Annotated in this window: 52 protein-coding genes and 7 pseudogenes; 33 read left to right on the top strand and 26 right to left on the bottom strand. The window is 69.4% G+C overall.

Going from position 1 to position 55,109, the window contains the following annotated elements; all coding sequences use genetic code 11:
* The first annotated feature begins 126 nt into the window (after positions 1 to 126).
* Entirely contained in the window at positions 127 to 1,251 is a 1,125-nt protein-coding gene (locus tag IE277_RS40375) for a hypothetical protein (RefSeq protein WP_229882347.1), read from the top strand.
* Positions 1,248 to 3,920 (top strand): annotated as a pseudogene (locus IE277_RS40370) (helicase associated domain-containing protein); the annotation flags it as partial. The gene IE277_RS40375 and the pseudogene IE277_RS40370, both read left to right, overlap by 4 nt.
* A 535-nt stretch (positions 3,921 to 4,455) precedes the next feature.
* On the opposite strand, the gene IE277_RS40365 reads toward IE277_RS40370, so the two are convergent.
* Positions 4,456 to 5,787 (bottom strand): AlbA family DNA-binding domain-containing protein, encoded by a 1,332-nt coding sequence (locus IE277_RS40365; protein WP_189958710.1) that lies wholly within the window; start codon positions 5,785 to 5,787, stop codon positions 4,456 to 4,458.
* Positions 5,788 to 5,929: 142 nt separating this feature from the next.
* Between IE277_RS40365 and IE277_RS40360 the strand changes: the two genes are divergently transcribed.
* Positions 5,930 to 6,820 carry a hypothetical protein gene (locus IE277_RS40360; protein ID WP_189958709.1) on the top strand — a complete coding sequence of 297 codons (891 nt, stop codon included), beginning with the start codon at positions 5,930 to 5,932 and terminating at the stop codon, positions 6,818 to 6,820.
* A 72-nt stretch (positions 6,821 to 6,892) separates the two neighbouring features.
* Positions 6,893 to 8,314, top strand: coding sequence for an AbiJ-related protein (locus tag IE277_RS40355; protein WP_189958708.1), 1,422 nt, complete (start codon positions 6,893 to 6,895; stop codon positions 8,312 to 8,314).
* Positions 8,315 to 8,476: 162 nt separating this feature from the next.
* Here IE277_RS40355 and IE277_RS40350 read toward each other — a convergent pair whose 3' ends face one another.
* Both IE277_RS40350 and IE277_RS40345 read right to left on the bottom strand, forming a co-directional pair.
* Positions 8,477 to 9,436 (bottom strand): hypothetical protein, encoded by a 960-nt coding sequence (locus IE277_RS40350; RefSeq protein WP_229882346.1) that lies wholly within the window; start codon positions 9,434 to 9,436, stop codon positions 8,477 to 8,479.
* Positions 9,437 to 9,728: 292 nt separating this feature from the next.
* Positions 9,729 to 10,244 carry a hypothetical protein gene (locus tag IE277_RS40345; RefSeq protein WP_189958706.1) on the bottom strand — a complete coding sequence of 172 codons (516 nt, stop codon included), beginning with the start codon at positions 10,242 to 10,244 and terminating at the stop codon, positions 9,729 to 9,731.
* Positions 10,245 to 10,378: 134 nt separating this feature from the next.
* Between IE277_RS40345 and IE277_RS40340 the strand changes: the two genes are divergently transcribed.
* On the top strand, positions 10,379 to 11,359 hold the full coding sequence (locus tag IE277_RS40340) for an ATP-dependent DNA ligase (RefSeq protein ID WP_189958705.1): 981 nt from the start codon (positions 10,379 to 10,381) through the stop codon (positions 11,357 to 11,359).
* A 361-nt stretch (positions 11,360 to 11,720) separates the two neighbouring features.
* On the opposite strand, the gene IE277_RS40335 is transcribed toward IE277_RS40340, so the two are convergent.
* Together IE277_RS40335 and IE277_RS40330 are read right to left on the bottom strand one after the other, a co-directional pair.
* Positions 11,721 to 12,473, bottom strand: coding sequence for a hypothetical protein (locus tag IE277_RS40335; RefSeq protein ID WP_189958704.1), 753 nt, complete (start codon positions 12,471 to 12,473; stop codon positions 11,721 to 11,723).
* Between the two features lie 293 nt (positions 12,474 to 12,766).
* Complete coding sequence (locus tag IE277_RS40330) at positions 12,767 to 13,246, bottom strand: hypothetical protein (RefSeq protein WP_189958703.1); 480 nt, start codon at positions 13,244 to 13,246, stop codon at positions 12,767 to 12,769.
* A gap of 261 nt (positions 13,247 to 13,507) precedes the next feature.
* On the opposite strand from IE277_RS40330, the gene IE277_RS40325 reads away from it, so the two are divergent.
* Together IE277_RS40325 and IE277_RS40320 are read left to right on the top strand one after the other, a co-directional pair.
* Positions 13,508 to 14,842 (top strand): 3'-5' exonuclease, encoded by a 1,335-nt coding sequence (locus IE277_RS40325; protein ID WP_189958702.1) that lies wholly within the window; start codon positions 13,508 to 13,510, stop codon positions 14,840 to 14,842.
* Positions 14,843 to 14,966: 124 nt separating this feature from the next.
* On the top strand, positions 14,967 to 15,545 hold the full coding sequence (locus IE277_RS40320) for a zinc finger domain-containing protein (RefSeq protein WP_189958701.1): 579 nt from the start codon (positions 14,967 to 14,969) through the stop codon (positions 15,543 to 15,545).
* Positions 15,546 to 15,560: 15 nt separating this feature from the next.
* Here the strand turns inward: IE277_RS40320 and IE277_RS40315 are convergent, their stop codons facing one another.
* Complete coding sequence (locus tag IE277_RS40315) at positions 15,561 to 16,421, bottom strand: hypothetical protein (RefSeq protein WP_189958700.1); 861 nt, start codon at positions 16,419 to 16,421, stop codon at positions 15,561 to 15,563.
* A gap of 108 nt (positions 16,422 to 16,529) precedes the next feature.
* Here IE277_RS40315 and IE277_RS40310 point away from each other — a divergent pair, with 108 nt between their 5' ends.
* Entirely contained in the window at positions 16,530 to 16,775 is a 246-nt protein-coding gene (locus IE277_RS40310; protein WP_189958699.1) for a hypothetical protein, read from the top strand.
* 85 nt (positions 16,776 to 16,860) lie between these two features.
* Here IE277_RS40310 and IE277_RS40305 read toward each other — a convergent pair whose 3' ends face one another.
* The 3 genes from IE277_RS40305 to IE277_RS40295 are packed head-to-tail and all read right to left on the bottom strand — an operon-like array spanning position 16,861 to position 18,900.
* Positions 16,861 to 17,655: a hypothetical protein gene (locus tag IE277_RS40305; RefSeq protein ID WP_229882345.1), complete on the bottom strand. Its 795-nt coding sequence runs from the start codon at positions 17,653 to 17,655 to the stop codon at positions 16,861 to 16,863.
* A 19-nt stretch (positions 17,656 to 17,674) separates the two neighbouring features.
* Positions 17,675 to 18,583, bottom strand: coding sequence for an aldo/keto reductase (locus IE277_RS40300; protein WP_189958697.1), 909 nt, complete (start codon positions 18,581 to 18,583; stop codon positions 17,675 to 17,677).
* Positions 18,580 to 18,900, bottom strand: coding sequence for a winged helix domain-containing protein (locus tag IE277_RS40295; protein WP_189958696.1), 321 nt, complete (start codon positions 18,898 to 18,900; stop codon positions 18,580 to 18,582). Before IE277_RS40295 ends, IE277_RS40300 begins: the two co-directional genes overlap by 4 nt.
* 97 nt (positions 18,901 to 18,997) lie before the next feature.
* Between IE277_RS40295 and IE277_RS40290 the strand changes: the two genes are divergently transcribed.
* From IE277_RS40290 to IE277_RS40275, 4 genes are all read left to right on the top strand, one after another.
* Positions 18,998 to 19,975 carry an ATP-binding protein gene (locus tag IE277_RS40290; RefSeq protein ID WP_444544856.1) on the top strand — a complete coding sequence of 326 codons (978 nt, stop codon included), beginning with the start codon at positions 18,998 to 19,000 and terminating at the stop codon, positions 19,973 to 19,975.
* 108 nt (positions 19,976 to 20,083) lie between these two features.
* Positions 20,084 to 20,425 carry an enolase C-terminal domain-like protein gene (locus IE277_RS40285; protein ID WP_229882344.1) on the top strand — a complete coding sequence of 114 codons (342 nt, stop codon included), beginning with the start codon at positions 20,084 to 20,086 and terminating at the stop codon, positions 20,423 to 20,425.
* 1 nt (position 20,426) lies between these two features.
* Positions 20,427 to 21,386 (top strand): D-2-hydroxyacid dehydrogenase family protein, encoded by a 960-nt coding sequence (locus tag IE277_RS40280; RefSeq protein ID WP_189958695.1) that lies wholly within the window; start codon positions 20,427 to 20,429, stop codon positions 21,384 to 21,386.
* 198 nt (positions 21,387 to 21,584) lie between these two features.
* Positions 21,585 to 22,466: a GNAT family N-acetyltransferase gene (locus IE277_RS40275; protein ID WP_229882343.1), complete on the top strand. Its 882-nt coding sequence runs from the start codon at positions 21,585 to 21,587 to the stop codon at positions 22,464 to 22,466.
* A 53-nt stretch (positions 22,467 to 22,519) separates the two neighbouring features.
* Here the strand turns inward: IE277_RS40275 and IE277_RS40270 are convergent, their stop codons facing one another.
* Together IE277_RS40270 and IE277_RS40265 are read right to left on the bottom strand one after the other, a co-directional pair.
* Positions 22,520 to 23,839 (bottom strand): asparagine synthase-related protein, encoded by a 1,320-nt coding sequence (locus tag IE277_RS40270; RefSeq protein ID WP_229882342.1) that lies wholly within the window; start codon positions 23,837 to 23,839, stop codon positions 22,520 to 22,522.
* A complete protein-coding gene (locus IE277_RS40265; protein WP_189958694.1) occupies positions 23,836 to 23,973 on the bottom strand; it encodes a hypothetical protein in 138 nt (45 codons plus the stop codon). The genes IE277_RS40270 and IE277_RS40265 overlap by 4 nt, the downstream gene beginning before the upstream one ends.
* Before the next feature lie 42 nt (positions 23,974 to 24,015).
* Here IE277_RS40265 and IE277_RS40260 point away from each other — a divergent pair, with 42 nt between their 5' ends.
* Together IE277_RS40260 and IE277_RS40255 are read left to right on the top strand one after the other, a co-directional pair.
* Positions 24,016 to 24,300, top strand: a complete 285-nt coding sequence (locus tag IE277_RS40260) for a hypothetical protein (protein ID WP_189958693.1) — start codon at positions 24,016 to 24,018, stop codon at positions 24,298 to 24,300.
* An 11-nt stretch (positions 24,301 to 24,311) separates the two neighbouring features.
* Positions 24,312 to 24,548, top strand: coding sequence for a hypothetical protein (locus IE277_RS40255; RefSeq protein WP_189958692.1), 237 nt, complete (start codon positions 24,312 to 24,314; stop codon positions 24,546 to 24,548).
* Between the two features lie 621 nt (positions 24,549 to 25,169).
* On the opposite strand, the gene IE277_RS40250 is transcribed toward IE277_RS40255, so the two are convergent.
* The 3 genes and pseudogenes from IE277_RS40250 to ku form a co-directional block, all read right to left on the bottom strand.
* Positions 25,170 to 25,907, bottom strand: a complete 738-nt coding sequence (locus IE277_RS40250) for an alpha/beta fold hydrolase (protein ID WP_189958691.1) — start codon at positions 25,905 to 25,907, stop codon at positions 25,170 to 25,172.
* 138 nt (positions 25,908 to 26,045) lie between these two features.
* A pseudogene (locus tag IE277_RS49875) lies at positions 26,046 to 26,687 on the bottom strand (transposase); the annotation flags it as partial.
* Positions 26,659 to 27,372: a non-homologous end joining protein Ku gene (ku, locus tag IE277_RS40240; protein WP_373310987.1), complete on the bottom strand. Its 714-nt coding sequence runs from the start codon at positions 27,370 to 27,372 to the stop codon at positions 26,659 to 26,661. The gene ku and the pseudogene IE277_RS49875, both read right to left, overlap by 29 nt.
* 95 nt (positions 27,373 to 27,467) lie before the next feature.
* Between ku and IE277_RS40235 the strand changes: the two genes are divergently transcribed.
* The gene (locus IE277_RS40235; RefSeq protein ID WP_189958690.1) at positions 27,468 to 27,689 is read left to right on the top strand and encodes a hypothetical protein; all 222 of its coding nucleotides are present in this window, start codon (positions 27,468 to 27,470) and stop codon (positions 27,687 to 27,689) included.
* Positions 27,690 to 27,836: 147 nt separating this feature from the next.
* Positions 27,837 to 28,061 (top strand): hypothetical protein, encoded by a 225-nt coding sequence (locus IE277_RS40230; RefSeq protein ID WP_189958689.1) that lies wholly within the window; start codon positions 27,837 to 27,839, stop codon positions 28,059 to 28,061.
* Between the two features lie 89 nt (positions 28,062 to 28,150).
* On the opposite strand, the gene IE277_RS40225 is transcribed toward IE277_RS40230, so the two are convergent.
* From IE277_RS40225 to IE277_RS40210, 4 genes are all read right to left on the bottom strand, one after another.
* Positions 28,151 to 28,447: a hypothetical protein gene (locus tag IE277_RS40225; RefSeq protein WP_189958688.1), complete on the bottom strand. Its 297-nt coding sequence runs from the start codon at positions 28,445 to 28,447 to the stop codon at positions 28,151 to 28,153.
* Between the two features lie 94 nt (positions 28,448 to 28,541).
* Positions 28,542 to 28,805 (bottom strand): hypothetical protein, encoded by a 264-nt coding sequence (locus IE277_RS40220; protein WP_189958687.1) that lies wholly within the window; start codon positions 28,803 to 28,805, stop codon positions 28,542 to 28,544.
* A gap of 539 nt (positions 28,806 to 29,344) precedes the next feature.
* Positions 29,345 to 29,743 carry a glycosyltransferase gene (locus IE277_RS40215; RefSeq protein ID WP_189958686.1) on the bottom strand — a complete coding sequence of 133 codons (399 nt, stop codon included), beginning with the start codon at positions 29,741 to 29,743 and terminating at the stop codon, positions 29,345 to 29,347.
* 5 nt (positions 29,744 to 29,748) lie between these two features.
* Positions 29,749 to 31,080 (bottom strand): NAD(P)/FAD-dependent oxidoreductase, encoded by a 1,332-nt coding sequence (locus IE277_RS40210; RefSeq protein ID WP_189958685.1) that lies wholly within the window; start codon positions 31,078 to 31,080, stop codon positions 29,749 to 29,751.
* An 80-nt stretch (positions 31,081 to 31,160) separates the two neighbouring features.
* On the opposite strand from IE277_RS40210, the gene IE277_RS50280 reads away from it, so the two are divergent.
* Both IE277_RS50280 and IE277_RS49870 read left to right on the top strand, forming a co-directional pair.
* Positions 31,161 to 31,790, top strand: coding sequence for a hypothetical protein (locus IE277_RS50280; protein ID WP_506005352.1), 630 nt, complete (start codon positions 31,161 to 31,163; stop codon positions 31,788 to 31,790).
* Positions 31,791 to 31,903: 113 nt separating this feature from the next.
* Positions 31,904 to 32,350, top strand: a pseudogene (locus IE277_RS49870) (alpha/beta fold hydrolase); the annotation flags it as partial.
* Here the strand turns inward: IE277_RS49870 and IE277_RS48155 are convergent.
* From IE277_RS48155 to IE277_RS40195, 4 genes and pseudogenes are all read right to left on the bottom strand, one after another.
* A complete protein-coding gene (locus tag IE277_RS48155) occupies positions 32,267 to 32,899 on the bottom strand; it encodes an HNH endonuclease family protein (protein ID WP_229882341.1) in 633 nt (210 codons plus the stop codon). The pseudogene IE277_RS49870 and the gene IE277_RS48155 sit on opposite strands and share 84 nt — an antisense overlap.
* 274 nt (positions 32,900 to 33,173) lie before the next feature.
* Complete coding sequence (locus IE277_RS49025; RefSeq protein WP_268252713.1) at positions 33,174 to 33,530, bottom strand: transposase family protein; 357 nt, start codon at positions 33,528 to 33,530, stop codon at positions 33,174 to 33,176.
* Positions 33,470 to 33,799, bottom strand: a pseudogene (locus IE277_RS49020) (transposase family protein); the annotation flags it as partial. The gene IE277_RS49025 and the pseudogene IE277_RS49020, both read right to left, overlap by 61 nt.
* Positions 33,800 to 34,001: 202 nt before the next feature.
* A complete protein-coding gene (locus IE277_RS40195; RefSeq protein WP_229882339.1) occupies positions 34,002 to 34,529 on the bottom strand; it encodes a hypothetical protein in 528 nt (175 codons plus the stop codon).
* 196 nt (positions 34,530 to 34,725) lie between these two features.
* On the opposite strand from IE277_RS40195, the gene IE277_RS40190 reads away from it, so the two are divergent.
* Together IE277_RS40190 and IE277_RS40185 are read left to right on the top strand one after the other, a co-directional pair.
* The gene (locus IE277_RS40190; RefSeq protein WP_229882338.1) at positions 34,726 to 36,177 is read left to right on the top strand and encodes a chymotrypsin family serine protease; all 1,452 of its coding nucleotides are present in this window, start codon (positions 34,726 to 34,728) and stop codon (positions 36,175 to 36,177) included.
* Between the two features lie 106 nt (positions 36,178 to 36,283).
* Positions 36,284 to 37,051, top strand: coding sequence for a hypothetical protein (locus IE277_RS40185; protein ID WP_229882337.1), 768 nt, complete (start codon positions 36,284 to 36,286; stop codon positions 37,049 to 37,051).
* Between the two features lie 109 nt (positions 37,052 to 37,160).
* Here IE277_RS40185 and IE277_RS40180 read toward each other — a convergent pair whose 3' ends face one another.
* Complete coding sequence (locus tag IE277_RS40180) at positions 37,161 to 37,673, bottom strand: PadR family transcriptional regulator (RefSeq protein WP_188316492.1); 513 nt, start codon at positions 37,671 to 37,673, stop codon at positions 37,161 to 37,163.
* An 87-nt stretch (positions 37,674 to 37,760) separates the two neighbouring features.
* On the opposite strand from IE277_RS40180, the gene IE277_RS40175 reads away from it, so the two are divergent.
* The 10 genes from IE277_RS40175 (at position 37,761) to IE277_RS40130 (ending at position 50,335) form a co-directional block, all read left to right on the top strand.
* On the top strand, positions 37,761 to 38,138 hold the full coding sequence (locus IE277_RS40175) for a hypothetical protein (RefSeq protein ID WP_189958683.1): 378 nt from the start codon (positions 37,761 to 37,763) through the stop codon (positions 38,136 to 38,138).
* A gap of 188 nt (positions 38,139 to 38,326) precedes the next feature.
* Positions 38,327 to 39,496, top strand: coding sequence for an IS630 family transposase (locus tag IE277_RS40170; protein WP_229882336.1), 1,170 nt, complete (start codon positions 38,327 to 38,329; stop codon positions 39,494 to 39,496).
* 967 nt (positions 39,497 to 40,463) lie between these two features.
* On the top strand, positions 40,464 to 41,297 hold the full coding sequence (locus IE277_RS40165; RefSeq protein ID WP_189958682.1) for an RNA polymerase sigma factor: 834 nt from the start codon (positions 40,464 to 40,466) through the stop codon (positions 41,295 to 41,297).
* Positions 41,298 to 41,425: 128 nt separating this feature from the next.
* Positions 41,426 to 41,770 (top strand): hypothetical protein, encoded by a 345-nt coding sequence (locus tag IE277_RS40160; protein WP_189958681.1) that lies wholly within the window; start codon positions 41,426 to 41,428, stop codon positions 41,768 to 41,770.
* Positions 41,767 to 42,834 (top strand): conjugal transfer protein, encoded by a 1,068-nt coding sequence (locus tag IE277_RS40155; protein WP_189958680.1) that lies wholly within the window; start codon positions 41,767 to 41,769, stop codon positions 42,832 to 42,834. The genes IE277_RS40160 and IE277_RS40155 overlap by 4 nt, the downstream gene beginning before the upstream one ends.
* A complete protein-coding gene (locus IE277_RS40150; protein WP_189958679.1) occupies positions 42,831 to 43,136 on the top strand; it encodes a hypothetical protein in 306 nt (101 codons plus the stop codon). The genes IE277_RS40155 and IE277_RS40150 overlap by 4 nt, the downstream gene beginning before the upstream one ends.
* Positions 43,133 to 43,771, top strand: coding sequence for a hypothetical protein (locus IE277_RS40145; protein ID WP_189958678.1), 639 nt, complete (start codon positions 43,133 to 43,135; stop codon positions 43,769 to 43,771). The genes IE277_RS40150 and IE277_RS40145 overlap by 4 nt, the downstream gene beginning before the upstream one ends.
* Positions 43,772 to 43,779: 8 nt before the next feature.
* Complete coding sequence (locus IE277_RS40140; protein WP_189958677.1) at positions 43,780 to 46,359, top strand: ATP-binding protein; 2,580 nt, start codon at positions 43,780 to 43,782, stop codon at positions 46,357 to 46,359.
* Positions 46,356 to 49,223 carry a hypothetical protein gene (locus IE277_RS40135; protein WP_189958676.1) on the top strand — a complete coding sequence of 956 codons (2,868 nt, stop codon included), beginning with the start codon at positions 46,356 to 46,358 and terminating at the stop codon, positions 49,221 to 49,223. The genes IE277_RS40140 and IE277_RS40135 overlap by 4 nt, the downstream gene beginning before the upstream one ends.
* Entirely contained in the window at positions 49,220 to 50,335 is a 1,116-nt protein-coding gene (locus tag IE277_RS40130; protein ID WP_189958675.1) for a C40 family peptidase, read from the top strand. The genes IE277_RS40135 and IE277_RS40130 overlap by 4 nt, the downstream gene beginning before the upstream one ends.
* A gap of 341 nt (positions 50,336 to 50,676) precedes the next feature.
* Here the strand turns inward: IE277_RS40130 and IE277_RS40125 are convergent, their stop codons facing one another.
* On the bottom strand, positions 50,677 to 51,318 hold the full coding sequence (locus IE277_RS40125) for a hypothetical protein (protein ID WP_189958674.1): 642 nt from the start codon (positions 51,316 to 51,318) through the stop codon (positions 50,677 to 50,679).
* 320 nt (positions 51,319 to 51,638) lie between these two features.
* On the opposite strand from IE277_RS40125, the pseudogene IE277_RS40120 reads away from it, so the two are divergent.
* The 3 genes and pseudogenes from IE277_RS40120 to IE277_RS40110 form a co-directional block, all read left to right on the top strand.
* Positions 51,639 to 51,932, top strand: a pseudogene (locus IE277_RS40120) (alpha/beta fold hydrolase); the annotation flags it as partial.
* Positions 51,933 to 52,356: 424 nt separating this feature from the next.
* A complete protein-coding gene (locus tag IE277_RS40115; protein ID WP_189958673.1) occupies positions 52,357 to 52,887 on the top strand; it encodes a hypothetical protein in 531 nt (176 codons plus the stop codon).
* A 179-nt stretch (positions 52,888 to 53,066) separates the two neighbouring features.
* Positions 53,067 to 53,487, top strand: a pseudogene (locus tag IE277_RS40110) (alpha/beta fold hydrolase); the annotation flags it as partial.
* Here the strand turns inward: IE277_RS40110 and IE277_RS40105 are convergent.
* A pseudogene (locus IE277_RS40105) lies at positions 53,471 to 54,345 on the bottom strand (IS5 family transposase). The pseudogenes IE277_RS40110 and IE277_RS40105 overlap by 17 nt on opposite strands.
* Positions 54,346 to 54,503: 158 nt before the next feature.
* Positions 54,504 to 55,109: IS701 family transposase (locus IE277_RS40100; RefSeq protein WP_189958672.1), on the bottom strand; the 606-nt coding region annotated here is incomplete at its 5' end.

The raw sequence follows: 55,109 nt of genomic DNA, 5'->3' as shown, positions 1-55,109 counted from the left end.
ACAGCACCCTGGTCACCCCATGACAGCCAAGAACAGAACCCCCCACGAGGTGAGAACAGGCACAACCACGCAGACCCCGCTGACACCCAACCAATGCCACCACCACACCCATTCACATGGACCCTTATGACCGAGGACGGTTGGGAGGCCTACTCCCCTGAGAGCGACCCGGACGTGCACCGGTGGCAGCAGGCGCAGCGCGAGCGTCAGGAACGCGAGAGCGCTGCGGCCGCGGGGCCGGACCCGGAGCTGATCCGCTACCGGGTCGTGGCGCAGCGGACCGATCCGGAGCACACGGGGGCCGTCACGCTGACGCACTACGCGTATGCGGAGTCGGTGGAGGAGGCCGTGGGGAAGGTGCGTCAGGCGCACGAGAAGCCGGGCGGTGTGTACGGGGACCAGGGTTTGTACCGCGTGGTGGAGGTGGTGGAGGAGAGCTGGGACAGCAAGGTGCGGCAACAGGAGGAAGCCCGCTGGCGGTACCTGACCACCATCCTGGAGAACGCCACCGCCACCGTGCGCGGCCGTGAGCCGGAGGATCCGGATGCGGATCTGGTCAGCCGCCTGGACGACTTCTTCACCCGTGCCGTGGTCTTCCCTGACCCGCACACCCCCGGCGTCCATCCCCGACCCCACCAGGCCACGTTCGGCTGGACCAGCGAACAGCCCCACATCGAGCACGCCAGCGACCCCGGCCGCGCCCTGGCCCTGTTCCTCCTGGCCTACCTGGACCACTACGGCTTGGCCCTGGAGACGGCCGCCCGCACCGACGGCCAGTCCGTTGCGGAGCCGGTCGACGGGGGCTGGCCTTCTCGCGAAGCAGAGGGGGGCGAGGCGCCGACGGAACTGGTCGACCTTGTCCTGTCCGTGTGCGAGCAGCACTATGCAGCCGTGACCGGCACCAGCTCCGAGCAGTGGGACATGGAGCAGTTCCGAGAGAGCGTGGGCATGGCGCTGCGGACCGTACGCCTGGCGGACCGGGAGGCGTACCCGCAGGCGCTGGAGGAGTATCTGGTCGGCAACCGGGCGCGGCTGGAAAAGCTGTGGCGCGTGTACGGGCCCGCTGGCGTCTTCCCGCAGGGCGTCTACCACCTGGTTGAGATGCCCGAGTCGTTCGTGCTGTGCGAGCGCATCGACCACGCTCCGATGTGGCTCAGCGGGGTGTGGAGCAGGGAATGTGAATCGGACACCCCACTCGAAAGGCTTCAGGAAGCCTGGCTGCACGGCACGAGCGAGAGTGATGGACGATGAGCAGGATTCCGCTCAAGAAACATCAGATCGACCAGAAGTCGAGTTTCCGTAAGTGGGTCGGATTCCCTGCAAGGTCATCTGTGCCCCCTCAGGGTGCCCGTGGCACGATCGTGTCAGCGACCGGCTCCGGTAAAACGATCATGGCTGCCGCGAGCGCGCTGGAGTGCTTCCCCGAGGGCCGGATCCTCGTCATGGTGCCGACCCTGGACCTGCTCGTGCAGACCGCCCAGGCGTGGCGGGCGGTGGGCCACCGCTCCCCGATGGTCGCGGTGTGCTCGCTGGAGAACGACCCGGTGCTGAACGAGCTGGGAGTGCGCACCACCACCAACCCGATCCAGCTCGCCCTGTGGGCCGGGCACGGGCCGGTCATCGTGTTCGCCACGTACGCCTCTCTCGTGGACCGCGAGGACATCGAGGACGTGTCGGGCCAGGGCACCGTTCGCGGGCCGCTGGAGGCCGCTCTGGCGGGCGGAGACCGGCTGTACGGCCAGCGGATGGACGGTTTTTCGCTCGCCATCGTCGATGAGGCACATGGAACCGCAGGTGATCTTGGGAGGCCGTGGGCGGCGATCCACGACAACGCCCGCATCCCCGCCGACTTCCGGCTGTACCTGACCGCGACCCCGCGCATCCTGGCCTCGCCCCGGCCGCAGCGCGGGAAGGACGGCCAGGAGCTGGAGATCGCGTCGATGGGACAGGACTCGCAGACCTACGGGCCGTGGCTGGCCGAACTCGGGCTCAGCGAGGCGATCGAGCGGGAAATCCTCGCCGCGTTCGAGATCGACGTCCTGGAGATCCGCGACCCCTCCCCCGTGATCGGGGAATCGGAGGAGGCGCAGCGCGGCCGGCGCCTGGCCCTGCTGCAGACCGCCCTCCTGGAGCACGCCGCGGCGTACAACCTGCGTACGGTCATGACGTTCCACCAGAAGGTGGAAGAGGCCGCGGCGTTCGCGGACGCGCTACCGAAGACCGCTGCCGAGCTGTACGTCACCGAGACCGATGACGAGACCATGGTCAAGGCGGAGAAGGCGCTCCCCGCGTCGTCGATCGACGCGGAGTTCTACGGCCTGGAGGCCGGCCGCCACGTACCCCCGGACCGGGTGTGGGCGGCATGGCTGTGCGGCGACCACACCGTCGCCGAACGGCGCGAGAAGATCCGCCAGTTCGCCAACGGCATCGACGCCAACAACCGGCGCGTGCACAGGGCGTTCCTCGCGAGCGTTCGCGTTCTCGGGGAGGGCGTGGACATCACGGGCGAGCGGGGTGTGGAGGCGATCTGCTTCGCGGACACCCGTGGTTCGCAGGTGGAGATCGTGCAGAACATCGGCCGCGCGCTGAGGTTGAACCGCGACGGCTCCACCAAGGTGGCCAGGATCATCGTGCCGATCTTCCTGGAGCCGAACGAGGACCCGACCGACATGGTCGCCAGCGCCAGTTTTCGCCCCCTTGTAGCCGTTTTGCAAGGGCTCCGCAGTCATGATGAACGACTCGTTGAGCAGCTCGCCTCCCGCGCCCTCACTAGCGGCAAGCGCAAGGTCCACGTCCAGCGCGACGAGAACGGCCAGATCATCGGCGCCGCCGGCGAGGGCGACGGCGAGGACCAGGAGCACGACGACACCCAGGCCGCCGCCGAATCCGCTCTGCTCCACTTCAGCACTCCCCGGGACGCCGCCACGATCGCCGCGTTCCTGCGCACCCGCGTCTACCGGCCGGACAGCCTCGTCTGGCTGGAGGGATACCAGGCCCTGCTCCGCTGGCGGGCGGAGAACGAGATCACCGGCCTCTACGCCGTTCCCTACGACACAGAAACCCAGGTCGGGGTAACGAAAGATTTTCCCCTTGGGCGATGGGTCCACCAGCAGCGGAAGGCCCTGCGGGCCGGGGAACTGGAGGAACGGCGCAAGGAACTGCTGGACGCCGAAGAGGCCGGGATGGTGTGGGAGCCGGGCGAAGAGGCGTGGGAGGCCAAGCTCGCCGCGCTCCGCTCCTACCACCGGGCCACCGGGCACCTCGCCCCCCGCCAGGACGCGGTCTGGGGCGAGGGCGAGACGATGGTGCCGGTCGGCCAGCACATGGCCAATCTCCGGCGCAAAGGCCAGAAGAACGGCCTGGGCAAGGACCCTGACCGGGCGGCGGAGCGCGCGGCGCAGCTGACGGCGATCGACCCGGACTGGGACTGCCCGTGGCCGCTCGACTGGCAACGCCACTACCGGGTGCTCGCCGACCTGGTCGACGCCGACGGTGTCCTGCCCGAGATCCAGCCCGGCGTGCTGATGGACGGTGACGATCTCGGCAAATGGCTCGAACAGCAGAAGAATCCGGGCACCTGGGCGCAGCTGTCCACCGAGCAGCAGGAGCGGCTGTCCCGGCTGGGCGTACGGCCGCTTGAGGCGCCGTCTCCCGCCCCGTCGGCCACGCGGTCGACGAAGGGCTCGGGGAAGGCGCATCAGGCGTTCCAGCGGGGCCTTGCGGCCCTCGCGCAATGGGTGGAGCGGGAAGGCGCAGACCGTCCGGTGCCGCGCGGGGCGAGCGAACAGATCGCGGTCGACGGCGAGGCGGAGCCGGTGGTCGTGAAGCTGGGCGTATGGGTCTCGAACACCCGTGCTAGGCGGGACAAGCTCAGCGCCGAACAGCTCGCCGCCCTGGCGGCGTTGGGCGTCGACTGGGCAGGCCCGGCACCGACGGGCGGAGGTTCTGAGCAGCCTGCGCCGGCGGAAGCGCCCGTGCCGGAGCAGCGCGACGCGGGCGGCGCAGGGGCGGACGATGAGAGCGAAGCCGAGGCGGCCCGCGGCCTGGCGCGCATGAAGCGCCTCACCGAGCTGACACGGAAGCACACCAAGGCCGAACTGCTGCGCATGGCCTACGCGGGCGGCCTGGTACGCCACAACTCCCCCGAGCAGTGGCGCAAGGACGAGATCGCCTCCGCCGTCGTGGACCAGGAGCTCAGGGCCGCCGCCCGGGCCGGAGCCGACCGGCCTCCCGCCCCGCCCACGGCTGTCGTCCCGGCGAAGCGGCCGCCGGTACGACACCACCATGACGAGTGCGACAAGACCGTGTACGAGGGCGGCGCCTGCACCTGCGACCTCATCGAGCAGTACGGACCGCCCTCCGAACGGGACGACTACTGAGACGTCCTCCGGCCGCTCCCCCACCGGACCCCGGGCCTGTCGAGGCCCGGGGTCTCGTGCTGCGGCCCGGCCGGCGCTATCGCCCTGCGTCCCAACCGGTGAGCTCCTGGCGGTAGTCGGCGTTGAGCCGGTCGGTCTGGATGTCCCCGTCAGGGGTCAGGACGTAAGGCTGGTGCGCTCCCATGTCGGCCAACAGATCGGCGACGAGGGCGTAGGCCGCGACCACAGCCTCCCGCTTGTCGGTGACGATGGCACCAAGATCCACCGTGGTCTGTGCCGGGCTTTCCGGGAACGGCGCAACGTGGCCGTCTCTCGGGTAGGCCTCCTCTGACGCGACCAGGCGCACCGGCCCGTCGCCGCCGTCGAAGCGGTGGAATGCGGCGGACAGCACCAGGTCACCGACCGCTCCGGTCTCCGCCGCCCAGGCTGCCGCAGCCTGAACCAGAGACACGAGATGGAGTTCGAGCTGGCGGTGATACAGCCGCTTGGGGCCGTCGTCGTTGTAGTGGTCGCTCTGAAGGTTGATGGGCAGTGCCGCGTAGAAGCTGCCGTCTTGGTGGAGCTGACCGGTTGGTGTGCCCTCGAAGCGGGCCTGGCGGCGTCCGACCAGGGCGGTGCCTTCCGGCATCGCGCTGGTGGTCACTCCTTCACAGGCGAGCGTGCGGAAGCGGGCGAAGGCTGCGTCTCGGTCCGCCCGTGTGCTCAGGGGGTAGGTGCCCCGGGCGGCCGGGACCGCGGCCAGGCCGACCCAGGCGGGAGAGAAGGTCGCCCTGGGGCTGCCGCCGTGCTCGGTGCTGGTCAGATAGGCCGACAAGTAGCCAAAGCCTGCGTCGGCGACCTGCTTCAGGCGGTCGACGTCGTCGGAGGCGGCCTGGAAACGGTCACGGTAGCGCTGGGCGATCTCGGATTCGGAGAGGGTGCGGGTCGTGGTGCCGTGCCGGACGTGGACCCGGAAGTGGTAGTCGTTGCCCGGGGCCGCGACGGCGTGCGGGGCCTGGGTGCTCCGGGGCACGGTGAGCAGCCAGTAGATCTTGCCGCCGTGGGCTTCTGACCTCACGGCCCGTACGCCGACGTTGGGTACGACGGGCTGGATCCAGTTCGCGAGCACCGAGCGGATCCACTCTTCACCGCGGCCCGGGACCGGGTCGAAGGGGGCCAGGGCGTGGGCGTGGTCCTGCTTGCCGTCGTCGACGCCGATGACGACCATGCCGCCGGCGGTGTTGGCCATGGCGGACACGTCCTTGGCGAGCTCCTTCTTGTCCGCGTCGGCGCCCTTGTAGAAGTCCTTCTTCCAGTCGAGGTCGACACTCTCGGGGATGTGGTTCTCGACCGCGCGCTGCAGATCGGCCTCGGTGAGGCCGTCGGGGTGTCGTCCCAGGGCGGCAGTGAGTCGTGCGGGTAGAACCATCGGAACTCCAGTGTGTTCACCACATGCTGCTGACGATCGCCAGCCAGATCACGCTAAACGGGATCACCGGGCCGTCACCACGCATTTCCGGTGACTCCGTAAGGCGCCGCGCATGGAGCGTCGGGCGCATTACGGTTCTCCGATGAACCAGGATGAGATCCGTGACGAGTTGGTGAGTTCTGCACAGCGATGGGCTCGGACAGCCGTCGACGCCTACCTCGAAGAGCCTGCGGACCAGGACTTCGCTGTCCATCACATGGCTGTGGCTGTCGAGCACCTGGCCAAGGCGTGTCTGGCATCCGTCGCTCTCACGTTGCTGGCTACCCCCAAGCCTTCCGTACAGGATCTGCTGGTGCTGGGCGGCCAGGAGGACAAGGTGGAGACCGGTCGCGCCGGGCTCAGGACCATCGGTGGTGCGGAGGCCGTGACGAGACTCGCGCAAGTGGGGAAGGGGGAAGTGCCGGCGCTGCTCGCGGCGTTGAGGGACGCCCGCAACGGCATCACGCACATGGGGTGGGGGCGGCCGTCTGACGAGTGCAGGGGCCTGCTGGCAGCTGGTGTGGCGTACATCGATTCCCTTCTGCCCCAGCTGGCGAAGGAGCCGGAGTGGTTCTGGGAGAACCATTACGACGTGTGCAAGGGCCTCGTGGAGAAGACGACGGACGAACTGAAGTTGCGCTACGCGGCGAAGATCCGGCGGGCGCAGGCGACCTTCGCGAAGAAGACAGGGAGTTTGTCCGCCAGCGAGAAGACGGCCGTGGTCGCCAGTCTGTCGGCAGCGCCTCTGCCCAGCCGATGGCTTCTGCACATCCCCGCGCAGTGTCCGGCGTGCGAAAGTTCTGCCTTCATCAGCGGCCGGGACAAGAGCGGCGACTACGGAGACATCTGGTTCTTCCCGCGCTACTTCGGGTGCCGGGTCTGCGAGCTCACTCTGACCGGACCTGAACTGGACCTCGCGGAAATGAGGGCCCATTCACTGCGCACAGAAGAAGAGGTGGATGACGACTGGGAGCCCGACTTCGACTTCATGTGACGCCGAAGCCTGGCACCTTGCGCGCTTTGAGGGCTACTGCCGGAATACCTGATTCTCTGCGACCATCTGTTCATGGTCGGCAGCAGTGATCGTTCAATGCTTCGCGCCCTGCTCGACACCGCCGTCGCACCTCTGAGCGACCTGACGCACACCGTGCTGAGTCAGGCCTTCGAGCGACTGGGCATGCCGGTGATTCCCCAGAGCGCCGGCAGCAAGTCGACCCGGGTTGAACTGAGCCTCCAGCAGGTACCCAACACGGAACTGCCAGGACTGGCCCAACGCCTCCTAGAGCAGCAGGACTTCCCCTTCCCTGTGCGCCCGCCGCTCCGCCATCAGCTGGAAGACCTGCTGTGGGAGGAGGGAGCACCACCCGGTATACCCAAGAAGGCCCGCCGGGAACTGGCGCGTGCCCTGTCTCTCTCGGAGCTCACCCAAAACCATGGCCGTTTCCTGCATCTACTCGATCGCCTCTGGGTGATTGAGGGACCGGATCTTTCCTTCAGCGAGCTCAGCGCGCTGCTGCTGAATGGGACGCGGCCGGTGACGCTGAGGGACCTCATCGAGAAGCACGTCTTCCGCAATCGCGATGAGGGGGACTGGTCGGCTGAGCAGCTCTTCGAGAGCCTCGGTGCGTTCGAGGCGGGGGACGCCAGGTTCGCCCGCTTCCTGGAAGGACTGGTCTCGGCGGACGTTCTCCTTGACGAGCACCTGCAGGCGAAGACAGCCAGCACAATCAACGATCACCTTCGCGCCCATGGGATCGAGTTGCGGCAAACCGGCAGCGACGGCGGCTATCCGCTGTTCACCCTGGTTTCGACCCGGGTGCACAGCAACCGGAAGCCGAAGAACATCATTTTCGCTTCCCTAGGCAAACCGGACATTCGCTTTCGGTCCTCGGTGGACAACGACATCGAGATCGTCGGTGGGCGACCAGGCGCCACCCTTGTCTATGACCGGGAGATCCCTGCCGGGGGTCTGCGCTGGCGTGACCTGCACAGCTGGTGGCAGGACACTCACGGGTTCAACAGTGAGAGTGACGCCGGTGAGGATCTTTACCAGCGGCTCCTCAGGAGCCTGCCCGGCAACTCACCTGGTCAGAAGAACCTCTTCACGGCCTACCGTACGGCTCGCCCGTTCTGCGCGGATGACCTTGCTCTCCTGCCCGAGGTATGGCTGCACTGGGATCCCAAGACCGTTCAGGAACGCGGCCCCGAAGCATTGCTGCGTTCCCGGATGGACTTCCTTCTGCTGCTGCCCTTCGGACAGCGTGTCGTTCTGGAGGTCGACGGAGTACAGCACTACACGCGCGACGACGGCCGTACTCCCGACACCGCCAAATACGCCGACATGGTCGCCGCCGACCGGGACCTCAAGCTCAGGGGCTACGAGGTTTTCCGCTTCGGCCACGACGAACTGAAACGGCCCGAGGACGCCAAGAAGCTTCTCCTCCAGTTCATCCCAGACATGTTCAGCCGCTTCAGAGTCAGACTCTGACGCCTCGGTGGTCTCCAGCGCGCGACCGACGAGCGAACCACCCAGGAGTCGGACGATCACAGCGGTACTCCCATCCGGCGCCACGGCCGGTAAGCCAGCCAAGCGGACCAAGAGCCTCGAAGGGCTGGCCCACGAGTTGCAGCGTAGGCCAGCCCTGTCGAGTCAGTTCCTGCGGGCGGGACGGGAGTCCAGCGCCGTGCGCAGGTGCTTGGCGATGGGCTGGTACCGCTGGACGAAGCTGAGGTCCTTCAGCCGGTCGGGCTCGGGCAGCTCCCGGTGCGGGGAAGGCCAGCGCTCGGAGATTGCCCATCCAAGGGGGCGCAGCCCGGCGCGGTTCATGTCCCGGTCGACGCCCGCCAGGTAGTCCTCATCGACGGGCAGCTCCCCGTTCGACTGCCAGATCACGCCGTCCAGATGGATGGGCAGATGCGGAGATCCGAAGAGGAAGCCCAGACAGCGCTCGCGCAGAACCGCCGCGCTCTGCTCAGGGCTCAGCGGGACACCCATCTCTTCGCCTCTGGGACCCGGGAGCGCGGTCCTGCAGTCGGTGTGCGGGAAGATGTCGATCTCTCCGATAACGACGTGCGCTGTCGCGTTCTCCCGGTCGGGGTAGGACCAGTACCGCGGCAGAAGGACGATCACCTCGTAGGCGTCGAGCGCGTCGGCCACCGCCGCCGTGAGCGGACTGCGGTCGGTGCGGGGCAAGCCGCGGTCACTCTCCCCTGAGGGGTGGCGGACCTCCCACATGCAGGTGTGGTGCACCAGGAGGCCGGGGCCGTCCGGCGAGGCCCACAGCGTGCTGGTCGTCGGCTCCGGCGGAGTGGCCGGCTCGATCGCCTTCTTGCGGCGGCTCCGGCTGCGACCCACGCCGCTCATGCTCCAGCGCCAGTAGTCCTCGGCTTCCTCGAGGAGCAGGACCCGCTGTCCGCTGTGTGCCCAGGACGCCGCGATCCCGCCGACCAGGTAGTGGAGGTTCCCCGAGCGCTCCGCCAGGAACCGCAGGACATGAGGTGCGTGCGGAGCATCGCCGGCCTTCGCGCGGCGCAGGACTTCGGTGTACTTCTCCCCGCTCCGGCTCGCCCTGCGGGCGCTCTGCGCGGCTGTGGACTGGTTCTTCGGCATGACGTACTCCTTGGCCGGGCCGGGCCACGCCCCCGACACCGGTCCGTACGACTGCCGTGGACACGACGGAACGCAGAACGGGAAGGAGCGGGCCCCGCAGGACCTTGACCCCCACGTCCGGCGGCGTGGCTCCGGAAGCAGGCGGTGATCGGCAGTACGCACTAGCCGGGCAGGATGCTAACCGGCGTGAGCGCACCGGCCGAAGACACCAGCCGCCGAATTCCCTCGAACGGGCGAGGTCTCCGGCCCGCCGGGCGTGCAGAGGCATCGGGCCCTAGCAACTGGGTGATCTCTACCCGCTGCTGGAGTCTGAGGCATCACCCGTCAGAGAGCGGCCGCTGCGGCACTCGTATAACGCAAGCGACAGTTCCTTCACGGCAGCGCGAGCACGTTCGGCGTCCGCTCCGTCGTCAAGAGCCTCCAACGCGGCGGCCGCCGACACGCGTACTGAACGGGGCAGGCCGTCGTAGGCGGAGAGCCGGTACGCGACGGTGCGGCGGGCATCCTGTTCCTCATCGCTCGCCCCGTCAGAGGTCAGCGGGAAGACCGCGGCCTCGTACATCGCGATGCTCAACAGGACCGTGTCGGCGATCCCTTCCGCATAGCCGTCGCCGCTCACGGCCTGGACGACGGTCACCGCGGGCCAGGGGCGGACAAGCATGCCGAATCCCGCGCCCACGCCGGTGGTAGTCGCGCCCACCACGGCGCCCACCCAGCCGTCCACGACGAAACCGAAGCAGGCTCCGCTGCCCACCACGGACACCAGCACCGCGACGGTCATCACGTATACGCGGGTCGGGGTCGTCATGGCCAGCAGTATGCCCACGCCCCTGGGGAGTGCGGCCGGGGCCCTCGTGTCGTCGGCGCGCGGAGTTGTACGTCGCTCGCCGGGCTATGCGCAGTCACTCGGGTGGCGGACAGTTCGGGTGGAAGGGATGGGAGGTGACATGGACCCTGCCGGAGCCGATGCTGACCACCCCCGTGTCCGTGCCCGATCTGCGGCCTGGCTGTGCGGCGGAGCCGAAGTGGGACGGATTTCGGGCTCTCGTCTCCGTCGACTCGGGCCAGGTGGTGCTGCGTTCCAGGCGCGGCACCGAGATGGGACCGTCGTTTCCAGAGGTCGTGGCCGGGGCCGTGCAGCTGCCGGACGCGACCTCGTTGGACGGTGAGCTGGTCGTATGGGATGCCGCGGGCCGCCTTGCGTTCGAGCGGTTGCAGAACCGACTTCAGCGGCGCGGCGCCGGGGCGGCCCGGGCGGCTGACGAGTGGCCGGCCCACTTCGTCGCGTTCGATCTGCTGCGGCTGTCCGGGACGGACACCACCTCCTGGCCGTATCGGCGGCGCAGGGCCGCGCTGGAGTCCGTGTTCGCCGCCCGCCAGCTGTCGGCGCCTTGGGCGCTGTGTCCGTCGACCACCGAGGCCGACGTCGTGCGCGAGTGGCTGACGTGGGCCTCGGTCGGGATAGAGGGAGTGGTCTTCAAGAGGCTCAACGACGCCTACCACCCGTCGGCGAGGGGCTGGCAGAAATACAAGGTCCGCGAGACGAGCGAGGCGATCGTCGGCGCGATCACCGGCTCTCTGGCCGTTCCCCGCACGCTGCTGCTCGGCAGGTACGACGACCAGGGCCACCTTCAGTACGTCGGCCGCACCACCACCCTCGCCCGGGCGGCAGGTGCTGCGATCGCCGGCCTGCTCGCTCGAGGACGGCGCGGGCATCCGTGGACAGGCTGGTCGTTCTCCGCCGGGTGGGGCAGCCAGGAGCATCTGGTCGTCACGCTGGTGGAACCCGAGCTGGTGGTGGAAGTCGGCGTCGACGTCGCCCGCGACGCCTCCGGCCGGTGGCGTCATCCCGCGCGCTGGCACCGCGCTCGCCCCGACCTCTCCCCTGCCGACGTCCCCCGACTGTCATCACCGCCGCACTGACGGCGGCACGGCGCGGCGGCCCCGGCGATGCGCAACACCGGTGAGCGCCCCCGATCCCCGGCCGTGTCCGCGCCGCCCATCCCGCCCTCCCTCTCCCTCAACTCAAGCCAGGGCATGGGCGAAGGGGGTCGCAACGGGGATGTCAGCAACCCGACCACGCCAAAACCGCGTGCTGACGTGCACAGATGCGAGAGGGGGTCGGCAGGTACCGCAACACCTGGCGCAACGCTCAGCGCAACATCCGGCGCAACACTTGCCGCAACACCCAGCGCAACATCACGAGCTCGCCGGGTCGGGTGTCGGGTGACTGGCGAGGCGGTCGTCCTGTTGGACCGGTCGGATCGGCCGCCCCGCCGTCCTGTCACCGCTGGGGGATCTCACCGTCCATGAAGTCCCGAAGGTGGTCCTGGCAGTTCGGGCGCCCCTCCAGCGGCGGCAACCCGGCGGCCTCGGCCGCATGCCACATCACTTCGACCATGACCCCTGCCGCCTCGTACCACTCTTCGTCGCCGTGGAACGGGATGGCGGCCGCGCGGGCCATTGCACGGGCGGCTTTCCTGGCGGCCACGGCGGTCGGTGTGCCGGGGCCGGTGAGGCCGGCGGCGGTGTCGTACGTGAAGGGGGCCCGCCCCTTGGAGCGGATGACGTCCGAGCACCACGTCGCGTCGTCGGCGAAGACGTCGAGGGCCGCGCGGGCGAGCGTACGGCCGTCGGGCAGCGTGCCGGCCTTCGACAGGGCGAGGAAGGCCGCGTGGTACACCTCGGCGTCGGAGTCCCACGAGTGCCTGTCGAACCCGACCCGGTTCAGGACTGCATCAGCAGCGTCTGAGCACGCGTCATACGTCCGCTGAACCCTCGGATTGTCGGTGTAGTAGTAGAGCCCCTCGATCTCCCCTCCTGCGGAGAACCAGGTGCTTGCCTCTGTGGTCACGGCGTCGACGGCCAGGAGGTGGTCGGCGGCCTCGGTCAAGCCCGCCGTTCGCAGTTCGCGGGCAAGGCGGACCCAGCTGCCCTCGGAGGGCTCGCACATCTTGAGGCATCGGGTGTAGGGCAGGCCGGTCACGGCCTGGATCTGGCGGGCGAGCTGCGCGGCGCGGGGCTGCTTCTTCGGCATCGTCGTCTCGGATTCCGGCGGACCTTGCCCACGCCGTGCCCGCCCCGGTTGCTCGATGCGCTTGATGATCTACGGGGACGCGGGCCTGTTGAGACCTTCACCCGGGATCGTCTGCTGCGTGGGAGCCGACGGCGGGGGGCTGTACGCGCCTAGCCGTCCGGCAGCATAGCGGGTCGCTCCTGTGGGGCAAACCCGGTCCTGACCAGCCGTGGTCGGGGCCGGACGCGTACGGCCGGGCCCGTGGTCGGGGGGCGACCACGGGCCCGGCAACGTCCGGTCGGTGAGCACCGTGGTCAGTGAACGGTGGTGGACTTGCCCGTCTCCAGGTCCATCGTGGGCACCGGGCGGCGCGTGTCGTGCTGGCACGCGGCCCTGCGTCCGTGGTCGCGCGCCCACCTCCAGTTCCACCGTGCCTCCCCCTCCGGGGGTTCGGGGAGCATGCCGGTGAGCTGGTTCTTCCAGGCGTACAGGGCGTTCTGGGCTGCCTCGGGTGTCACGCAGGCGTCGCCGCGGTAGGTCGTCGTGTCGACGTCGGTGACGACGCCCGAGAGCAGGCGCACCGCTTCATGGGCGTCGGTGAGCACGGCGACGGCGTCGCCGATGAGGGCCTCGTAGTGGGCTTCCTGCTGGTGGTTGGAGGCCTGCATGGCGGCGATGTCGTCGTGCTGGTCGCCGCGGGTTGTGCCGGTCTGCCCGCAGCCCTCCCGTTCGCAGGTCCAGCGGGACCAGGCGCCCCGTGCCTCCACCTTGTAGCCCCTGCTGTACCCGGCCAACGTCTGCCCCTCTCCTCGGCTTTGGGGCGCCAGTACATCAGCAGCCGCGGTGGCGGTGCGGTGGTTCGCCGGCCTTCGCCCCGAGGGGTGGCGGCGGGGGGCTGCTGGAGCCCGGGCGGGTGAATTTCTCCCTCGCGTATGCGGGCGGGTATCTAAGCGAATACGCACAACTTGCCTGTTTTTCATGGTACTTGACACTGATTCAGTGGTTATGTCACGTTCCATTGCGATTAGTCGCCGTTAGGCCGAAGGAGGTAAGCCGTGAACGAGGTGTTGACCGCGTCAGCGGGCCAGGAGGACGACGTCGACCCGGACCGGGCAGCCCGGGGCAAGCCGGTGAGGTTCAAGGACGGTGTGCCGGTGTATGTCAGCGGCCAGGCACCGGCGTTCCTGCGGACGAAAGCCCAGCTGAGCCGGGTGCGGCGCAAGCCCTCCGCGAACCAGCGGCCGGTCGCGTACGTCTACGCCCACTGGTACGGGACCCGGATCGCTCTGTGGGACCCGGAGCAGTCGGTGAAGATGCGGCATCTGTCGGCTCTGCAGCGCCGACAGATGCAGCAGCGGCGTACCTGCACCGACTGCGGCGAGGTGTTCCCGGTACCGGTGTGGGGGCTGTGCGGCGTGTGCGAGGACCGGGCGGCACGGCGCCGGGCCGATCTGCGGAGCCGGACGTGCCAGGACTGCGGCACCGTCTTCCGGACCCCGGCACCGGCCAGGAGCTACGGCGACGGGATGTGCCTGGCGTGCGACGAACGCCTCGAGCGAGGGCGGCAGGTGGCGCGGTCGCTGATGGAGCGTGCCTGCCGGCGGTGCCTGGTGCAGCTGTACCCGCTCACGGTGTGGGCGGCGATGAGCGAGCGCGAGCAGGCGATGGCCGACTGGCACTGCACCCCGTGCGACCAGGAGATCGAGCAGGAGCGCGCGGAGGCGCAGCGTCGGGCGGACCGTGCCCGGTGGGACGACCTCGGGCCGACCATCGCGTGGGCGCAGAAGATCCTCGCCGACCCGGACGCGTACGCGGTCCTGGACACCGAGACGACCGGCCTGACCGCGACGTCACGGATCGTGGAGATCGCCGTCACCACGGTGTCCGGGACGGTGCTGCTCGACACGCTGCTCAACCCCGGCGGCGAGCCGATCCCGGCGGAGGCCACGGCGATTCACGGCATCACCGACGCCATGGTCGAAGACGCGCCCACCTTCTCCGAGATCCTCCCCCGCCTCACCGAGGCCCTCGCCGGGCGCCGGATCGTGATCTACAACCGGGACTACGACACTGGCCGGCTGCTGTGGGAGCTCCACCTGCACCACCTCGCCCTGGGCACGGTCGACTTCACCAAGCACCCCCGCTATGGCAGCCACCGGCACGCGGCCGCGCAGGCCTGGCTGGACGCGCAGGAGTGGGAGGAGTGCGCGATGGAGCAGTACGCCGCCTTCTACGGCGACTGGCACGACTACTTCGGCAGCTACATCTGGCAGAAGCTGCGCGGCGGCCACCGGGCCCTGGGCGATACCCGCGCCGTGATCCGGCGGCTGGAGGAGATGGCCGCCTACCCCAACCCCTTTGTCCACATGGAGGAGGCTGCCGCAGCGTGACAACGACAGACCACGCTCGGTTCCCAGGCCCTAGGGTGATCTCCTGCCCCGTCCCTCTGCCGCTGGAGGAGCGCATGAAACCCCTCGAACTGGCCCTGACAGCCGCGCAGTTACCGGAGGCGTCGTGACTCAGGCTGACCAGTGGGAGCAGCAGCGCCCGCAGACGGGTTCCGGCGAACTGGGGCTGCGGGTCCGAGCCTGGTACCGGAACGTGGCCTGCCCGAACTGCGGTGCGGCCGTCGGCCGTGCCTGCCGCACCGCCGCCGGCAACTCCACCGACCACCACCGTGCGCGTCGTGATGCCGCAGGACCGCTCCCCTATCAGCAGTGGAGGGAGGAAGGAGTGATCCCGCCGGAGCTTCCGGCGATCCTCAAGGACAGCTACGCGGCGCGTCTGCAGTTCAACATCGACCAGCCTCTCGGTGACACCGTGGCGATCGTCCGCCACGTCCTGGCGAACCAGCTCGGTCTGGTCGACGAGTCCTCCCTTGACCGACTCGATGACGCGGCCCGTGCTCTGGTTCACGCCCGCGGGCCCGTAGGAAGCGCTGACTTGGTGACGGTCCTGGCCACCCAGGTAGCCAGGCTCGCCCGCCACATCGCCGGACCGTACGACCCGGACGCGGTGTTCACCGGTCTGATTCGTGAACAGGTCGACCGTGCGCGCCAACTGCAGAAGGCCCGGAAGGGCGTTTCCGAGTAGGCCTGCGGTTCAGCGCTACGACGGCGCTCCGCCCGCCGCGCCCCAGCCTCCGAGGAAGTCGGACAGGGCGCGGCGTTGCTGTTCCTCACGAACAATCTGTTCGGCGAGGACGTCGCGGTCGATGTACGGATCGACGGCGGCGAGCACCAGGCGCTGGAGTTCCTCTGGCTCGAGGGCTTCGACCTCCCACTGCACGGGGTGGTCGATGTCGAAGCCGTAGCGGCGGGCGAACGCCGGCCATCTCGGGTCGCGGCGTTTTCCTTCGGTCGCGGGGAGCTCGTACTCGTTGATGACCTGGTCGTAGGTGAGCAGTACGCGCCGCACCCGGCTCCAGCAGCGTGTGCGCGCCACCCAGTCGCGTTCGACGTCCTCACCCGAGCAGTCGAAGTCCCCGACGTAGACGAGGTGGGCCTCACGGGGGTCGCGGGCGGTGCGATCGCGGACGACATCGACGTACGACTGGGAGCCGAAGCCGCGCACCACCAGGACCGGGATGCCGTACTCGGCAAGCCATCCGGTGAGCAACTGCCGGAGAGTGTCCTTCTCCGCCGCCACATAGAGCGCGTACTTCTGGCCCTGGGTGCGATCAAGACCGAACCAGTCGACGGCCTCGCGCAGGAACGCGCCCGCGTCCGGCCAGGCCGGCGGGACGTGGACCTCGCGCAGGGTGTCGACCAGGTCCGGGAAGTGGCCCTCCCGGCGGGCCCGGGCAAGGTGGGACGACAGGTGCCGGTACATCGACGGCGTGTGCGCCAGCACGCCCTCCGAGGCCAGCCGGTACATCACCTGCCGCAGCGTGACACCGCCCTCGTAGCCCTGGACGATCTCGCGCGCCCGGTCCACGACGACCGGCCACCGCACCCGCTCACCTGCCATACCGGTACATGTACCCCTCGCCGCCCGATCGGGGTTATCCACAGGCCAGAACGTGATCGGCGGTTCCTTCGTACGCTGCTGCCCGAGTCGATCACACGGGGGTGCGGGATGCAGTACGGCGTGGTGGTGGAGGAACTCGCAGTGGAGGTTATGGCGCAGCTGCCGCACGACTGGGCCCGGCGGGAGGTGATAGCGCTCGTAGAAATCGCGCGGATGGATCCGAGTGCCTGGCCCGATGTCCGTGACCCGGGCTCCGTGGAGGAGATCCGAGAAGCGTTCGGGCGGCGGTGCTGGATCCAGTACATGCCGCACGCCGGAGCGATCGAGGTCCGTGACATCGGGTGGGCGGGCTGATCACTTCCCCTGCCGGTCGGCCTCCGCGGGGTGCCGGGCGGTTCGGGCCTCCTCAACGCTCTGCTGCAGCTTGGTCATGAGTCGGTCAGCGGTGGCGGAGTTCCTCAGCCCAGTGCCGGAGCTGGCCCTCGAGGACCAGGTTGTCGCCACGGGCCACGGTCTGGAGCAGCTGGGCACACACGGTCGCTTCGGCGGCGAGGCCGGCCGGGCTGCCGAGCACGGGGAAGGCAGCGCGGACGCGGGCGGCGGTGTCCGGCTGAAGCAGCGAGTAGGCGTAGAGCGTGGCGCCGTCGAAGCCCTCTGGAGCTCGCCCCCAGCCCTCCCAGTCCAACACCTTCAGCAGTGCTGTGACGTTCGCCCAGTGCAGGTCGGCGTGGGCGGAGGTCCAGCTAGTCACAGCCGGGGCCGGGATCCCGAGGAACTCGGGGATGGCGCGGTCCATGTACTGCTGCCGTACGGCGACGCGCTCAGTGGCGACCACCGACACCTTCTCCAGCATCCCGGCGAGGTCGGCCCACCAGGAGTCCGGCAGCTGGGAGTCGTGCCGGAGGATCGGGTCGTCGGACAGGACCGGCTCATGGACGCGGGCCGACAGCTCCGCCCGGTAGGCGGTGGTGTCGTCGAAGGCGTCGTGCACGACCAGCAGCGCGGGCCGGTGCCCGTCGAGGTCGCCGAAAGCGTGCTGTGCGTCCAAGGCGCCGTCCCACAACTTCCCCGACGCCTTGTCCTGCGGGGCCGACACCAGCCGGAGCCACGCCGGGGCGCCGGCGGCGGTGCGGGCCGGGGTGCCCAGGGTGCGCCCGGCCCACCCCCAGAACTCCCCGCCGGGCTCGGTCTGCACGTCCAGGGCCTGCGCGGCGCGGGCGTGGTGGGCGCGCATGCGCTCTTCGGTGTCCGGGTCAGGGGGAGGCGAGTACACCAGTGATCTCCCGCAACTTGGCGGCGGTCAGGGCGGGTTGAGCGACGGCGTCGGCCGCCTCCTTCCAGTGTGGCGCACCGGAGGCGGCCAGAAGGACGTCCGTCACTCCTGGGCAGGAGGCGACCGCGAGAAGGCACGCCTGTGCGGGGGTCAGGCCGGGGCGGATGAGGTCGGCGAGCTCCTGGCCGACCATGGCGGGGAGCTCCCCGCCGTGCAGCGGGGCCGACGCCATCACCCGCAGCCCCGCCCCTGCGGCGGCCGGGAGCGGCCCCCGGCCGTCAAGGGCCTGCACGATCGGCGTCATCATCACCAGGCTGACCGGCAGCTGGATTGCGACCAGGCGGTGCTGTCCGCCCGCAGCTTCGGCGGCCAGGGCGAGCAGCTCCCCCACCGTGAACGCCTCCTCCTCCAAGCCCGCCCACGTGGCGACGCCGTACCTGGTGACGTGCCCGGCCGCCACGGCTTCCTCGAGGACGGCGAAGGCCTCGCGGATCGCGCGGTGCAGGGCGGGGCGGTCGCCGGTGTGGGCGCGCTCGGGGTTGTGCAGCAGGACCAGGTCCAGCCGCTCGCGCCCGAGCTGCTCGCGGTTGCGGCGGATCTGCCAGCGCACGTAGTTGGGGGCGAGGCTGTGCCCGGCGGCGGCCTGGTCCTCGGTGAGGACACCGTCGTTCACGGCATCGGCGCCGGTGGCCGCGGTGAAGAACCCGGTCTTCGTGGCGATGCGCACGTGCGGGTGGGCGGCCAGGACCGGGGACAGGAGGGTCTGTGCCTGGCCGGTGGCGTAGTTGGGTGCGGTGTCGATCCACTGCGCGCCGGAGGCGGCCGCACGGACGGCCGCCTCCGGGATCGCCTGGCACCGGTAGGTACCCAGGGCGAGTTGTGCGGTCACAGCAGGCTCCCCACGGTCGCGGCCTGCCCGGCAACGAGCTCCTGGACCAGGGCGGCGACGTCCTCCAGTGCGAGGCCAGCCGTGTCGGCGAGCGTGGCCAGGTCCATGGTCCGGCCGTCGGCCAGCGGGCGCAGCACCGCTGCGGCCTCGGGCGCGAACTCGTACACGGCGCCGGCCGCCGACAGCGTCACCGTGTCCTCGCCGACGTTCAGCACCGCGCGGGCGGTGGTCAGCCGCACCCGCAGACCGCCGTCGGCGGGGACGGTGTCGATGTACGGCAGACTCGGCGCCATCCGGCCCACGGCCTGCCCGTCCATCGCCGCCCGGTAGCGGGCGATCAGCCCAGGGTCGTCCAGCAGTCACGACACCGCCACCGCCACCGCCATCCCGGACGGCGACGCCGCCCCCGACCCGGTGCGCCGCGCACGATCGCTGTGGCTATGTGCGTACGGCCTGTTCAGCGCAGGAGCGGCTGCCGACAGCGGCAAGCTGAACGACCGGGCACTGACCCTGTTCACCTCGGCGGGCGACCAGTGGGGCACTGCAGCCGCACTCGGGCTGCGGGCGACGCTTGCGCTGATCCGCGGTGACCTCGACGGGCTGGGCCGAGACGGGCGGCGCAGCGCCGCGCTCTTCCGCGAGGTAGGTGACCGTTGGGGTGAACTGCAGACGGTGTCGCCGCTCGCGGCGCTCGCCGAGATCAAGGGCGAGTACGAGCACGCCGCAGACCGCCAGCACGAAGGGCTGCGGATGGCGCGCGAACTGGGCCTGGCGGCCGAGGTGTCAGCCCGGCTGTCCGGTCTGGGCCGCCTGGCACTGCTGGCCCGCGACTGGGACCGGGCCCGCGACCTGCACGAACAAGCACGGCGCAGCGCCGCCGAACAGGGCTACAAATACGGCGAGATCCACGCCGAGATGGGCCTCGCACTCGGCGCCCGCCGCTCCGGCGACCTCGACGCCGCCGAGGCGCACCTACGCCGCCTGCGCGACGGCTACGCGGACGTGTCCTCACTGGCGGGCGACCACCTGGTGCTGGCCGAACTCGGCTTCGTCGCCGAACTGCGGGGCGACGCCGACCGGGCTGAGGCCCACCACCTGCGCGGCTTGGAAGTGGCCCGCACCCTTGGCGAACCGCGCGCCCTGGCACTGTCCCTCGAGGGGCTGGCCGGCGCGGTAGCCCTGCGCGGAACCGGGCCTGCAGCGGGCTGTGCGGCCCTGCTGCTCGGCGCGGCCGACGCGGCCCGCCGCAGCGTGGGTGCTCCCCTGCCCCCGGCGGAACGTACCGACGTCGACCGCGCCACCCACGTGGCACGCACCACCCTGGGCGGTGCGGCCTTCGCGCGGGCCTTCGACCGCGGCACTCAGCATGTTCTCGCGCGACAGCGTACGTAGCCGGGTTCGCCCCCTCCGTGTTCTCCCCGGAGTCCGGCCGTCCGGAACAGACACCCCTGGGCCACGTCCCGGCATGCGCCGCTGCCTGTCGTCGCCGACGAGGACTGTGTGCTGCCCGAGGACGTGCTGCCGCTGCGCGGCAGGGTGTCGGCGGTGAACATCAAGCTGACCAAGTGCGGCGGCCTGCGTGCGGCCCTGGACATGATCACTGTGGCCCGGCGGGCGGGCCTCGGGGTGATGCTCGGCTGCAAGACGGAGAGCTCCCTCGGCGTGACCGCCATGGCCCAACTGGCGCCGCTGGCCGACTGGCTGGATCTCGACGGTCATCTTGATCTCGAGGGCGACCCGTTCACCGGCGCCATGATCGACCGGGGCAGGATCGTGCTGCCGGGCGACCCCGGACTGGGCGCCCGCCCGTGCACCGACAGCCAGCACATCTGGGAGAAATGACATGCAATTCCGCTGCGCCGTACTCGACGACTTCCAGAACGTGGCGACCACGTTCGCCGACTGGTCGGCACTGGGCGACCGTGTCGAGGTCGTCACCTTCAGCGAGCACTTCGCCACCGAGGACGACCTCGTGGTCGCCCTCACCGACTTCGACTGCGTGGTCACCCTGCGCGAACGGGTGCCGTTCCCGGCGTCCCTGCTGGACCGGCTGCCGCGCCTGAAGCTGCTGATCGCCTCCGGCATGCGCAACTCGTCGATCGACTACGCGGCCGCCAAGGCGAACGGCGTCACCGTGTGCGGGACTCAGAGCTCCTCCACCCCGCCGGTCGAGCTCACCTGGGCCCTGCTCCTCGGTCTCGCCCGCGGCGTCGTCCAGGAGAACAACGCCTTGCGCGACGGCGGCCTCTGGCAGTCCACCGTCGGTGCCGACCTGCACGGACGCACGCTCGGGCTGCTCGGCCTGGGCAAGATCGGCGCCCTGGTGGCCCGGGTCGGGCTCGCCTTCGGCATGGAGGTCACCGCCTGGAGCCAGAACCTCACCAAGGAGCGCGTCGACGAGGTCGGCGTATCGCTGGCGTCCTCCAAGGAGGAACTGCTGGCGAGCAGCGACTTCGTCTCCGTCCATCTCAAGCTGAGCGACCGTACCAGGGGCCTGCTCGGCGCCGCCGACCTGGCGCTGCTCAAGCCGACCGCATATCTGATCAACACCTCGCGAGCCGCGATCGTCGACCAGGACGCGCTGCTCGCCGCGCTGCACGAGGGCCGTATTGCCGGCGCCGGCCTCGATGTCTTCGACGTCGAACCCCTGCCCGCCGATCACCCGGTGCGCACCGCGCCGCGCCTGCTCGCCACCCCGCATCTGGGTTACGTGTCGCGCGCCAACTACGACCGCTACTACAGCCAGGCCGTGGAGGACATCCAGGCCTATCTCGACGGCGCCCCGGTCCGGGTCCTCGGCTGACGTGCCGTCGCGAGCTCCGGCGGGCCACCACGTGCCCGCCGGGCTTCCCTGCCCACCCCGCCCACTGTTTCCCGCACGATCGGAGACCACCACCGTGAGCCCGTCCCGCTTGCCGACGCTGACGAAGGTGATGGCGCATGAGCGCCAGCGGGGGCAGGCTTGGAGGGAGACACCCGGCGAGGAAGGCGGAACAGGTCCGTGGCGATCCCAACGTTCGGTCTGGCGACGCAGCTTTCGGTACGGCCCTACCGGGCTGGCGACGAGGCCGCGGTTCTCGGCCTGGTGGCCGCCGACCGGCTGCCCGGCCAGCCGCTGGCCACGCCAGCAATGCTCGCCGAAGCGCTGGCCGGCCGCTCGCCGGTGGACGGCGGCTGGTGGGCCGAACTCGACCCACCCGTCACGGACGTGGTGCACGACGGCACGGGCCAGGTGCTGGGCGCCGTTTCCTACGCCACCCGCCCCGGCGACGGGGCCGGATTCCTCCTGTGGCTGCACTGCCGCGAGGATGCCGCCGTCGCCGACGCGCTGATCGCCCACGCGCTTGACCGGCTCGGCCCGCGCACCGTGCACGCCTTCGAGTTCGCCTCCGCCCTCACACACGGACTGGAGGGCCTGCCGGCCCGCCACCGCCCGGTCACCCGCCAGGCACTCGAAGAAGCCGGGTTCACCGGCCGCGACCTGTGGCGCTACATGCGTGTCCCCCTGCCCGTCGCCGGGCTGCCGCACGCCGCCCACGTCACCGTCAACGAGTGCGAGGATCCCCCGGGCAAGCGCCTGGAAGTCCGCGAAGACGGGGAACTGGCCGCTGAGGCCACCATCGGCCGCCCCGTAGCGGGGACCGGTGTGCTGTGGTGGATCAGCGTGGTCCCCGCCGCCCGCGGGCGGGGCCTGGGCCTGGCACTCCTGGGCTCCGCCTTGGACCTGCTCACCGGGCTCGCCGCCCGCGAGGCGATCCTCTACGTCGACGACGACGCCCCGCCCGGCGACCCCGAGCGCGACCGCACCGCCGCCAACGGCATGTACGACCGGGCCGGCTTCACCGAGGTCGACCGCCTGCACTCCTTCACCCGGCACCCGTAGACCCCCGGGAATCCCTGGCGTCAGACAGACGCGATGGCCCTGGCCTGGGCCGGTCAGCCGGCCGCGACGGCTGCGGCCTTGTTCTCGGCCCCGGCCAGCCACCGCTCCAGCGCCGCGACGACCAGCAGCACAGCCGGGTCGGTCTCGACCGCCAGCGCGTCGCCGTCGAGCAGCCCCGCCTCCACGCACCGCGGCGCCTGGCAACCGGCTGCGGACGCCTCCGCGAGTGCTGCCTTGAAGTACTGCTTGCGCCGGGGCAGCACTGGCAGCGCGCGGGCCGGCAGCAGCCGCACCACCTGGGCCTTGCACCGCAGGTAACCGGACGGCAGGCCGGGGTGGTAGCGGTCGCCCAGCGGCAGCGCGAGCGCGGCAGCGAGAAACGTCTCGTGCAGGAACGGCGAAGCCTCCGGAACCACTCCGGCCGGCGGGATCGCCTCGCGGGGGAAGGCCGCATCTTGTGCGTCGGCCTCGGCCCACGACCGCCCGGCCCCCGCATGCGTGGCGATCTGAGTATCCACCCACTGCCTCGCCCATGTGGTCGCAGCCGACCGGTACGGCTCGGCCAGCACGGCCGGGGCGACTGGATCACACCAGGCGGGCCAGTTCGCCGCCCAGTAGGCCCGCGCCCGCACCCCGCGTGGCAGCAGCCGGGCCCCCACTGCGGCCACCTCACCAGGAAGGCCGGGCCCGGAAGCGGCGACGTCAGCCGCATACCGGGCAGCAGCCCGCAACCCGCGGCGGGCGGCCACCGCTGCGGTGGCGAAGCGTGGGACGCCCAGCAGTTCGTCCGCGCCGTCACCGGACAGCAGCACCTGAACACCGAGTTCCGCCGCCCTGTCGGCGGCAGCGGCGTTCGCCTCAGGGAGCGCGTCCAGCCGCGGGCCCGCGGGCGACCAGACCGGCTCGGCACGGTCCCGGGCCGGATCCAGCACAACCAGCTCGGCGGGCAGCGCCAGGGCGGCCAGCAGCCGCCGCACCACCTCAGCGGCACTGGCGCCGGCGTCGTCCGTCAGGTCGGTGGTGAAGGCGATCACCCGCCGTCCCCGGGCGGCCCGCAGCGCGTGGACCAGGACAGCCAGGGAGTCCAGACCGCCGGATACCAGCACTCCGATCACCCCGGCGTCCGCGGTCATAGTCGTCACCGCCCGGGAGAACGCGCGGGGCAACGAGCCAGGCAGCGCCTGCGGGATCTCACCCGGGACGCGCTCAACGCCCTTCCACGGCGAACGGGGCACGAACTCCCCCAGCAGCGCGGGCGGCGCAAGCAGCAGCGCGAGAGCCTCCAGGTCGCAGGCAGGAGCGGGGCCGGCCAGTGCCAGCGGATCCGCTGACCTCCGGCCAGCCCCGTCCTCGAACAGCGGGAGCAAGCTCACCGGCGCCGCAGGGCCCGCACGCCCCGGGCCAGGTCCTTCACGAAGGCGACGGCACCGCGCTGCGCCTCACCGCCCACGACACCCTTGCTGCCCTTGCCGTGCTGCCCGTCTCCGGGCGTGGACTTCGTCGACACGAACACCCTCCCCTTCCCAGCGTCACCAAACGATCTCTCAGTGTGACCAAGTGTTCGAACGCTGTCGAGGGGATTTCCAGCGCTCACTCTGGCTCGAATCCGTACTCGTCCTCATCCCAGCCGACCACCATTCGCGTCGGCGTCGATGCCGCGTTCGTCAGCGATCCGGGTCCGCAGCCGGCCTGTCTGCCCGAGCTCGATGAGCTGGTCTTCGCCGAAAAATGCCTCCTGAGCTTCGGGGTGTGGATAACTCCGCGGCCCAAAAATGCCTACGCCGCCCATCTGCGCGGCGCAGTCGGTACAAACGGTGGAGACAGGTCGATCTGAGGAGGGGTTGCATGACAACACAGGAAGCGGTGGAACGCGCCAAGCAATTCGAAAGGCTCGCTGTGGGCTGGGCCAAGAAGGCTCAGGAGGGTCACGCAGGCGCGGCGGAGCTGGCGCAGACGTTCGGGTCTCTGGCGGCCGCTGCGCGGACGGAGCACATGAACTGGCGCATGCGCGTGCTCGGTGACCAGCTCGAAGACGTGAAGAAGTCGATGGACATGCTCCGCCGCAAGCTGCCCGACCGGTGATGCCCACCGGCTGGCAGCGGGCGCTTACCGTGGGGCCGTGACCACGCCTTCCGACGACGCAGCCAAGCCGGTGCCTGTGCGGGTCGTGCTGCCCACCGACCCGGTCCTCGGGCATTCGGAGCAGGAGGCCGTCGCGCGGCTGTGGAGGCGGCGGCAGACCGAGACGGGCTGGCTGTACCTCGTAGGGCTGCCGTCGTACCGAGACCGCGAGGACGGCGGTGTCGAGGCAGCGGAATACGGATATGGGTGCGCGCCACGACGTCGAGGCGCTGGACAGCTACCCCCCCACAGCACGTAGCGCAGTTGGCGCGGAAGGTCGCCGGAGTGCTGGAGGTGCCGCAGCCTGCACCCGCGTGACGGCCGAGGGCACAGCGTCGTTGGACAGTGCACCCCCCGATCCGGGCCCCGAGGAAGTCCTGACTGATCTCTCGGGGCCCGTGGCGTGTCCAGCGGCCGGCCAACGCGTCGGCAAGACCCGCGAGCCACGTGGCTGAGCACGTCATTCAGCGCGTTCTGCATTAGGCAGTGTCCGATGGGTCGTGCGGACGGCCTGGGGTCCTGGCGTGAATCGCGCGGCTGCTCTGAAGGCTCAAGGCGAGCTCTTGGCGAGCGTAGCCCTGGTCAGCGAGCGATCTCGTCCAGCAGTGATGCCAGTTCGGTCGGCCGGGAGAACATCGGCCAGTGACCGGTTGGCAGGTGGAGCAGGTCCATTCCGGCCATCGGTTCGAAGACCGGGTTGCCGCTGTCGGCCAGCATGCGCACCTGCTCGGGAGTGAACGTCGAGGCGATCACAGAACAGTGCGCGTCCGGCGGCACCGTGGGCCGGTTGAGGGGGCGAGTGGCGGTCGCGAACGGCTGCGGTGTGGCCAACTTAGCTATGTGCGCGAGTTGTTCGGTGGTGAGTCCTGCCAGGTTGTCCGGGTCCGTTGCCGGGTCGAACGGCGGTACTGGCAGCTGCCAGCCGTCCCCCTGTTCCGCGACCTGCTTGCGCCACTCCTCTTGCGTCTGGGGCGTATTGAAGTCGATGACAGCCATGCCGCCGGGCAATGGTCCAGCGTCCACATATACGATCCGGGCGATCCGCTCCGGGATCCGGTCTGCGGCACCAGTAACCGGCAGGTTTGCTCCACTGTGCCCGACCAGCACTACATCCCGCAGATCGTTGTCGTCGATGAGACGGACGATGTCATCTACGTGTGTGAAGACGTCCACATCGGGGGTGGCCTCGGCTGACCGGTCGGCCAGGCCGGTCAGCGTGAGTGGGTAGACGTCATGTCCCGCTGCCCTCAGCTCTGGTGTCACTTCTTCCCATGCCCACGCTCCGAGCCAGAACCCGGGAACCAGAACGATCTCTGCCATGGCCACTCTCATTTCGCGCTTGCCTTACGGTGTAGGACGCCAAGCTAGGCACGATGGCGGACACCGGCTGTCCTAAATCCGGGTGGTGACAGCGTCTTCCTGAGCGGTTCGGAACGCAGCCACTGGAGGCTTCGGGAGTCACGGACGGAGCCAAAGACGTACGGCAGCAACGGTCACGGTGCTGTGAAAGACGTATGCCCTCTTGTCGAAGCGCGTTGCCACGGCCCGGTTGATCTTCAACCGGTTGATCAGCCGCTCGACTTCGTTTCTGCGGGCGTAGCGCGTCGGGTCAAAGCCGGTGGGCCTGCCGCCGTGACTGCCGCGGCGTTGGCGGTGGGCTTGCTGGTCACGGCGTTCGGGGATGGCGTGCTTGATCTGCCGACGCCGCAGGTACCGGCGGTTGCGGCGTGATGAGTATGCTTTGTCGCCGCTCAGGTGATCGGGCCGGGTGCGGGGATGGCCGCCCGCCAGCCGCGGCACGCGAATGCGTTCCAGGACCGGGATCATCTGTGGGCAATCGCCCCACTATCCCGGCGTGACCCCCTGGAATAGCATCCGCGCGGTCAGGCGCTGCGCGGACGCCGACCCGTCCCCTTCTTCGCGGCCGCCTTCTTCGCCTCGGCCTTCTTGGCCGTCTGCTTCTTCGCGGCTGCGTTCTTCTTCGGCTTCGGAATCTCGTGTATGTCGGCCTGGCCGGTGCTCTCGTCCCGGGATGCCTTTGCCTGCTCGACACTCGCGTTCAGCGCGGCCATCAAGTCCAGCACCTGGGCCGGCTGCTCGGGCTCCGGCGCCTTGGGCAGTTCGTAATGCTCGCGCTTCGCCTCGATGATCTTCGCCATGGCCTCCGTGTACTCGTCACGGAACTCCGGGCCCTGCAGATCGTCGCGCGCCATCGTGTCCATGAGAGCGAGCGCGCCCTCGATCTCCTGCTCGTCGACGTCGACCGCAGGCGGGTACAGCTCCTTCGGAGAGCGGATCTCCGCCAGTACAGCAGGCCCAGCCGCTCCCGCCCGCTCCACGCATACTTCGCGACGGCCACCTTCGACGAGCGGCCCAGCGCCTGCACGAGCAGCTTGTACGGCTTCGCCGCGACCTGCCCGCTCGGCTGCAGGTAGTAGCCCTCCCCGATCTTCAACGGATCCACCGACTCCAGCGGCACGAACCCCTCGATCTCGATCGCCTTCGCCGTCGGCAGGGGCAACTGACGCAGTTCCTCATCGCTGATCGGGATGATCTGCTCTGGAGTGTCCTTGGTCCCCCGCACCCACTCGTACCCTTTGCCGATCTCGCCCTGCGAGACCTCGCGGTCCTCCAGCTCGCACACCTTCTTCACCCGCACCCGGCCCATGTCGCCCAGGTGGTACTGGTGAAACCGGATGCTGTGATCCTCGGTCGCGCTCAAGACGTTGCACGGCACCGTGACCAATCCAAAAGAAATAGCGCCTGACCATATGGTTCGGGGCATCGGTAGACCTCCGTGACTGCCCCGAGCACCTTCAGCCTACGAACGGCTCAGGCGTCCCGCATGCGCGCTCCCGGCGCACGCCGCACCCTGAGAAGGTGACCGAGACACCGCAGGTCGTCGTCTACCCGCCGGCCGACGACGGTGGCAGGCGGATCCGCATCGGCAGCCGGTTCGTGGGGATGGCATACACGCCGCTCGACATCGTCGAGTTCCTGCGCCGGGCCGGCTCAGAAGATGTGGAGCCCGAGGACTTGGCGGGCGCGTCCTGGGTGGAATGGCGAGGCGCCGGGCCTGACATATGGGCACCGCCCGGGTAGAGGCGAAGACCTGCTTCGACCGCATCACCGACTCCTGAACTGCCGTGGCCAGCCGTGGTCGGAGTCATGGTCGGGGTTGGCAGCAGCGTGGTCAGCGTCGTGGTCGGGGTCTGGCCATCGATGGGGGCGGTCGTCCAGGGTGGGGCGATGAGCGGGCTCCGACCCGGTGACATTACTGACGAGATGCGCCAGGCCGCGGACACGGCTCGGCGGCAGGGACTGCAGATGGACCTGCGCACCCTCGCGGCCAGCATCCACGCCGACGCCGAAGGCCGGTACGCCGACGCGGAGCCCGGCTGGCAGGCCGGAGTCGAGTGGGCGCTGCTTTGGATCGAGAACACCGCAAGTCAGCTCACCGAGGACAGGTCGTAGGCAGCCGGTCGTGACCGGCAGGGCAGCAGCACGCTGTCCTGCCGTGGTCGGACCCATGGGGCGGCCGGTGCCGTGATCAGGCCCATGGCTCAGGGCGTGTCCCCCGAGTAGTAGAAGCGGCAGCTCACACCCGGGCCCGGTGTGCGCGGCTCGCCGGGACGCGGGTCGTACAGGGCGCGGCCGCCGGGCCACCGCGACAGCTCGGTGGACAGGGCGACACCGTCGTCGACTTCCTCGGTGCGCCACCCGTGGATGTCCAGCAGCAGGCCGTCCAGCGGCCCGCCGACCAGTGCGGCGTAGGTCCGGTGTGGGAGCGGGCCGGGGTTGGCATCGTCGTGCTCCGCGCCGTAGACCCGGCCGTTCAGCAGCTGCTCATCGCCGTTCATGACGATCAGCCTTGCAGCCGCCACCGACAACGCGGGCTTGCCCAGGGCCGCCTTGGGCTTGCCCGCGTGGTCGGTCGCCGCGGCCTTGCCCGGGTCACGTGCGGAAGCGGGAGAGCCAGCCGCCGGCCTTCTGCGCAGCAGGCTGTTCCTCTGCCTCCTGGCGCAGGCGCTCCTGCTCCTGGCGCTCGCGTTCGTCGGCTTCGGCTTGCTGCTCGGCTTCGACGGCCCGATCCTGGCAGTTCTCGCACAGGTGCGGGTGCGACTGGCGCTTGCTCCAGTCCCGGGTGTAGCCGATTCCGCCCGCAGTCCGTGCACACCGGTCGCCGCGCCTCCCGCTGCGCGGCTTCCCGTTCCTCACGGCGCCGCTGCTCTTGCCGGGCGGCCTGGCGGCGGCGGGCGAGGTAGGCGTCCCGGCGGGCGTTGCCGATCGCGTCCAGCAGCGGCTGGCGCCGGTCGCGGCCGAAGCGCCAGAAGGCGGGCCCGGCCGGGCCGTGTTCGCGCAGCCACTCCAGCGTGGTCGCCACGATCGGGATGCAGCGGTCGTAGGAGTGGTAACCGCCCTCAGGATGCCACCGCCCCTGCCAGTGGTGGCGGGTGAGGTCGGCGACCCTGGCCATCTGGCTCTTGGCGGAGCGCTGGCCGGCCTGGTGGAAGACGAGCAGGACCGGCGGGTGACCCGCTCGTACTCATCGGGGGCGGGTGCGGACCAGCGGGTGCGCCACAGTGGCTTCTCGATGCCGTCGGTGTCCTTCTCCTGCCGCTGGAAGAACCGGGCGTACTTGTCGAACTTGGCGGCGATGAGGACGGATTCCTCGTTGCAGTTGTCTGCCTCGATTACGGCGTGCTCATCTTCACCGGCGACTTCGACGAACGTGACCGGGAAACGGCCCACCGCACCTACCCGGGCCGCCGCGCCACGCCCGAAGGCTTCAGGTGGCGGAAGTGGACACCGCCCCGGCGCACACCGATCGCGCCGGGCGTGGACCGGACTCCAGCGGGCCGGGACAAAACCCGCCGGGAGCCCTGACGTGGTGGCGGGCGTGATTGTGGGTGTCCGTGCACTGAGTGCCGCAGCAGCGGGCGCAGATCACTGAGTACCGGGGTGTCGGTGTCCAGGTAGAGCACCCGTCGTCCGTGGGGGATGACGTCGGGGATGGCCAGGCGGGTGTAGACGGCGCTGCTCACCCAACCGGAGATGGGGTAGCCGGGGTCCGTGGGAGGTGCCGCCCTGATTTCGGTCCGCAGGCCGAGGTGGGCGGCGTCCCGCAGGATCGCCACGCGCCCGGCGGCGCTCATCTGCATCATCCGCTTGGTCGCGGGCCGATGAGGACGCGCGACAACAGGCGTGGGTCGGCCAATGCCAGGGGTCCCGCGGTCATGTGGAAGAGGGCGGAGAAGGTGGTGTAGACCTGCGGGTCGTGGGGGACGGTGTCGATCAGGCGGTTCATGAACCAGTTGCCGGCCTTGACCGGCCAGGCGGGGTGCGACTGTTCCCAGGCGCGGTCGGGGATGGTTGCCATCAGCCATGAGAAGGCAGTAAGGCGAGCCAGCCGCTTCTGGAATGCCTGTCCGTCCAGTGGAGTCCGGATTCGTCGGCTGCGGAGCATCTGATCCAGGAGCCGCGCTTCGAGGGCGGCGAGGGTCATTCCCTGGCCGTAGGCGGGGTTGAAGGTGCAGACCGAGTCACCCAAGGCGATCAGTCCTTCGGGCCAGCGGGGAAGCCTGTGGTATGCGGTCTTCTGGTTGACCGTGCGGGCGTAGCGGCGCACGGCGGAGATGGGGGTGAGGCCGGCGATGGTGTCGGCGATGGGACCGTTCAGGGTTTTGGCGAATGCGAGGAAGTCGTCGTCGCTGTGGGGTGGTTGGGTTCCGCCGGCTGCGTGCAGGGTGACGTGGAGTGCGTTGTTCTCGATCTGGATCGCGTAGCAGCCCTTGTGGAAGTCGGGTGCCCGGAGGGGTTCCAGCAGGCCCATCCAAGTGGGTGGTGACTGTCCGTCGGGACAGGAGTAGATGCGTGAGGCGTAGCCGATCTGCGCGTTGACTGTCGTTGTACGGGGGCTGGGCAGGCCGAGGGCGGCGAGCCATCGCGGCAGGTGGGAGGAACGGCCCGAGGCATCCACCACGAGGTCTGCGGCGATCTCGTCCTCGCCGTCACCGTTCTTCGCGCGTACACCGACGACCTTGCCAGGACCGGCTGTACGCAGGCCGGTGACGGCCAGTCCGTCCCGTACAGTGACGGGTTCCAACGCCATCACCCGTTTGCGGAGCACATGCTCCAACAGGGGCCGTGAGAAGGTCTGGATCGGCATGTCCATCGGCACAGGTGACGGTGAACCGTTGGGCAGCACGGCACACAGACCCCGGCCCCAGTCCCACACCGGCGCACCGGCTTGTTCCAGTTCGGCCCGCAGCCCGGGGAAGTACTCCTCGTACACCTCGGCACCGAGGGCCAGAAGGCCATGAACATGATGCCCTTGCGGAGCCCCGGCCCTGGGTGCGGGCGCGCTCAGAAGCGTGTCGCGTTCGACGACTGTGACAGCCTCGAAGTTGTCGGCCAGCACACGTGCAGCGGCAAGGCCCGCCATGCCCGCCCCGATCACCACCGCGTGCCGGACACCCGTACCCATAGGCATGCCGCACCCTCCCAACTGCGGGCCGAACCCCGCTGTTCCCGAGCCCCCTCACTGCCCAGAGCGGCCGACAGATATTCCAAATGAGGGCGAACCAACGCACGCTATGGCGCCAAAGTGATAGATACCACGTAGTCCACCAGCTGCCCACGCAGGCCTTCTCGTCAAGTAGCAGGTCGAGCAGACCCCTCATGCACGGGCCTGCGCCTTCCTGCACCGTGACAGTCCCGTACTCGCAGAGGCTCCGCACAGTGCCTCCAACGCGGCACTGTCTCCACATGATCGAGGCACGGTTGCGGGTGAAGAACTGGGTCCGACGATGGTTACGTCCCGCAGCTCCCGAACGGCTCGCTGAGCCGCAACAGACGATCGCTCAGCTCGCCGGAGGACTACTGGCCAGCCGTAGTGCGATCGTCGGGGCCGTCGATCTACTGACTGGCCTCACGCGGTGCGACGCACCCGTTCGACTGGGCAGCGCGCCGACTACGTCGCTCTCGCCCCGGTGCATTGGAGCCGTCCGGGTTCAAGGGCGCGACCTACAGGCAGCAGGCGGAACCGGCGCGCGAGGCGCTACGGCTGCTGGACGAGGGAGAACCGAACGTCACTCGATCATCGAGGAGGCCACGGCCCTTTACGACTTCATCGCCGAGCGCATGCCCCAGCTACTCGACGAATGGCGCGCCCAGCGCGTCCGACTGCGCGAGCACGATTGACCCTGAACGCATCTGCACGGACGACGAGAGGCCCCACCTCTATGTCTACGCTTACGGTCTCTGCCGGCGATACCCGCCTGCACGCCGTCGACACATGAGGCGGTGCCCCTCCCCTGGTCTTCGTCAACGGCGGTTTCGCCACCCTTCGCTGCTGGGACCGCGTCATCCAGCGCCTGACCGACGCACACCGTACGATCCGCTACGACGCCCGGGACCGCGGCAAGTCGGCCGACTCCTCGTTCCCGTCGGCCGTGGACGACGCCGTCCGGGCGATATCCACGACCGGCGTCGAGCGCCCGACCCTGGTCGGCTGGTCGTACGGCGCGACCACCGCGGTCCGCTACGCAGCACAGCACCCGGGCGAGACCCGCCGGACATATCGACGGGCGGCTTCAAGACGAAGCGTCCGTCGCAGTGAGGTGCGCCAACGCTCAACCACCGAGCAGCACCTCACTGAGCGCGCAGGACTCCGGCGGTCAGTTCTTGCAGCCATCCAGCATCGACGACAGCGCCGACTTCTCCTTGTCCGTGGTCGTCAGCTTCCACACCGACTTCACGTGCGTGTAGTCCTCGGCATACGTACACCAGAACGCATGGTTCGAAGGCTTCCAATCGGCCGGCCCGCTGTCACCCTTCGCCGAGTTCGACGACTCCGACGCGATCAACAACTGCGGGTCCTTCAGGTCGTTGCCGAAGGCCTTGCGCTGATCCGCGGTCCAGGTGTCGGCGCCAGAGCGCCAAGCCTCGGCCAGGGGGACCATGTGGTCGATGGTGGCCTTGGCGACATCGGTGACCGTGGTGTCGTCGTACACGGAATACCAAGAACCCGAGACCGGCTGGCAGTGGCCGGGCTTGTCCTGGACGTTCTTGCCGTCACGGGCCAGCACGTCCTGACGGGTGGTACAGCCGTCCGACTGGGTGGCCCAGATGTCGAACTTGTCACGGGCGTAACCGTCCATCGAATGCGGCGCGGCCACCTTCAGCGCCGACAGCTCCGCGCGGGCGGTCGCCGAAGACGGCGGCGCGGGAGGATCAGCCAGAGCCGGGGCGGCGCTGACGCCGACCAGGAGCAGGGCAGCGGCGGGCAGGCCGTAGAAAACGCGGCGCATGAACTCTCCAAAGAATGTGGGGGGTTGGAGATGCGTGTATGAGGAAACCGCAACGGCAGCACGACGCGCTACGCGCGTCGACCGGATGCGAACAACTCCCCCACACCCTCTTCACCCGCGGGTCACGCCCCGGGTCGCACCTGGCGAGCCGAAGGGCGGGGTCCGTGCAGTGAGCCTCCGTCAACTTGAAGTCGGCTGGTCAACGGGCTGGTGTGACTGGTGCTCGGGGTGCTCACGCTGGTCGTGGGCGACTGTCTGCGGAGTAGATCGTCTGTTAGCGGTTGATTTCGAGGTTCGTCAGGACGAGCAGGGCGCGCAGGAGCTGGGTGGCGCGGGCGGGTTCGGCGCGGAGCTTGGTGAGGGTCCGCCAGTTTTTGAGGTGGGCGAATCCGTGCTCGACCGGTGCGCGTCCGACGGCGAGGACGCGGTTGGCGGTCTTCTGGCCTGGGGTGAGCTTGTGGGTCGGGTGGCGTGGAAGTCGGTGACGATCGCGGGATCGAGTACATCGTTGTCCAGGCCGCGGAAGCCGAGGTGCGCCAGGGCCTCGAGGCCGGCGGCGCGCAGGTGGGCCAGGACGTGATCCTGGCGGGCGGCGGTGTTGTCGTGGGTGCGGCCGGGCCGGGCAGCGGATATCCAGATCAGCCGGCCTCTTTCGTCGGTGAGGGCGAGGAAGTGCAGGCCGTGGCGGTGGTGTTTACCGGAGTAGTTCCGCCGGTCGGCCTTGTCGGTGCGGCGCTGGGTGGCGATGGGGGTGCCGTCGATCAGGACCACCTCCCCGCCCTGCCTGGCGACTTTCTTCAGGGCCCGGTCCGGGCGTGGTGCCTGCGCGGCGAGCAGGGCGATCAGTTCGTCGCGCCAGCGGCGGACGGTGGACTCGGACACGTTGTTGCCGCCGGCCATGTCGGCCAGTCGCTGGTCGTGGCGCAGCACGGCCAGGACGATCACGGCGATCCGTCCAGGCGGCAGGATCCGCCACCGGGACCGTATCGCCTTCAGGTGTCGGCGCAGCAGATGGGGGAGGTGGTTGACGGTCCGCGTGGGCAGCAGCAGACGGCACTGGTAGACAAACGGGCGGGTGTCCTCGGGGGGTTCTTGGTTTTCGTCACACAAATCCAACGGCCGCCGGGGGCACCGTGGTTATGCCTGCGGCACACGACTGCGGGGGATAGCCTCCCCGGTCACAGGCGGGTGGTGAAGCGACCGTCGGCAGTTTGCGCAGCCAGCCGCGGTCGGCGAGTCTGACCAACCTGCCGCGCAGCGGTTCCAGCTTGGCCTGCACGGTGACGTCGACTCCCAGTATCTCGCCGACCTGGCGGGCCATGACCGGTCCGGCGGTCTGCCGCACGGCAGCGAGGATGCGCTGGCAGTCCGGCGGGAGCAGGGACTCGTCGATGTCCGGCGTGCGGTGCGGGATCAGCATCACCGTCCGGCCGCCCACCTGCCCCGGCGCCGGGGCGACCGAGGGGCGCTCGTCGGCGAGCTGTTCGCTCATCCGCTCAAGGACCCGCTCGGCGACAGCGAGTTCGTCCCGCTCGGCCCGCACCTCCACCAGCTGCTTGGCCTGCTGTTCTTCGAGTTCATCCAGTTCCGCGCGCCGCGCAGTGATCCGTTCCAGGAGCTCGGGATCCACGCGCCGGATCGTAGATGGCCGCCCTGCCCCAGCGAGCAGGAAACAGAGAACGGTCCGGCTCGGTCAGGTGATCGACTCCCCTGTCTTGATTTCACCTTACTTCCAAGATCACAACCGAACCATCATGATCACGACAATTGCGCAACTGAGGAAATGAGGTCTTGTGAAGGACACCGGCAGAAGCCGCAGTCGGGCAGTGACAGCCATCCCCGTCGCGGCGCTGGCCCTCTCCCTTCCCTTCATCGCTTCCACCGCCGCGGGCGCGTCGGCCCAACCGCCTGGCATCGCAGGGGCAAAGGCACCAGCCGTCGCCGGGAAGGGCCGCCCTGTCACGGATCCGCGCATCATCGCGCTCGAGAAGAAGCAGGAAGTGCTCGACAAGATCGCCGGGCAGATCACTGAAGGGCTCTCCGAATCGGACCGGGCCAGGATTCCCGGCTTCGCCGAGATCGAAGTCGACGCCGACCACAACAGCCTGCGCCTGCATTGGAAGGGCTCGACGCCGCAGCGTGTGCAGCGCATCCTTGCTCACCTGCCCAAGGGCGTGACTGCTTCGGTCCTTCCGGCCCGCTACTCCAAGGCCGATCTGCACGCGGCCCGAAACAAGCTCCTGCGCGGCGGAAAGCCGGTGAACCTGCGCGTGGCTGGCGCATCGACGCCTATCCGCATCACCAGCATCGGCGGGGCGGTGGACGGAAGCGGCCTCGACATCACTTATGCCGATGCCGCCGGTCCCAACGCGGCCGCCCCGAGGGATCTCCTCGCACCGGCTGCCCGCAAGGACCGTTCGCGTGAGGTCAAGGCCCTCACCGATCGGCTGACGGGCATCAACACTGCGGCGAGTTACAAGGCTCAGCCCGCAGAGGCCACACCCCCCACGGCCCCGGCCAGGCGTGCTGCCCCGGCAAGCCCCAGGGTGGGGGGGCTCAACAGGCAGCATGACGCCGCCCCCTGGACCGGAGGCTCTGGGCTGAAGAATCCCACCGGCGGTATCTGCTCCAGTGGCTTCGGCGTCAAGAACTCCAAGGGGGTGAACATGCTGACCACCGCCGCCCACTGCAACGGGAACGATGGCCTTTGGCGAACGTATCTGGGTGGTGACGCCGTCGGCTCAAGTGACGGCCTCGCGATCTCTATGACCGATGACGTCCAGGGAATCGACCTGCCGAAGCCTCAGCTCAGCGGCGCCCTGTACGACGGGACAGCGTTGCGGTTCGACTACTACGCGAAACCGGTCAGCGGCTGGGGCCACAACAACGTCGATGACTACGTGTGCGAGGACGGCGCCAACGGCGGTGTCCACTGCAACATAAAGATCTCCAAGACCGACATCGGAGTCACGGGCGAGAACGGCGTATACCGGCCCATCACCGACCTCGCCTACGCCACCTCGCTGACACCGGACGGGATCGCAGGAGTCAACGGCGACAGCGGCGCCCCTGTCTTCGCCGGCGCGAACAACTTCACAACCGACGAGGCACGCGGAACACTCACTTCCTTCGATACCACGGTTACCTGCCCGTCAGATGAAACCGTTAGCACCGTGACGGATGGCTGGAAGCGCACGCCGTGGTGCTTTAAGGGTCTCTACTACGTGCCGATCTACCAGACGCTCCAGGACATGAACTGGACCCTCGTCACCAGTTGACATCGCGGCGGGGGGCCGAGCACGCCCCCCGCCTCTGTTTCTCTTCGATTCCGCCATGGCAGGCTTGGCGTCAGCCATCCACCGGAAGACTACGGAGTATGCAACCGTGCCCTTGAAGAACCCCCGCCGTTTCCGCTGGATCATCTGGGCCGGAGCCGGGGTGATCTGTCTGGCGGCAGCCGTGACCGGCTGGATGGCTCTGGACAGAGTGCACACCGACGACGGGCCTGTAAACAGCGACGTATTCATAAGCAACCGCGGGCGTACCCTCACCACCGTCACATCCTGGATGGACTGCGAGGACAAACCCGATCTCCAAGCTCACGAGTCTGCCCACGGCATCGCGCTGACAGAAAAGCGCAAATGGCATGGTCAGCGTCAGTCCAGTGATTCGTGCCACAACCCGCATGGCGGCCTGATCAGCACCTCCCTCGACAAGCCCGTGGGCGACAGGAAAATCACCGATGGGGTCACCGGCGATGCCATCATTACCTTCGACGACACGCACTTCCCCTACCCCCGATACCTGCCATCCGGCTTCGCGCCTGCGGATAAGGCCATCGGCCCCAATAACCCCCTAGGGCTGCCGAACCCGGTGAGTAACAAAGACACATGGACCTACACCTATCAACGCAAACCAGGCAAGGGCGGGCAGGCCGGCGCCCTGAGTATCACGGCGGACGCTGGCGAAACCACACCCACACAGGGGACTCCGATGTCCTTCAGCGGCCATGCTGGCCGGCTTCAGAAGACGTCAGACCCGTCGTGGACGGCAGTGTGGACCCAGAACGGATACACCATCACCGTCTGGACCGACGACCCGTCCATGACTGACGCCGAGTTCCTGCGAATTACGCAGAGCATGAGGAACTAAGTGGTCCGCTTCGGAAATCCTTCGGGGGTTGACTCCGGAGCCGATCGTGGGCATGTTCGCCGTCAGGTGTTGAGGGCGGTGAGGTGGAATCGGCAGGCGCATGACGGGGTCAGGACAGCGTCGTGCGGGCCTCGCCGATCCACGTAAGGTCCGCCTCGGCGCGGTTGATCGCGAACCGTGCGGTCAGGCTGCGGCCGGCGTGGTCCGCGTACTCGGCAAGGAGTTCCTGGCACAGCACGAGGGTGTTGCGCAGTTCCGCCTCCCACTGATCGAGCTGTCCGAGCAGGTGCTCGGCGCTGGTGTGCTGGGCGAAATGCATCTGGATCTGCAATGGTTGACGGGCCCGTTCGGAGACCGTGTTGAAGCCGTCTAGCCAGCCTCGGAAGGCGTGCAGGCCAGCGTCGGTCGCGGTATAGACCCGCTTGTCCGGCACCGCCTCCTGGACGACGTGCTGCACCGTGGCATGTCCGCGATCCACCAGTTTGGGCAGCTCGGCATAGATGTGCGACCGGGTGATCGGCCAGAAGTAAGCCACCGCCCTGGACGCCCGCGTGCCGAGCTCGTAGCCCGAAGCGGGACCGTCCAGCAGTAGGCCCAGTACGAGATAACCGCCGACTGACATGAGCACCACCCTAGTCCAGTCTTGACTATCCGCCAATAACGGCCTACCGTCCAAGCCTACTCAAGTCTGGACTAGTCAGGGGTGGACATGATGGAGCGACAGCAGACGATCGCCGACTACGCAGCGGCGTGGAGCGGCAACGGTGCCGAGACTGTCGCGGCGGCCTTCGCCCGCTGCTGGACCAAGGACAGCACCTACACCGACACGATGACCGACACAGTCGTGGGCGTCGAGGGCATGGTCCGGCTCGTCCTCGGCATGACGGAACGGTATCCCGGCTTCACCCTCCGCCCCACCAGCGGCCTGGACACCCACCACGGCGTCGGCCGGTTCAGCTGGCTGATGACCGCGCCCGACCCCATCGTCGCCGCAGGCGTGGACTACGGCCGGGAACTGCCCGGACTCGACTTCGTCGAGTTCACCCCGGACAACCGGATCGCCCGGATCGTGGGCTTCTTCGGCTGAGCGAGCGGGATCAGCCCCAGTCGACGACCCAGGTCGTCTATTGCGCTCCAGGCGGTCATGGTGCCGGAGGTCAGCGCGGGTGGCCAGCGGCTGGGCGAGGATCGACCGCATTGACTCCAACACGGGCGCATGGCCGACGATTGAGCAGTCGCCGGGCGTCCCGGACACGGCGTATTGGCCTACCCAACTTGCCTGTTGCCCCGGCTGTCGAGATAGCCCTGAGCGCCGCCGAGCGTGCGCAGTTGAAGAAGATGGCCCACGGCCACAGGACCGAGCACCGGCTGCGGGTGCGAGCGCAGGTAGTCCTGCACGCGGCACGCGGGCGCTCCAACGCGCATATTGCCCGCGAGACGGGCCTGCACCTGGACACGGTCCGCACCTGGCGCGGCCGGTTCGCTGAGCACCGCCTGTCCGGCCTGGCGGACCGCAGGCGCAGCGGCCGCCCGGCTTCCTTCACCACGCTGCAGACAGCCCAGGTCAAGGCTTTGGCCTGTCAGTTACCCGCCGAGAGCGGGGCTCCGCTGTCGCGCTGGAACTGCCCGGAGCTGGCCCGCGAGGTGGTCGCCCGGTCCATCGCCGGATCGATTTCTGCCTCGACTGTGCGGCGCTGGCCCAAGGCCGACGCGATCAAGCCCTGGCAGCACCGCTCCTGGATCTTCATCACCGACCCGGACTTCCGCTCGAAGGCGGCCCGTGTCCTGGACCTGTACGCCCGCACCCGGGACGGCAAGCCGCTGGGCGCGGACGACTACGTGATCAGCGCGGACGAGAAGACCTCCATCCAGGCCCGCTGCCGCTGCCACCCAACCCTCGCACCCGGCCAGGCGAGAGCGATGCGGGTCAACCACACCTACGGCCGCGGCGGAGCCCTGGCCTACCTGGCCGCCTACGACGTCCACCGCGCGAAGGTGTTCGGCCGCTGCGAGCCCACCACCGGCATCGACCCGTTCATGGCCCTGGTCGCCCAGGTCATGGTCCAAGAACCCTACGCCAGCGCCAAGCGGGTGTTCTGGGTCGTGGACAACGGCTCCTCCCACCGCGGCAACAAGGCCGCCGACCGGCTGACGGCCGTCTACCCGAACGCCGTGCTGGTCCACACTCCGGTGCACGCCTCCTGGTTGAACCAAGTGGAGATCTTCTTCTCCGTCGTGCAGCGCAAGGTCGTCTCGCCCAATGACTTCACCGACCTTGCTCAGGTCGGGGACCGGCTCCGAGCATTCGAAGACCGCTACAACGCCACGGCACAGCCGTTCCAGTGGAAGTTCACCACCACCGACCTGGACGATCTGCTGGCCCGACTCGACCGACACACATCCGCCGACCGACACCACGAATCCTCCATCGCCCTGGCAGCCTGATCAACCCCCGAAGGACTTCCAGAGCCGACCACTAAGGGGCATCGACCGCCAGAGAGGAGAAGGCTCTCTTCCCTTACAGGGAAGAGGTGTCGGCGTCGGTTCCCGGGATACCCAGGGCATCTGACCTGCGAAAACAGTGACCACCACGCCAACGGCGCTGGTACCTGCGTGAGTACCCACGCCGGTACCCACGCCGGTCCTTACGCCGGCACTCACGTTGGTACCTACGCCGGTACCTCTTGCGGCCTGCCAGCGGCACGCGCCCGGCTCTTGATGAGAGCCGGCAAGAGGTCCGGGCAGAGGAGGCGATCATCGGAGTCGGCTGCCCATGGCTTTATGACGACTCACGCGGGAGGAACCTGCCGCGACGGGATGTCGATGTCGACGAGAGCGAGCGGGAGGCGGCACGCCCACCGCGGTCCGGGCGACGGCGTAGATGCCGCGCCGCCGATCCCCTGGCCCCGTAGCCAGCGCCTTGTCCTCGGCCACCCGAACTCCGATGCCGCGGCAGGCGGCGGAGCGCTCCCCCGGCGGTGGGCGGGGCTGTCCATCGTCGTGAACAACAGTGGCGCCTCGTCGCCCACCTTCCGGGCCTGGCTGAGGGCAAACCAGAGTCCGGTCGGCCGTCCAGCCAGGCTGTGTTCGAGGGCCTGAGCGTAGTGGTCAGCGATCAGCCGGAACGCCACCCGCCAGCGCTTCTTACCCGCGCCGGCATCCCACTCCGGATACCGGTATACCGCGGGCCAGTCTCCCGATCGGCACAGGGAAGATGCCCCGATCACCGGCTCTCCCCTGCCTCGTGCCCCTTGCGGATGCCCCGGGCGGGTGTGGATACCCCCGTGTCGGCCACTCCGGTGATTTTGCGGATACCCCTGTGTGACCTGCGACATCTCCCGTTCTGGGGCAAGCGGTTGGGCAAGGGGCGGTGGCGATGGTGCACGGCAGTTGATCCGAGAGGAGCCCTGCCGTGGACGCCGCATGGGACGTGAGTGTGTTCAGCCGCCTGAACATCGAATGGGAATGGGTGTGCGCCCAGAGCGGTAACGCGCAGCGTGTCCGCGGCTGGCTGATGGACGCTGGTGTCCTCGACACCGCCAAGGCGCCTGAGGATCTCGGCGCGCTGATGGACGCGCTGGAGGAACGCTCACTCCGCGAGGGCCACCAGTTCTCGGACGAGTGGCTGGGCCTGCTGCTGCAGCTTGCCGGACAGGGGGAAGAGCTGGCGGCGCGTGTGGTCGTGCAGGCCATGCTGCCGGCCGCGGTTCGGATGGCAGCCCGTTCGGTACGGACGGGCGAGCAGTTCAGCGAGATCTACCAGGTCGTGGCCGCTGCGCTGTGGCAGGCGGTGCGCTCGTATCCGGCCCGGAGGGCGGCGTGGCAGGTGGCGCGGCATCTGCGGCTGGAGATGTGGCATCACACGTCTCGGGATCTCAAGCGGGAGTTCGCCTCCTCGGGCGTGCTGCTGGACGAGGGTATTGCTGCGGGGCTGGCTGATGACTGCGACCCGGCGGCGGAGGCGCATGCAGGCCTGCTGGAGGTAGCGGCGGCGGAGGCCGGTCTGGTCGGCGGTGTCGACGGGGCGCGCGGGGAGCTGGTCGAGCTGCTGGTGTGGGCGCTGGATCAGCAGGTGCTCTCGCACGATGCGGCGGTGGCGATCGCGGACCACTACCGCGAGGACGGGCCGGACGACCGTAGGGCGGCGCGGGCGGCGGGGATGAGCCCGGCGGCCGTGCGGCAGCGGCGCAGCAGGGCCGTGCGGCAGTTGCGTGACGCGGCCCCCCGATGGGTGGTGGCGGCGTGAACTGGGCTGGCTTTTCAGAAAGTTCAGGCTGTCCTGTCACATCGCGCGGGCGGCGGCTCCCCTTCCTTGCGTGTACGGGCGTGGTGCCCGTGAGCGGGGTCGACGCTGGGAGAGGAGCGGCGAAGCCGGTGGAGAGGGACCGTCAGACACAAGGAACGGACGGCGGTGCGCCGTCCGGGGAGCAGGAGGAGCGGCTGCGGCAGCTGGCGGCGATCCGCCGGCGAGCCACGTCGGTGGCCGTTGCGCTGGTGCGGGAGCCGTTCTCGGCCTCCACGCACGAGCGGATGCGGGATTTTGTCGCCGAGGACGCCGATGAGGCGCTCGCGCTGGCCCAGGAGCTGGTCGCGCTGCCGGAGGACGTGCTGCGGGGGTGGATGGACCGACTGTGCCGTGACGGGCGGCGGGTCGCGGATCCGCGCCGTGCGGGCACGGCGGGCGGCTGGGGCGCCGGTGGTGAGGGGGCTGCCGGATGAAGGCGTGGCGCAGGCCGCCGGGTGAGGCGGACCAGGAGGGGGGCCAGGTCCCCGAGGAATACGCCGCCGAGGCGGGGGCGGGGTCGGGCGGGAAGCGGGCCGGGTGGGTGACGGTGTCCCCGGGGGCCGTGGCCAACGTGAGTGCGGTGCTGCGGTGGGGGGCGTGGCTGCTGCTGATCGCCGGTCCGCTGCTGGCGGTGGCCGCGTTCCTGCGCCCCGTCACCGCCGTGGGGGCACCGGTGCCGGCGCCGAAGTCGTCGGTGGTGGTGCGGGATACGTCGGGGCCGGCCGGGTTCGCGCAGCTGTATGTGGCCGCGTATGTGGAGGCGGGCAAGGGGAGTGAAGCCTCCCTTGCGCCGTACTACCCGCGAATGCGCGACATCTCGCTGCAGGCGGAGCCCGGTGCGCAGCACGCCGGCCGTCTGGCGGCGGTGCGGGTGACGCAGGTGGCGCCGGGCTACTGGTCGGTGACCGTGGCCGCCCTGGTCACCTCCTCGTCGAAGGCTGCCGCCGTCTCGGACCAGAGCGCGCAGGGCGGGGGCCAGGCCGAGGCCGGTCCGGTGCTGCGCTACTTCCAGGTGGCCGTCAAGGCCGCCGGGTCCGGTGGTGGGTATGAGGCTGTCGCGTTGCCTGCCGAGGTCGGTGCCCCGGCCACGAGTGGCGCGATGCCGCATCTCGACTACGGCACCCCTGTTCCGGCGGACACGCATGACCCGGCTGTCGCGACGATCAGCGAGTTTTTGGCCGCGTACCTGACCGGCGGCGGGGAGCTGGACCGCTACCTGTCCCCCGGCACCTCGCTGGCCGCGGTCTCGCCGGCCCCGTACACGAAGGTGACGATCACGCAGCTCGCTGAGCAAGGCGGCGACTTCACCGAGAACGCACCCACCACTGAAGGCGCGCGGCGGCAGCTGCTCATCGACGTCGACGCGACTGGAGCCGACGGCCAGGTCAGGCCCCTGACGTATGCCCTCGCGCTCAAGGCGCGTGCCGGGCGCTGGGAGATCGCCGCCGTTGAGGCGGCTCCCCGGCTGAACACCACCTCGAAGGAGAACCAGCAGTGAGCAGCATCGTCATGGCCGTCGACACCCTGACCAACGTCAAGCTGATCGGCGCGGACGTCAAGGACATCCTGATCAACACCGTCGTGCCGATCCTGGGGATCTGGTTCGTGGCAAAGACCTGGAAGGAATCCGGGTCCCCGCTCAAGACGGGCGTCGCTCTCATCGCCGCTGGGGCGATCTGGTGGGGCGTGCTGAACATGACGCTCCTGCGGGACCAGACCGGCGAGACGTGGAACCACAACGGCACCAAGGCGGCCGCCCAGGTCACTGCCCCGGTCGCCGTCGGTGGTGAGGGCCGGTGAGCGCGCCTGAGTCGGCAACGCCGGCGGAGGGTGTGGACACCCTGGTGGGCCGCTGCTACACCAAGGCGCGCCGTCACCCGCTGGTGATCGGGCGGTGGCCGGGCGGCGGTGTGCTGTGGGGCGGCCCGTACTCGGTGCCACAACTGATCGTCATGGTGGGCTCGTTCGTCGCTCTGATCCTCTTCAGGTCCCTGTGGGCGCACTTCGGGGTCGTGCTGAACGTGATGTTCGCCTTCGCGGTGCCCTACGCGCTGGGCTGGACGGTGCGCCGGCTGAACGTGGACGGCCGCAATCCGCTCGCGGCCGCCGGCAGCTTTCTTGGGCTGCTGACCGCGCCGGCCGCCGGCCGGCTCGGCGGGCGACCGCTGAAGACGCTGGACCGGGCCCGCCCGGTACGCGGCGTGTGCACCGTCACCTGGCAAGAACCTGCTGCCCTCCCCCGGTCCCCGGTCGTCGTCCGGCCCACGGTGCAAGCGGGCGGCGGCATGCAGGCGTTCGTCGGCGAGCCGGGGGCCGCCGGGAGCGCCGGGCCGGAAGCGGTGGTGGAGGCGGCGAAGCCACGGGTGCTGTCCGGGGTGGGCGCGCTCATCGCGGCACGGGCCGCCGGCAGTGGACACGAGATCGAGAAGGGCTGAGTTCAGCGATGCAGATTCCGGTGCGGCACCTGAGCGGGAACGTGGTGTGGAGCGTCCACGGCCAGGTCTGGGCCGTCTGGCGGGTCGAGGGTGAGGGCCAGGCGCACGTGTCGCGCCGCGCGAAGATGCAGCGGCTCGCCCTCATCGAGTCGCTGGTGAAGTCGTTGCGCGGGGAGGCGATGCTGCTGAGCCTGTGCCCGCAGGTCAACCCGGCCACCGTGGTGGAACGGATGATCTCCGGGATCGACATCGACGCCTCACCTGCGTACGAGCAGGTGGCGCACCGCACGCTGGACCAGCTCGAGCAACTGGAGCTGACCGGCCGCACCGACTGGCTGGCCGTTCCCCTGCCCACCACACGGCGTCAGGCCGTCGTCGATGCGATCGGCGCCGCTCGGTTCGAAGTCGCCCTGCAGTTGGGGCTGTTGCCTGCAGCGGTCTGCGTGCGTGAGGAACTCGCGCGGCTGACCCAGGCGGCGGACCTGGCCGCGACATGGCCGTCGCAGCTGCGGCTGCGACCGGCCACCGAGGCAGAGATCCTGTGGATCTACGGGCACGCCACCCGGCGCGGCCTGATCGAACCGCTGCTGCCCGAGCCCGGCCAGCAGCAGGTCCGTGGCCGCGGCCGCGGTGCGGCCGCGCTCGGCCAGGCCGTCCTCGTCGAAGGAGGCCACCGCCTCGCCCACGATGGCGAGGAAGGTGCTACGGAGGGCCGGGGCCGTCGCAAGCGGCGGGCGCGTGTGCAGATGCGGGCGACGAACCCCTTCGCCCACCGGTGGCTCGAGGTGACCACCGAGTTCGGCCCCTCCTACCAGGCGCTGCTGGCGCTCGCGGAGATGCCCGAGTCCTTTTCCTTCCCGGGCAGTGAGTTCCTCACCAGCCTCGACCAGTTCGCCTTCCCCGTGGACTGGGTGGTGCGCCTGGCCGTCGAGGACGGCGCGAGTGCCGAGGCCAAGTCGCGGCGCCAGGCCCGCGAAGTCGCCGGCCAGTACAGCGAGTACGACGGCGAGATGGCCGGCGTGCCGGCATCCGTGGACAAGGCTGCTGAAGGGCTGGCCGAGTACCGCGACCGGCTGACCTCCTCCAAGAGCGAGGTGGAGGTCCGAGCCATGGGCGCGTTCGCTGTCTGGGGCGGCACACCGGACGAGGCCGAACGCAGAGCGACCGAGCTGCAGAACTATTTGGCCGGCGGCGAGTACACCCTCGCCCGTCCGCGCGGCGAGCAGGAGAACCTCTGGTACGGGATGCTGCCCGGTGCCCGCACCCCGAGGGTGATGGCCCAGTACGCCCAGTTCCTCATCGCCCGCGACTTCGCGATGTCCGGGCCGTTCTCGGGCAGTTCGCTCGGCGACGACACCGGCCCGCTGTACGGGCTGCAGCTGGCCGGCGGCGGAATCCGTCCGGTGCACGTCGATTTCACCCGCGGCCCGCGCAAGAAGACCTCCGCGTCCGCCGCGTTCCTCGGCGAGCTGGGAGCCGGAAAGAGCTTCGCGATGAAGGCGGCCGTCTACTGGATCCTGGCCGCCGGCCGACGCCACAGCATCCCGGGCAGCCGGGGCCGCGCGGTGATCGTGGACCGCACGCCGCAGCAGGAATGGGTGCGCTTCGCCTCCGCGTGCCCGGGCACCACCCAGGTCATCCACATCACCCGGGACGCGTCCGTGTCCCTGGACCCGCTGCGGCTGTTCGCGGGCAAGGAAGCACAGCGGTTCACCGAGTCGTTTCTGACGCTGCTGCTGGGCATCTCGCCGATGGAGGACGACGGCGCCGCGCTCAGCGAGGCGATCGAGACCGTCCTGGCCGGCCCGCATCCGTCGATGCGGGTGCTCGCCGAGGAACTCGCCACACGGGGAGCGGAGGACCCGGCGTCCAAGTCGGTTGCCCGCCGGCTGATGGCAGTCAAGCGCAAGGACCTGGCGCGCGCTCTGTTCGACGAGACGCTGCCCGTCGTCGAAGCCGATACCGCCGACACCGTCGTCTTCTCCGTCGCCTCGCTCGCACTGCCCAAGAAGCGGGAACTGGAAGGCGACCGGCTGGCCAAACTGGAATGGGAGAAGATCTTCGGCCGCGCCGTGATGTACCTGATCGCCGCCCTGTGCAGGAAGATCGCCTTCGAACGCCGGGCAGAGTTCTGCACCGCGGTGTGGGACGAGTGCTGGTGGCTGACCTCCTCGCCCGAGGGCCTGGAGCTGCTGATCGAGCTGCTGCGCGACGGGCGCAAGCACAACGCCGGCGCACTGCTGGGCTCCCATGACCCCTACGACTTCGGCATCAGCGACCCGGAACTCGGCACGATCGTGCGCGGCCTGCTCCCCAGGCGCCTGCTCTTCCGCCACACCGACGCGGTCCTGGCCCGCCGGAGCCTGGAGTTCCTCGGCCTGGACCCGAACGACGCCGACCTCGTCACCGAGGTCACCACTCACCTGTCCCCGATCAACGTCTCCGACGACGAGCAGGCCGCGCGTGCCGGCGAGTGCCTGCACCGCGATCTGCTGGGGCGGATCGGCGGCATGCAGGTCCTCATCCCCCACGACCCGCGCGTGGCGGACGTCATCCACTCCGACCCCGAGGCGGCGATGACGGCATGACCAGAACAGGAGCGACCGCCGCGCCGGAGGGCAAGGCGCCCACAGGGACAGTGGGCTCGCGGGTGGCCCGCTGGCTGTCGCCGGGGCGGACCCTCGGCGCCGGGATCGCCCTGCTGCTCACCGCCGCGGTGGTCTCGCTCGTTCTGGCCGGCACTGCGGGCGCCGCACCTGCCCCCACCTCCATCCCGACGCCGTCATCGTCGCTGTACACCCCGGGCCTGGAGACACCTATCCCCGGATTGCTGCATCCCCCGTCCCCACCCGCCTCCGCCCCTGCTCCCACCGCCTCCGCCTCCGCCTCCGCCAGCGCCGGCGTGGGCGCGGGCTCGGGCTCGGGCTCGGGCTCGGGCGACGGTGCCCACGACAACGGCAAGGAGACTGCAGCGCAGAAGAAGGCCCGTGAGGAGGCGGAGAAGAAGGAGAAGGCCAAGGAGGCCCTCGACGCGTGGAACAAGCGGGTCGACAGGTACAAGGCCGACCGGCGCAACGGCGGTGTGCTGTCCGCGTTCGAGGTCACCGACCGCGACGGCAACCCGGTCTCCTCCTACCGCGTCTACGCCGACACCGGCAGCTGGACGGACTGGGACCTCAAGATCGAGTCCTTCCTGGTCGACATGATGTTCCTGGGCACCAAGTACGCGGTGAGCTTCGCGTGCTTCCTGCTGGCCTGGTCCCTGGCGTTCAAGATGGCCGGACTGCTCCTCAAGCCGGCCCTGACGATCTCCAACGCCCTGTATGCCAACGTCATCGTGCAGATCGGGCTGCCCGGTCTGTGCCTGACCTACGCCGGCACCGTGGCCGCCTGGCATCTGATGTTCGGGCGCCGGGCCCGCGGCTGGGGCGAGGCCGCAGCCTCCCTGGTCATCTCCGCCCTCGCTCTGACCACCCTCGCCGCGCCGCCGCAGATGCTGCTGTCCGAACAGCACGGCGCCGTCGGCAGCGCCCGCAGCCTGGCCGTCGACGTCGCCGCCCTCATCCTCGACAACGAAGAGGCCATCCACACCCCCAAGACCACCACCAACAGCGGCATCGACGACTCCGTCCCCGCCGGCACCAGCGCCGGTGACCAGATCCGCTCCAAGGCCTCCGCGCTGGCCCGCCCGATCACCGACGAGCTCGTCGACGCCTTCGTGGTCCGCCCCTCCGAGCTGCTCTCCTACGGACAGACCTTCGACGGCAGCTGCGCCACACAGTTCCGCGCCTCCCGCATCCAGCAGGCAGTGGCCGACCAATGGCTCGACGACACCCTGCAGTCCGGATCCGACGCCGTCAGCAAGAAGATCCCGTGGATCGGCGACACCGTCGGCGACATCCTGACCGGCGCCACGTTCAGCACCAACGAGATGATCAAGGAGAAGGTCAAATCCGTCGGCCCGGTCTCCAAGTTCGAGAAGGCCTGCGTCAAGGGCGATGTCACGTCGCTGAAGAAGGCCTCCATGGACAAGGTCGGCGGCGCCTTCTTCATCCTGCTCGCCTCCCTGCTGGTCTGCGTGTTCATCGTCGGCGTCGACTGGATGTTCCTCTACGCACAGATCTGCATCGCCAAGGAAGCGATGATCGCCAAGTGCGCCCTGGCCATCGGTGTCCTGCCCGGCCCCGGACGGTCCTGGCTGTGGAACCGAGCCACCACCGTCCTGCGCTACCTCGCACTGATGGTCCTCGCAGTCGCCTCACTCGCCGTCCTCATCATCGTCATCAAAGCGATCCTCAACGCCCCCGAGAGCGACCTGCCCGGCGGCGTGACCATCCGGTTCGTCGTACTCGACATCGTGACGATCTCCGCGTTCAAGTACCGCAAACAGCTCGTCCGCGGCGGAGAGAGCCTCGCCCTGCGCGCCCGGACCCGCCTGGGCACCAGCGTCTTCGGCGGCAGCGCCCCCACCGGCCTGGGCCGGCCCGCTCCCCAGCGCAGGCTCGGCCGCCGGCTGCTGGCCGGCGGCATGATGCTCGGCGCGCTCGCCGCCAGCGGCGGCGCCTACGGCTACGCCCGCGGCAGCACCGCCCTCGCCGCCCGCCTCGCCCGCGGCACCGGCCGCATGATCGGCGGCACCGCCCGCCTTACCGCGAGCGGCACACGGGCAGCCGTCAGGGGCGGCCTGACGCTCGGCAGGGCCGGGCTGAAATCCACGGTGGGGCTTCCGGTGTACGGGCCCAGGGCAGCGCGCCGGACCGGCGCAGCCCTGGCCGCCATACCCGGGCACATCACCGGCACCGCCCAGAACCTGCAGCAGCGCCTGGCCGGCATCCACCACCAGTACGCCCCGCCCGCACAGCAGTTCGTCGGCGAGTACGTACACAATCTGCGCAGCGTCGGCCGCCTCATGCGCGGCCGACGCCCCCTCGGCCCCTACACCCCACCCCGCCAACCCACACCCGGTCCGGCGGCAGCAGGACGGCGGCGGGCCACGACGCCTGCGGCCACACGGCCGCCGCGCCCGACCCCGCTGGCCGTGCCGACCCCGGCACGGCGCCGTCCCGTACCGCCGCGCGTACCGCAGCCGGCCGCCAGCCCAGCCCAGGCGGCACTGCAGGTACGACTGCACCGCATCCGCAACCGCACGCCCGCCCCGGCCCGCAACAACGTCCGCCCAGCGGCGCCTGCACCCGCAATACGGCGCACTCCGCCCCCCGTTGGGGTCCAGCCGGCCCGGACGGTTGCGACCGCCGACCGTCCCCGCCCACTCGTGCCGGCGCCTCCGCCTACCCCGCGAGGCATCGGAGCACCACGGACCTACACCCCTGAGGATGCGGCGGCGTTCCTGCGTCACCGAGCCGAACAGCACCGCCTGGCACAAGAGCGCCGCGCGAACCAGCCCTCCCAACCCAGCGGCCCCAGCACCTTCATCCCCGACGAGCCGTCATGACGGGCACGCGCAAGGCACTGCTCGTCTCCGGCGCGGCACTCGCACCGCTCGCCCTCGTCCTGGGCATCTGCATCCTGTTCGTCGCCGCCGTAGCCGGCGGAGCCGCCGAGCACCAGGACGAGGCCAGCGACGCTACGGCACCGGGCGAGCAAGGGACGCCCGCCAAGGTGAACGGGGTGGACGCGGTCATGCTCGCTGCCTACGGCCGCGCCGCCCAGCAGGTCACCACGCTGCGCCCGAAGTGCACCGGGATGCGGTGGTCGGTAGTCGCAGGAATCGGCGAGGTCGAATCCACCCACGCCGCCGGCCACACGATCGCCGCAGGCGGCGACATCACACCGCCCATCATCGGGCCCCGGCTCGACGGCAGCGGCACCGGCGGCAACACCACCCCCGTCCACGACACCGACCACGGCCGCTACGACGGCGACACCCTCTACGACCGGGCGGTCGGCCCCATGCAGTTCCTGCCCTCCACCTGGGCCGGCATCGGCCAGGACGGCAACAACGACGGCATCAAGAACCCCAACAACGCCTTCGACGCCGCCCTTACCACCGCCGTATACCTGTGCGGCACCGGCCCCAACGACCTGAGCAACGACGCCCAACTACGCAAAGCGATCCTGCGCTACAACCACTCCGACGCCTACGCGGACAAGGTCACCGGCTACATCCACCAGTACGACACACTCACCCCCGCCGCCACCACCGGCAACACCGACGTCGGGGGAACCGCGGGCGCCGTCATCGCGGCCGCCCTCAAGGAGCAGGGCATCCCGTACGTGTGGGGAGGCGGCGACACCAACGGCCCCACCAGCGGCGGCTTCGACTGCTCCGGACTCATGGTCTACGCCTTCTACCAAGGCGCCCGCATCACCCTGCCCCGCACTTCACAGGAGATGCGCAGCGTCGGCACCGGCGTCTCCCGTGATCAGATGCAGCCCGGCGATCTGATCGTCTTCAACAACGACGGCGGCTGGGGCCACGTCGGCCTCTACCTCGGAGACGGGCAAATGGTCAACGCACCCCGCCCGGGCAAGACCGTGGAGACCACCGTCGTCTCAACGGGCTACTGGACCCGCTACGACTGGGACGTCAGGCGCGTCCTGTAGCCAAATGTAGGTTCCGATTCAAGTTGTCACTGTCCGAGCGATCTGTCTTCAACTTGTCGGTTTGGAGCCGTCGTTGCCAGCTACTGGCTGCGGACGTGGGCCTCACAGTCGCCCGTGCGCCCCACTCATTCGGCCGGTTACCCCTGGTCGGAGACCGACACACCGGCTTCCGATCGGTTGCCCCTCTTCCGCGCCGACGCCGACAAGTGATCGGACAGTTCGCTTGGACAACTCCCCTGATACGGACGGCCACCCGAAGTCGCTGGTCAGTGCATCGCAGAACCACAAGTCAGGTCAGGACCTGCACCCCACGTAGGTTCCGGTTTGATCTGCGCCAGACCCTAGACTCCCGGCGAGACGTCACGGAACCAAGTGAGTGCACTGCCCAGGCGCACCCACAGCACTCCTGCACAGATCAGGAGTGTTCCGGCCGCAGCCACGGACACCGACGCCGCCCATCCCTGTCCGGCCGACACCCCGATCATTGCCACCATCACGAAGCTCATGCCCCACAGCTCGCGATGGCGCCGCTGACGCCATTCGACCGTTCTATCGAGCCTGGCACTGGCGCGTTTGACTGCGACATTGCACAGGCCCGCCAGCACGATCATGAGCGCGAGCGCAGCCGCGGCGCCGACCCGCACCGTACCCGGCGTCTCGCTGCCGGTTCCCGCGGCTGTGGTGGCCGCCACGGCCGACGCGCCCTGCAGCACCAGGAGTGCGAGCTCCGCCGCGAGCAGCCGTCGGCGGGCATGGCGCACGCGTGCCGGAACCCACTGACGCAGAAGTGCCAACGCCTCAGCGCGCACCGGAGGTTGCGGCCCGGGACTCTCCACGAACTCGGCCAGCACCTCGGCGGCTCGCCTGCGCACCGCGAGGTGTCGCGCGAGGTCCCGCACTGCACGAAGACCTTCGTATTGAATCACTTCACGCGGATCAGCGAGCAGAGCAACGGCCCGCTGCCACTGCGCTTCCTCTATCACTCTCCCCATTCAACCCCACACGCCCATCAGCGGGGGCCAGCCGTGATGCATCGAGAAGAACACGACAGATCGGCTGGACAAATCCGCTGGCAATCCGGCCGGACAACCACCCGGAGCCGCAGGTCAGCACAGTGCCCGACGACAAGTTCGATCGGAACCTACAGTAACGTCGCCGCCCTGGCGTGGTTATTGCACGCGCGCCGAAATGTCCAGCCCGGCCCTAGGGCGTGTATCGGAAGTGGATCAAGGCGTGGGTGACGGCTGGTCATGGTCCGGAGCTAAGATCACCGGCCTGACACCGACCTGAGGAGGCGGACGAATTGACCGCCTTGGTACTCGTTCACGGCCTGTATCACTGTCCCGAGCACTTCGCCGTGGTGGCGGATCGCTTGCGGACCGCAGGAACCGAGGTAGTCGTTCCCGAGCTCCATCGGGGCTCGTTGCCCGCTGACACAGCGGTGGTGCAGGCTGCCATCGACTCACTGCAGGAGCCTCCGGTTGCGCTCGGTCATTCCTACGGCGGGTCAGTGATCGCCGGGGTGCGCGGAGCGGGACACCTGGTCTATCTGGCGGCCTTCGTGCTGGATGACGGCGAGAGCGCGGCCGGTCTAGGCGCAATGCCAGTGACATAGGGGTCAATTCGACCGTCTCGCCTGCGGAAACACTGCCCTCCGGCGGCCCCGGCAGCCGCAAAGCCACCGGCATTGCGCCTAAGCGGCGTCCGGCGGGGTGTCCATGACGTTCCGCCCCTCGTGGGCTTGGTGATCCGTCCGACGCAAAGTGGGCCCGGCTGGAGCGACACCTGGCTGGGGCGTGTCGTATGCCGCGGGCATCGCACACGCCCCAACTGCCATGCGTGGACCTCGTGTACGCGCGGGGGGTGTGCTGCGGGCGCTCGTGTTGTACCTATGGTCTGGGGTGAAACAAGCAGCCATTCTGGCGCAAAACCAGCGTTGGGTATCCGATTGCCCATGGCAGCCGGTGAGGCGCCCTGCGCCTCCGGAGGCTGGCGCCGGTGTAAAAGGAGGCTGATCGTCAATGATCCGGCAACGCCTACTCGCCCTGTTCGCGACGCTCGCCGCGATGGCATCCATGGTCCTCGGCCTAGCGCCGGTGGCCCACGCCGCCGTCGTGGATGTCGCCTGCGTCGGGACGACCCAGGTCAACTACTCTCCGGGGTTGAAGATTCAGCCCAGGTCCGTCCACTTCATCGAGAACGACCTCTACACCACCTGCACGTCGTCGGATCCCACGATCAAGACTGGCAGGACGGTGATCAGCTTCACGACCGTGCTCTCGTGCCTCCAGCCGCTGCGCACCGGCACGGCTCCCAACCCCATCACCTGGAACAACGGCCAGACCAGCGATCTCCTCCTCAACTACGGCGCCACCTTCGCCGACGGCCAGAACATCCTGGTCGGCAACGGGATCGTGACAGACGGGGAGTTCCAGGGTGACTCCGCCAAGGTGGTTCTCACGTACGCCCAGCCGGACGTAACCGAGTGCCTTTCTCCGCAAGGGGTGACCAACCAAATCGGCACAGCCACCGTGACGATCAACGGTTCATGACCCCTCGGCGATCACGGGCGCCTCGGAGCGGGATCCGGGGTGCCCTGCCACATCGTTCTGCCGGGTTTCAAAACCTTCGTCAGTCTTCTAGGCCCAATACCAGTGGCACAGGGTCCAGTTCGACCGTCTCGCCTGCGGAAACACTGCCCTCCGGGGCCCCGGCAGCCGCAAAGTCACTGGCATTGGGTCTAGGCGGGGCGTCCCCGCAGCTCCGAGACGCGATCAGCCCGGAGCCCGACGGCTCGACCAGCCTGCACCCCGACCGGGCTGTCGACATCCTCTACACAGACTGCCCCGAACCTCTCGCCGCCTGGGCGGTTGGCCTACTGCGTGCGCAAGCACCCCGGCTGCGGACGAGGAGTCCCAGAGCACCACAGCTGGAAGCGCACTCCCTCCACCTACGTCGTCTGCGCACAAGACCGGGCCATCAACCCGGACCTGCAACGGAAGATGGCCGCGCGCTACACCGACGTGCGCGAGTGGCAGACGGGCCACTCCCCGTTCGCAGGACAGCCCGATCTCGTCGTTGAACTCCTGCAGGAACTGCTCGCCACCACCATCCCGCGCAGGCGAGATGAAGGAGTCACAGCCACTCGTTGATGGCTGCGACGAGCACGGTCGCTTCGTAGCGGACGCCTCACAGTCGTACCGGGTGGCGACTGCGCGGTGCCTCTTGAGACGGTTGATCCCGCACTCAACCGCGTGACGCTCCTTGTAGTCGGCCGGGTCGAAATGCGGCGGTCGACCGCCGCGGGAGCCGAGCTTCTGGCGGTTGCGCGCTTGGTCAGCCTTGTCAGGGATGGTGCAGCGGATCCCGCGTCGGCGCAGGTAAGAGCGGTTCTTTCGAGAGGCGTATGCCTTGTCAGCCCGCACGCGATTGGGACGGACGCGCGGTCGGCCCGGCCCGACGCGGGGCACGCGGACCCTTGCCAGCACGGGCTCGAACTGCGGTGAGTCCCCGCGCTGTCCTGCCGTGACCACGATCGACATCGGCTTTTGGCCCTGCTCGACAGCAAGGTGCAGCTTGGTGGTGAACCCGCCGCGCGATCGTCCCAGTCCGTGATCACCAGGCTCGGCGAACACGCCACCCGGCGGTTCCTTCTGCAGGTCGCCCTGCTTGCGGGCCCCGGCTGCATGCTGGTGGGCGCGGCACACCGTGGAGTCGACGCTCAGGTCCCACGTGATCGCACCCTCCGCATCGGCCAGGGACTGGAGCCGGGTGAGGATTCGATGCCAGGTTCCGTTCCGCTGTCATCGGCGGAACAGGTCGTAGATCCGTCCCCACGGTCCGTACTCGACGGGGACGTCCCGCCACGGAACACCTGTCCGGACCCGGAACCGTATGCCGTCGATCAGTTGCCGCCGAGGCCAGACGGGCGGCCGCCCCGCCCTCGTGCCTTTCGGCAACAACGGCGCCAACACCGCCCACTGTTCGTCCGTGAGATCTCCCCGCCCCATGAACCGAGATCATTCACAGCAAGATCGACTTTCGACACACGCCCTAGTAGTGCTTGGTCAGGTTGGTATCGGTTCTGGCATGTTGCGGTGACAGGTGGGGCAGGCGCCGGTCCAGACCGCGAGGAGTAACTGCAGTTCACGGACGACCCGGTAGAGGGTCAGGCCGGCGCCGTCTCTTTTGGGGCCCGGGTGATGCGCTGGAGGGTGCAGAAGGCGTGTGCGACGGAGACGAGGGTGACGTGGTGGTGCCAGCCCCGCCATGTGCGGCCCTCGAAGTGGGCCAGGCCCAGGGCCTGCTTCATCTCGCGGTAGTCGTGCTCGATGCGCCAGCGCAGCTTCGCGGTGCGCACGAGGGTGGCCAGCGGGGTGTCGGCGGGCAGGTTGGACAGCCAGAACTGGACGGGTTCGGGCTGGTCGGCGGGCCATTCGGCCAGCAGCCAGCGCACCGGCAGCTCCGGGCCGTCGGCTGCCTTGCGGATCTCGCGTCCGGCGGGACGGATCCGCAGGGCCACGAAGCGGGAGTACATGCGCTTGACGCCGCTGCGGCCGCTGCCGGGCCGGGAGCCTTCCCGCCACTGCACCGGCCGGGCGGCACCCTTGCCGGCCGCGAGGACCAGCTGCTTCACGCTTGGGGCCGGCTCGGGGTAGGCGGGCCGGGGCCTCGGGCCGCGGCCGTTGTAGGGCGGGATGTGCGGCCGGGCCTGTTCCGGGTGGGCGGTGGTCGTGGTGGAGATGCCGACCGCGTAGCCGAGTCCGCGTTCTTC

The organism is Streptomyces alanosinicus (assembly GCF_014650595.1).
Taxonomy (GTDB): Bacteria; Actinomycetota; Actinomycetes; order Streptomycetales; family Streptomycetaceae; genus Streptomyces; species Streptomyces alanosinicus.
The sequence above is the reverse complement of the archived record's forward strand: the minus strand, read 5'-3'. Positions and strand labels throughout refer to the sequence as shown.

Coding starts and splice junctions, on each gene's coding strand:
- IE277_RS40375 (WP_229882347.1), top strand. CDS start 127: ATGACCGAGGACGGTTGGGAGGCCTACTCCCCTGAGAGCGACCCGGAC.
- IE277_RS40365 (WP_189958710.1), bottom strand. CDS start 5,787: ATGGTTCTACCCGCACGACTCACTGCCGCCCTGGGACGACACCCCGAC.
- IE277_RS40360 (WP_189958709.1), top strand. CDS start 5,930: ATGAACCAGGATGAGATCCGTGACGAGTTGGTGAGTTCTGCACAGCGA.
- IE277_RS40355 (WP_189958708.1), top strand. CDS start 6,893: ATGGTCGGCAGCAGTGATCGTTCAATGCTTCGCGCCCTGCTCGACACC.
- IE277_RS40350 (WP_229882346.1), bottom strand. CDS start 9,436: ATGCCGAAGAACCAGTCCACAGCCGCGCAGAGCGCCCGCAGGGCGAGC.
- IE277_RS40345 (WP_189958706.1), bottom strand. CDS start 10,244: ATGACGACCCCGACCCGCGTATACGTGATGACCGTCGCGGTGCTGGTG.
- IE277_RS40335 (WP_189958704.1), bottom strand. CDS start 12,473: ATGCCGAAGAAGCAGCCCCGCGCCGCGCAGCTCGCCCGCCAGATCCAG.
- IE277_RS40315 (WP_189958700.1), bottom strand. CDS start 16,421: ATGGCAGGTGAGCGGGTGCGGTGGCCGGTCGTCGTGGACCGGGCGCGC.
- IE277_RS40310 (WP_189958699.1), top strand. CDS start 16,530: ATGCAGTACGGCGTGGTGGTGGAGGAACTCGCAGTGGAGGTTATGGCG.
- IE277_RS40305 (WP_229882345.1), bottom strand. CDS start 17,655: ATGCGCGCCCACCACGCCCGCGCCGCGCAGGCCCTGGACGTGCAGACC.
- IE277_RS40295 (WP_189958696.1), bottom strand. CDS start 18,900: ATGGACGGGCAGGCCGTGGGCCGGATGGCGCCGAGTCTGCCGTACATC.
- IE277_RS40280 (WP_189958695.1), top strand. CDS start 20,427: ATGCAATTCCGCTGCGCCGTACTCGACGACTTCCAGAACGTGGCGACC.
- IE277_RS40255 (WP_189958692.1), top strand. CDS start 24,312: ATGACAACACAGGAAGCGGTGGAACGCGCCAAGCAATTCGAAAGGCTC.
- IE277_RS40250 (WP_189958691.1), bottom strand. CDS start 25,907: ATGGCAGAGATCGTTCTGGTTCCCGGGTTCTGGCTCGGAGCGTGGGCA.
- ku (WP_373310987.1), bottom strand. CDS start 27,372: ATGCCCCGAACCATATGGTCAGGCGCTATTTCTTTTGGATTGGTCACG.
- IE277_RS40230 (WP_189958689.1), top strand. CDS start 27,837: ATGAGCGGGCTCCGACCCGGTGACATTACTGACGAGATGCGCCAGGCC.
- IE277_RS40225 (WP_189958688.1), bottom strand. CDS start 28,447: ATGAACGGCGATGAGCAGCTGCTGAACGGCCGGGTCTACGGCGCGGAG.
- IE277_RS40215 (WP_189958686.1), bottom strand. CDS start 29,743: ATGAGCGCCGCCGGGCGCGTGGCGATCCTGCGGGACGCCGCCCACCTC.
- IE277_RS40210 (WP_189958685.1), bottom strand. CDS start 31,080: ATGCCTATGGGTACGGGTGTCCGGCACGCGGTGGTGATCGGGGCGGGC.
- IE277_RS50280 (WP_506005352.1), top strand. CDS start 31,161: ATGAGGGCGAACCAACGCACGCTATGGCGCCAAAGTGATAGATACCAC.
- IE277_RS48155 (WP_229882341.1), bottom strand. CDS start 32,899: ATGCGCCGCGTTTTCTACGGCCTGCCCGCCGCTGCCCTGCTCCTGGTC.
- IE277_RS40180 (WP_188316492.1), bottom strand. CDS start 37,673: ATGTCAGTCGGCGGTTATCTCGTACTGGGCCTACTGCTGGACGGTCCC.
- IE277_RS40175 (WP_189958683.1), top strand. CDS start 37,761: ATGATGGAGCGACAGCAGACGATCGCCGACTACGCAGCGGCGTGGAGC.
- IE277_RS40155 (WP_189958680.1), top strand. CDS start 41,767: ATGAAGGCGTGGCGCAGGCCGCCGGGTGAGGCGGACCAGGAGGGGGGC.
- IE277_RS40140 (WP_189958677.1), top strand. CDS start 43,780: ATGCAGATTCCGGTGCGGCACCTGAGCGGGAACGTGGTGTGGAGCGTC.
- IE277_RS40135 (WP_189958676.1), top strand. CDS start 46,356: ATGACCAGAACAGGAGCGACCGCCGCGCCGGAGGGCAAGGCGCCCACA.
- IE277_RS40130 (WP_189958675.1), top strand. CDS start 49,220: ATGACGGGCACGCGCAAGGCACTGCTCGTCTCCGGCGCGGCACTCGCA.
- IE277_RS40115 (WP_189958673.1), top strand. CDS start 52,357: ATGATCCGGCAACGCCTACTCGCCCTGTTCGCGACGCTCGCCGCGATG.